The following is a 57671-nucleotide window of genomic DNA, read 5'->3' as shown; positions in this document are numbered from 1 at the left end:
CCCGCTGTTGAAACACGCGGCCCTCAATACCCTGATGTGGCTATTGTTGAAGTTGCCCGACGCGATTACAGGGCAACGATAACGGGGCACGGCGAAGCAAAACCACGCTATGAACTTGATTTAACTGCAGAGGTTAGCGGGCAGGTTGAGAGCTTGGCCGATCGTTTCGAAACGGGGTTGGAGTTTGAAAAGGGCGACGCCTTAGTCAGATTGAATCAGACGGACTACCAGCAGGCTGTTGCCAGTGCAAAGGCATCTGTCGCCGATGCCAGATTGGCGTTGCTAGAAGAACAGCGCCAGGGCCAGCAGGCCCTGAAAGAGTGGAAGCGATCCGGACTCAAAGGCCAACCGGACTCTTCCCTGGTGTTACGCGAACCGCAACTACAAGCAGCAGAAGCTAAATTGGAAAATGCCAAGCGGGAGCTGGAGAAAGCAAAGCGCGATTTGGGGAAGACCACAATCAAAGCCCCTTTCAATGCTTTAATTATTTCCAGGGAGGTTCAGCCGGGCAGCTATATTCAGGCTGGCAGCAAGGTGGCTATGCTCTATAGTACCGACAGAATTGAAATTAGCATTCCGCTGTCCGGCAATCAGTGGGGGAATTTGCCGCCGCTAAATTCGCTCGGTAATGAACAATGGCCGGTCGAACTAACCAGTACCGAGGGGAACAAGCAATGGCAAGGTTACGTTGAACGGGTTGAGCAGCACCTGGATAGTGCAAGCCGGCAGCGTTCATTGATAGTTGTGGTCGAGCAGCCGCTGCAAAAAGCCAACCCTTTGTATGCAGGTACATTCGTAGAAGCGAAAGTACAAGGCCGGGATTTATCCGAATTGTGGCAGTTACCTGCATCGGCGATCTCGCAAACAGGAGAGATTTGGCTCGTCGATGACAACCAAAGTTTGTTCAGTATCAAGGCCAAGAAACAGTTCGAAGACAGTAACTATGTCTATGTGGTTCCGCCTGACGGCACTGAGTATGCCAGAGTGGTTATTCGTCCGTTGAACAGTTACGTACAGGGTATGTATGTTCAGCCGGTTGTGGAGGGGTAAGCAATGACATCTCCTCAGGATATAGCTGCGGCCAAGCAGTCTGGCGGCATTATTGGTTGGTTTGCGATTAACTCGGTTGCGGCGAACCTGTTACTGGTTAGCATGATTGTGCTTGGTATCATGTCGCTGAATTCTATTCGCAAGGAAGCCTTTCCCAGCATGGAGCCTAACGTCATCACCGTTTCGGTGAATTATGACAGCGGCGATGCCAAGCAAGCCGAAGAAGGTATTGCGATCAAAATTGAAGATGCATTGGAAACGGTGCCGGGTATCAAGCGTATCACATCGACATCTGATGCTAATGGAAGCTCGGTGCGAATCGAGAAGCTCAGTGACTACGAGCTTGAGACTTTGCTGACTGATGTCAAAACCAAAGTTGATGCCATTTATAATTTTCCGGCAGATGCTGAAAACCCGGTGATCGACAAAGCAAGAATGCAGGATCATGCGCTCTGGGTGCAGCTATATGGTGATGCCGACAGGGCAACGCTGCAGGCACTGGCCGAAAAGTTAAAAGCTGATCTTCTGGCGCAGTCATCGATTCGGGATTTGGAAATCAAAGGTAAGTCTGAGCCGATCATTTCTGTCGAAGTGGATGAAGGGCAGCTTCAGGCCTATGGTCTGTCTCTGTCGGATATTGCAACGGCGATCAATGCCGAATCATCTACTGCCTTGACGACAAGCCTGCGCAACGGTGAGAAGGTGGTACGGCTTAAAGCGGCAGAACAAGCATACCAGGCAGCTGAATTTGCACGTATTCCGTTAGTCACGACTGCGCAAGGGACCATTATTACCCTTGGTGATGTTGCTAGTGTCACCGAGGCATTCGAAGATGATCCGTTTACTTTGTCTCGTTATCAGCAAACAAACGGAATGGGTATTGAGATCGTCATGGATGAGTATGGCGATGTTACCCAAATTGTCGAGCAGGCTAAACAAGTGGTCGAGAACTGGCATCAGCGTGGTTTGTTGCCTGCGAACGTGGAGTTGGTCACTTGGTACGACAAAAGTACTTTAATAAAAGATCGACTGTCACTGCTGACCAGTAACGCCCTGACAGGTATCGCATTGGTGTTTATTGTTCTGGCCCTGTTTCTTAATCTGCGCGTGGCCTTCTGGGTAGCAGCTGGTCTGCCGTTTGTCTTTTTCGGTACCTTGTTTTTTATGGGCGACAGCTTTACCGGACTGACGATCAATGAAATGACCACATTCGGTTTCATTATGGCGCTGGGGATAGTGGTCGATGACGCAGTCGTGGTGGGAGAGAGTGTATATGCTACCCGGCGCCAGGATGGGGATACCCTTGCCAATACCATAAAAGGCACGCTAAAGGTTGCGGTTCCGACACTGTTCGGGGTGTTGACAACTGTCGCAGCATTTATGTCTTTGTCGAATGTCACAGGTGATTTAGGGCAGATTTATGCCCAGTTCGGTACTGTAGTTACCATTTGCTTGTTGCTGTCGGTAGTTGAATCCAAGCTGATCCTGCCATCGCACCTGGCGCATCTCAATACTCACCGCCAGATCCCAAAAGGCATTAAAGGCTGGTGGGCACGTATCCAGCATGGTGCCGATAGTGGGCTGATGTGGTTCAACCGACGTATTTATTGTCCCGTGATTGAATGGGCATTGAATTTCCGTTATGCCGTCATTTTGGCCTTTATTGCCCTAATGGTGCTGGTAGCGGGAATGCCGATGACAGGAAGTGTTCGTGTAGCATTTTTCCCGGACATACCGGGTGACGTTGTCACGGCCGATCTGTCAATGCAGAATGATGCGAGTTTCGGACAGACGAATCGAAATCTATTGAAGCTTGAGCAGGCAGCTCTTCAGGCAGACCGTAACCTCATTGCCCGAAAAGCAAGTGGCAACCCGACTGCTGACTCATCAGATACTGGCCTACTAGCCAAGAGTGGAATAACAAGTTTGCAGATTATTGCCGAAGACGATAGCTCGGGTAAATTGCAAGTTGAGCTAACATCTGACGGGCTGTATACCTCGACAGAGTTCGAACAGGAATGGGAGCGACTTAGTGGATCGCCGGAAGGGGTTAAGAAGCTGAAGTTTTTGTCCAGCTTTGAAATGGTTGATAACTTCAAGGTGGAGCTTAAAGCTTGGGATGATGCAACTGTGCGCCAGGCCGGGCTGAAGTTTAAAGACCTGCTGGCGCAGACTCCGGGCGTGAGTGGTATCGATGACAACCTGAATCCGGGCCTGCCGCAGATCCGGTTTGAACTCACGGAGCAGGGCAGAACACTGGGGATGGATACGGCTAATTTGTCACAACAGGTATTACAGTCCTTTGGTGGTGAAATTGTTCAGCGTTATCAGCGTAATAAAGATGAAGTGAAAGTCCGGGTTCGCTATCCCGAGCAAAAGCGTCAGAATATGGCTGATATTATGCAGTCTCGTGTGCGTACTCCAGATGGTACAGTGGTACCGCTAAGTACGGTTGCCAATGTTGTCTCTGAATATCAGCAAGACGAAATTACCCGCATTGACAGTCTGCGAGCTATTTATATTACCGCTGTCGTCGATAAGACGATTGTTGCTCCCAACGAGTTGGTGGCTCGATTGCAGCAAGACGTAGTACCTGAATTGCATCGGCAGTATCCGGACTTGAGCGTGCATTTTGCCGGTGAGGCCGAGCAGCAGCAGGAAGCAACTAGTTCGATGGGCAATATGTTCATTGTTGCGTTGCTGGCTATTTATGTTTTGCTGGCCGTGCCGTTGAAGTCCTATATTCAGCCGTTGCTGATCATGACTGCGATTCCCTTTGGTATTGTCGGGGCAATACTGGGTCACTGGTGGAATGATTTGACCATTAGTATCTTGTCGCTTAACGGTATTTTGGCGCTGAGCGGGGTGGTAGTGAATGACAGTTTGCTATTGGTATCCCGTTTCAACGAGCTGAGGGAAGATGACAGTATTCCTGTTAAGCAAGCAATTAAAGAAGCCTGCTCCGGGCGTTTGCGAGCAGTATTGCTGACATCTGTTACTACCTTTGCCGGATTAACCCCACTGCTGGGAGAAACATCGATGCAAGCACAGTTCCTTATCCCTGCGGCTGCGTCATTAGGTTATGGCATTTTGTTTGCCACTCTTATCACGCTGATCCTAATCCCGGCTTTGTTATTGATTCAATGTGAAATCAAGTTGTTACTCGCTAAACTGGTCAATATGACAAAGCAAGAAAACAAGGTTGCTGAAGTATGCTAAACCTGCTGCTGGTAGAAGATGATCTGGATTTGGCAACAGCGGTTGTCGATTATCTGGAACTCGAATCCATTCAGTGTGACCACGCCGTTAACGGCGTGGTTGGCTTGAACCTGATTAAGAAAAACCCTTATCAGGCAATTATTCTGGATTTGAATTTGCCCCGAATGGATGGATTAACGGTGTGCAGGCAAATGCGCGAGCTGGGTAATGACACGCCTGTGTTGATGTTGACGGCACGAGACAGCCTTGATGATAAGCTGGTCGGTTTTGATTCCGGCGCTGATGATTATTTGGTTAAGCCGTTTGCGATGGAAGAGCTAATCGCCAGGGTCAAGGTGTTGTCACGTCGCCGCAGTGGGCAGATTAACAAGCTCACTGTCGAGGATCTCGAGTTAGATTTGAGCCAGAAGCAGGCTTATCGCAACCAGCAGTTACTGAAGTTGTCACCGACTGCAATTAAGATCCTCGAGGTGCTGATGCGTGAGAGTCCCAGCCCTGTCTCGAGGGAGGTGTTGATGCAACGTGTTTGGGGAGACGATCAGCCGGACAGCAATAGTTTGAAAGTGCATGTATTTAATATCAGGAAGCAATTGGAGCTGGCTGGTGGGCCACCACTGATCCATACCATGACTAGCTTTGGGTTTGCCTTGAGGAGAGCGGATGAAAATCAGGCTTAGCCTAAGGCTGTACTTTCTGGCGGCGATGCTACTGCTCGGTGTGTCCTTGGTGATGGTGTTTTCAGGGTTGACCGTCAATTACTTCATTAAAGGTATGGACACGGCCATGATCGGAGCTGCATTTGATGTCGCTGAGGTCGAAGGTGTTCAGAATGGCAAGCCGAAGGTGGTGATAGGCTTTACAGTAGCAAGTAGATGGCAGGATGTCCCAGAGGATATTCGACAACATATACCTGTACCGCCATCTGAACCGTTTATGCTGAAAAAGCATATTGTGGATAGTGCCTCTTTGTTTGCTCCTCCTGAGGCCGGTTATTTTGTAATAATGGCTATCAATAGGCGAGAGGAGCAGCGCTTCGTTTCTCGTTCTTTTTCTGATGAGATCCCTGATACGCTTGTAGATGAAGATTTTCCTCATTTTTTCTGGATATTAATCTTTTGTATAGCAGGGATCGTTACTTTTTCCGTGTTGTTGATATTAATGATGCGCTCGGTGGCCTCGCCGGTAGAGAGATTACGCGACTGGGCAAAATCACTGAGTGCCGATAACCTTAAACAGCCTGCACCGGATTTTCGTTATAACGAATTGAATGCATTGGCAAGTATGATCAGAAATAGCTTAAATTCGGTCCAGAACGGCCTTGAGCGTGAGCAGGTTTTCTTACGACATGCCAGTCATGAGCTAAGAACACCAATTGCCGTTATTCGTACCAATACAGAGCTGTTAAAAAAGCTCGGAATGAGCAATCCGGAAAAATCTCAGGCTATAGTTGAGCGTATCGAACGAGCCAGTTTGACGATGGGGCATTTGACCGACACCTTGTTATGGATGAGTCGGGAAAGCGATTCATCGCTACCGGCTGAGCATGTTGATTTGGGGGCTTTGCTTGAAGAGTTGGTCGACGAGCTACATTACTTACTTCAGGATAAAAATGTTTCAATTGAGGTAGAAACTTCACCATATTCAGTATTGCTTCCCGCTATCGGGTGTCGAATAGTGCTTACGAACTTGATAAGAAATGCATTTCAACATACTCAGCATGGCAGGGTAGTTATAACTCAGGTTGAAAACTCGGTACTTATCATGAATACAAATAGCGATAGTCAGTCAGGTGAAACCAGTGATCTCGGTTTTGGGTTGGGACTGGATCTTACAGAAAAGCTGGTAAAACGCTTTGGCTGGCACTACGAACATCGTACAGAGGCGACAGGTCACGTGGTTAGAGTAAGGTTTTAAATTGCTGTTATCACGCTAGGAACGTTCCTAGCGTGATTTCTGCAACTGATAATTATTTGCATTTGTTATTATTTTTCATTTAAATATGCCTTTATGTTTAAGGTGGGTGTGAAAATGAAACTCGAACAATGTTGGCAGCACTATACAAAGGCGGAAGAGCTGATCCAGCAGGGGCACTGGCCCGAGGCGTATTATTTGTATAACGATGTGTTGTCGCATTTGCCGAATTATATTCATCACGCTGTAAGCTGCCCAAATACCAGACCCTGTCAGTTTGCTTGTATGCTTGATGGTTATCGAAATGCTTGCATTAACCAGTCCGAAATACTGAACCATCTGGGAAGGAAAGAGGAAGCATTCACCCTGCTTTCAGACACCTATAATTTCTTTCAATTCCTAACGTTAGAATCTTGCGCAATCGTGCAATCCTTAGAATCAGTGTTGCATAACCATAGTGAAAACCTGTTTCGTCATATCAGTGCTTTCTGTGCCGCACAGAGAAACTCGGATTGGATGCACGAGCTGGCGAATGTCCAGAAGTCTCACCATCATTTTCATCAGTTGCAGCATACAGCGTCTTTCATGCAATCTGGCAGGCTTAACTAGTAAGGGCTGAGCTCTCGTGTTTATTTGATAAAGCAGAAAATAAATCCCAGATACGCTACTCTAATATAATGATTTAAATCGTATTTCTGATTTTCAGAAAGAATGCCGCCGACTGTTGAGGAACGACAAATGAGAGCACCAAGCTGGGATCTTTCCATTGCGTATGAAAGTTTATCTGATCCTAAAATCTCCCAGGATATGAAAATCGCCAAGGAAAAAGTCGCGGACTTTGCTGTCTTGGATCCCACCGCTCTTGGTGATTTGATGAAGGCAATCGCCCTGAAAGATCAGCTCACTATTATAGTGAGAACTTTGTCCAGCTATGCAAACTGCCTGTCTTCGGTTGACGCTTCAGACGACGGTGCGAAAAAGTTAGCCGGCAGCGTCGACAAGCTTTTTTCAGAGTTTGAGCAAGCGTTCAATCCATTTGTTCAGGCATTGATCCATTTAAGTGACGATGAGTTCAATACGGTTCTTGCCGGTAATGATGATCTGGGAGAACTGGAAGCCTACCGTTTCAAGCTGGAACGGGAGAGGTTGAAACGAAATCGCCTTCTTTCTGTGGGTGAAGAGCAGCTACTCTCGGCAATGAATGTCGATGGTAGAAATTCTTGGGGACGTCTTTATGACAACCTGACCGGGAGCCTTTCCGTTACCTTAAAGCTGAAGGACGGCAGCGAGGAGTCAATGGGACTATCTCAAGCGGCAAGTATCCTGTATGGGCCTGACAGTGAACGCCGTGAGCCAGCATGGAAAGCGATCTCAGAGGTAATGTGTGTTCATGAGCAAAGTTTTGCCGCGATTTTAAACGGCTTGGCGGGTGGCAGACTGACGGAGTACGAAAAGCGAAGTCATACCGAGCAGGTGCACTTTTTGGACTCCAGCCTTCATAGCAGCCGTATTGAGAAGGAAAGCTTGGAGGCGATGATCAAGGTCGCCAGAGACAACCAGGCGGTCGGGCGCAAAGCGGGTTTACAGATGGCTAAGCTGTTCGGTACTGAGAAACTCAAACCCTGGGATGAACTGGCGTCTATGCCTGCTATCGAGGGAGGGGAGAGCGAAAGTTACAGCTTTGATCAGGGGATCTCGATTATCCGCGAGGCGTTTGCTGGTGTCGATCAGGAAATGGCGGACTTTGTCGATATGATGGTTGAAAGGCAGTTGATTGATGCCGCTCCTCAGCCAACGAAACGCCTGGGTGCCTATTGTACCAAGTTCGTGAACACCCGAACTCCTTTGGTGTTTATGACCTGGGGCGGCAGTATGTCCGATGTACTAACGCTTGCCCACGAGCTTGGTCATGCATTCCACAACTGGGTAATGCGGGATATGCCCGTAGTACGCAGTGAGTACCCGATGACACTGGCTGAGACGGCGTCAATTTTTGCCGAGAATATCGTCCGAGATGCGCTGTTGGAGAAAGCGGAGAGTGATCGGGATAAATTGATGATGCTATGGGAAGAAGCTCAGGCAACATTGGCACTGATGATCAATATTCCTGTTCGATTTGAGTTTGAGCAAGCCTTTTACGAGCAGCGTCAGCAGGGTGAGTTCACCCCGGCTCAATTTAGGGAACTGATGGCCAGCACATGGAGAGAGTGGTATGGCGAGGCGATGGACGAGACGAACGATATGTTCTGGGCCAGCAAGCTGCACTTTAGCATTCCGGAGCTTAGCTTCTACAACTACCCTTATTTGTTTGGTTACCTGTTCAGCAAGGGCGTGTATGCCCAACGAGCAGTAAAGGGCGAGCAATTTTACTCTGACTATAAAGCCTTATTGCGTGATACCGGCTCGATGACCGCCGAAGAGGTGGTGCAGAAACATTTGGGTATGAATATCCGTCAACCAGAGTTCTGGCAGCAGAGTGTTGATATGGTTTCGGCACAGATTGATGCGTTTGAACAGCTTATCGAGGCTGATCGCCAGTAGGCACAGTATCTCTCGAGTACAAATTGCCGTAACAAAAAGCGGTTTAGCATGATGCTAAACCGCTTGAGTTCTTATGAGACAGGAATGACTGCCTTTGCTAGAAGTCGCTAATTAGAAGCTATAGCGAGCACCTAACTGGTAGCTCATTTCTTTTAGATCATCAAAAGCACGGTGCTGAAGGTTGGCTTCGATGCTCATGTGATCAGATACCTTGAAGTTGTTACCAAGGCGAAGTTCATACAGGGTATCGTCGTAATTTGCTAAACGCATTGCCGGCTCTACAGTCCACTTATCCATTAGCTGGTAACGAGCACCAATTTCACCTGTCAGGCCAGAGTCATCACCTCTGAAGGTTGTGGTGGCGCCAGAGAAGCCAAAGACATGCACATCCAGCTCGATTTCTGAGCGAGAATAACCAGCCAGGCCATAAACCGTCAGGTCGCTGTTGATTGGGTGGAAGTAACCCAGACCAAGCAAACCGTGAGAGATAGTCAGATCATCTTTAGCTGTCGCGTCACCACGGGTTTCCAGGAAGAAGTTATCAGTAAAGTTCCAGCTACCGCGAAGGTACATACCCGCTGTGTTGTCTGTCAGAGAAGCACTCTGATTCCATACCGACACAGAAGATGGCAGGTCGTGGTTGTACGAGTTTAGCTGCAGGCCGCCTGAAATGTAGTTGAAGTTTTGAGTTAGGTTGTGGCTCACAGCTTCAGTTGATTCCGCCTGTACAGAAAAAGTGGTAGCCAAAATAGCAGCAAGGGGAAGTAGTGCGATCTTTTTCATTATTTAAACCTGATAAAGTTGCTATACATCGACAATAAAACTGGTTTCGCTGTCGACTTCAGAAGATGAGCGGATAGTACGCCCATTAAAAACGTTGTGCAATAAGATTTTGTACGATGTTTTTTATTTTTTGACTGTTTGGTCGATTATTGAGCGAATTGGATAACAGGGATCACATTTATCCTTGATAGTCACATGGTTTCTATTCAATCAGTAACGCGAAGTCTTTATGATAGATGAGTGTACTCATTGAATAGGACAAGGAATGCCATGAAGAATACGTTTGACCATGCTCTGCCGAATGCAGAAGGGTATTTTGGTGAATATGGCGGTAGTTTCATTCCTGAAGAACTACAAAAAATAATGAACCAGATTGCAGCCGCTTATGATGAATGCCGCAAGGATCCGGCTTTTCAGGAAGAGCTGGCTCGTTTGTATAAGCATTTTGTCGGTCGTCCAAGCCCGATATTTCATGCCGAAAACTTATCCGCCAAATATGGCGCGCCTATTTATCTCAAACGTGAAGATCTTAACCATACCGGTGCCCACAAGATTAACCATTGCCTAGGTGAAGCGCTGGTTGCCAAGAAAATGGGTAAGAAGAAGCTGATTGCAGAAACAGGTGCTGGCCAGCATGGTGTGGCCTTGGCGACAGCGGCTTCATTGGTTGGCCTGGAATGCGATATCTACATGGGAGAGGTTGATATTGCCAAAGAGCATCCTAATGTTGTTCGGATGCGGATCCTTGGTGCGAACGTTATTCCGGCTACTCACGGACGTAAAACACTGAAAGAGGCCGTGGATGCAGCCTTTGAGGCTTATCTGAAAGATCCGATTAACCAATTGTATGCAATTGGATCAGTAGTCGGCCCTCATCCATTCCCGATGATGGTCAGAGACTTCCAATCGATTATCGGTAACGAGGCTCGTGTTCAGTTCAAGGAGATGACCGGGAACTTACCCGAAAACCTGGTTGCCTGTGTAGGCGGCGGTTCAAATGCAATGGGTCTGTTTACTGCCTTCCTTGAAGATGCAGATGTGGCTATTCATGGTGTTGAGCCTGCCGGACGCTCGCTAACCGAAGTCGGAGAGCATGCCGCAACGCTTACCCTGGGAGAGCCGGGCGTGATGCATGGCTTTAAGTCATACATGCTGAAAGATACTGAAGGTGAGCCTCAGGAAGTGTACTCGGTGGCCAGTGGCCTGGACTACCCGTCTGTCGGGCCGCAGCATAGTTACCTGAAGGATATTGGCCGAGCCAATTATGGCACGGTGAATGATCAGGAAGCCATCGATGCCTTTTTCGAGTTGTCGCGTCAAGAGGGTATTATTCCTGCAATTGAATCAGCCCATGCCGTGGCGTATGCCCTGAAGCTGGCCAAGCAGGGAGAGAAGGGTTCAATCCTGATTAACTTGTCGGGGCGAGGAGACAAGGATATCGACTTTGTCGTTGAAAACTACGGCAAAGACTATGGCATCGAGTCGCTATTAAATACGGCCAAATAGCTCGACTTTCTATATAGAGAAAAGCCAGATTTTGTGTCTGGCTTTTGTTTGGAGTGAAGAAGTGTTTTTTTGTTAGCTGAAGATAACGCCAAGGCTGAGCAAGATCATTACCATTGCTGTCAAAACACCAAGTAGCGGGCCAATGAACTTCAGCCAGGAAGAGTAGGAGACACGGCCGATAGCCAGTCCGCCCATCACTACACCGGAAGTTGGCGTGACAAGGTTTGGCAGACCAGAGGCTGATTGGAACGCAGTGACGACCAGCTCACGCCCTACACCGGCAAAGTCAGCAAGCGGGGCGAGTACCGGCATCGATAGAACGGCCAGGCCAGAAGAAGAGGGAACAACAAGACAGAGTACCGCTTCAACCCAATAGATGGCATTGATAAAGGCAACTTCGTGTAATCCTCCCAGCAGGCCTTCGGCATAGTTGAGGATGGTATGGGTAATGTTGCCGTTATCCATGACAACGACCAGTCCCCGGGCGATGGCGATAATCAGTGCGACACCTAGCAAGTCACGGGCTCCGTTGACAAAGCTGTCGGTGATTTCAACTTCTGACAGTCGGCCGACAAAACCGACAACGATGCTTGAGCCGATAAATAGCGCCGATAGCTCTGCCATCCACCAGCCTGCGAGGGAGACACCCCACATCATCACTGCAAAGGTTAGTCCGAAAATAACCAGTACAGCTTTGCGTTTTCCTGTCAGCTCAGGGGCTTGCTGCTCTTTGCTATGAAGGAAATGCTTGAGGTTGTCTTCTTTTTGGTGGGCAACAATGGATTGCATCGGATCACGCTTTACTTTGTCGGCGTAGCGCATGACGTAGATAACACATGCTAGCCAACCTAATACAAGGATAACGGCACGCAGCGCGAAGCCTTCCATGAAGTTGATCTCGGCAGCGTTGGAGGCAATCACTGTTGCAAAAGGGTTGATTGTAGAGCCGAGACAGCCAATTCCCGCACCGACCATAATAATGGCCACCCCGACAATGCTGTCATAGCCAGCAGCGATCATCACCGGGATTAACAAGGCATAAAAGGGGATTGTTTCTTCTGCCATACCGTAAACGGTGCCTCCGAGGGCAAACAGACCCATCAGGATTGGGATCATCCACTTTTCACGACCGGCCAGGCGTTTCATGGTGCCGGCAATACCAGCATCAATTGCACCGGTTTCTGTTACTACAGCCAGAAAGCCACCGATAACCAAGACGAACAAGGCAACATCAACGGCGCGTGCCGCGTAGCTTGCCGGATCGTAGAAGCCCTGAATTGGGGCCATGAGTACATCCACAATACCCTGTGGATTAGCGTCGACCGTTTGGTAGGAGCCGACAAGCGGCACCATGCGACCCAGTACTTCATTGTTTTCCATTTGATACTGACCTGCCGGGATCACCCAGGTTAGCAGCGCCATGACAACGGTAAGCAACATCAAGATTGTGTAGGCCGAGGGAAATTTTATTCTAGTCATACAGATGTCCTTTTCAGATGGGGCAAACTGCCCCATGAACGGGTGGTAACCACCTCTAATTGATGCAAAAAGCTATGTTTCGAACGCTATGCCACAAACTCGAGTATTTCTTGTGGTGACAGGTTAGCCAGTCCCATCTTTTTCAGTGTCCTGCCACAGGTAAAGTAATCGGTATCGTTATAGGCATTGTCGATGTGCAGGCAGGAAGTGATTAGCGGAGTATCGACGCCAGCCAACTGGCCAAGCTCATAGCACGGCACCAACAGGTAGGCGGCATCCTCTGTGATGTATCTGTTGCTGGCAGAGTTGGGCGCGCTGTTTAGCTTGCCATGGGTTTCCGAGGTGCGGTTTACCTCGTACACACTCTCACAGTCCATGGCGTAGAGGGAATTCATCGCCTCTAGTTCCGGAAGCAGGCTAATCCCTAATGCCTTTCCGATTGCCAGACGTTCTTGCTCCATCACCGCAGCAGCTTTGGCTGTCGAGATTGAACAGCAATCTTTGTAGTAGTTGAACTGGCCGTCATAATTTTCGAGCAGCCCCATATTGAGCGTCGTAAGAAGCGGGTGGCCACCAAAATTGATGTTTTCCAGTCCGGCTTCGATAACGTTGCCCAGTGGTTTTAGCGGCAGTGGCATAACAGGTTGCAGTGCTTTGATTGCCTCCGCTGTCTTACTGGCAGGCAGTGCTGATACTGGCAGGAATTCTTTCATGCCGAGAATTGCCAGTTCGGCAGGGCCGACAATCCGGGTCGCCCAGGGGATGGAAATCGCGTCGACAAAGATGAGGTTAAGGTCCTCATAGCCTTGTTCGTTCTTGATGCGGTTTAATACCAGTGAGCCGTAGTTACCCGGCATCAGCATAATGATCTGACCGTCACGTAAATGCGGCAGCATGCTGGTGAATAAAGGTTCCTGGGCAAATGAAGGGACAGGCAGGACCAGCAAGTCCGAATAGAGGATGGTCTCTTCAAGATCGCGGCTTACCTTATCAATAGCCTGAAAGCCCGAATAGGTGAGGGGGACATCGTTAAAACTTTCGAGCGCTTTGATACCGCCGCACTTTTCGATATCAGCCAAAGGCTGGTCAAAACCTGTTGCGCCGTACAGGCAGACATCCGCTCCCTGAAGTGTGAAATGATAGGCTGCTGTTAACCCGGCATTGCCAGAGCCGATAACAGATACACGAGGTGCCATAGTTCTTCCTTTCTGAAACGTGTTTGGGTGCTTTCAGACTAAGGAAGAACCTGATTTGGTAGCCAATGACGAAGACGCAAACAACCATGCAAAAAAGTAATACTCTTCATCTGTTTTTGTTTTAAGTGTTTGATAGTTTGACTGTTTTAAAGATTGTGTTTATTCATGACAGTTACTGGTTATCTGTGAGATTGCGCATCTGAGCTTTCATCGAGATCACGCATCGGGCCGATTTTGAGGTAAATATCCAGTTCGTCGGCAAGGAGCAGGAATTGCTCGATGAATTGCTCTGCATGCCGATGTATTGGCTTGAGTGCCGGGTAGAGCATGTCGAACTCAAAGGGAAGACTAAATACCAGCGGGCGCATTACAACCTGGGGATGCTCGCACTCCATATGGGCCGTAAACGGATCGGTAATCGCAATTCCTACCCCTTCGCGAACCAGGACGGCTGCTGTGCTGGCCAACGATACTTCTATTTGTTCTACGGTTGATAGATTGTAGCGGCGTAGCAGGGCATCGATACGCCGTTGGATCGCATCTTTTTCGTGGCGGATCAGCATTTGGTCGGCAATGTCATAAATATCTATTACCGAGCGCTTGGCAAGCGGGCTATCAGCAGGGATCAGGCAGACGCACTCACACTCAATCTTCTGGGCTTTTACGCCTGCTAGGTTCTCGTCGACAAAGGCAAAGCCGATATCGGTTGTCTGACTTTGGATTCGGCGAATCACTTCTTCGGAGCGATAGGTTTTGAACCCGACCTTCATTTTCGGGGCATTTTTGAGAAAGGTCGCCAGAATACGGGGAAGGTAGGCATTGGACAGCAAGGGCATGGCGGCAATATTCAGGCTGCCAAAGTGACTGGATCTGATGGACTCAGCTGCATGGTCGAGCCCGGTCACGGCATCGAAAACTTTGGCAACTTCCAGATGGAATGCCTGTCCTTCGTCGCTTAGGACTAACCGGTTTCCCTTGCGGATAAAGAGGTTGAATCCCAGGCGTTGTTCTAGCCCGGAGAGCAACCGGCTTACGGCGGGTTGGCTGAGGCTGAGTCGCTCAGCGGCGGCGGTAACGGTTTGGCATTCGACAATTGCTTTGAATGCATTGAGTTGGGATAGCTTCATCGGCGTTGCGCTACTCTTATTGGCTTGATTATGGCTGTAAGCTACCAAATATCTTTGGTTAATACTTTTTTGGCGTGCCTCAACCGTGACAGGCAATGTAAAAAGACAAAGCCAGGTTGAGAACCTGGCTTTGTCTTGATGCGATATCTTTTGAGTATGAAGGCGTTAAAGAATACGTCGGGTCTTGTTACAACTGCTTGATAATGTAATCAAGCGCCCCGGTTACTGCCGCGACCTGTGCGTCATTGCATTCCTGATCATTAACGAGAGGGCTGTCCGGGTAGACCTCGGTTGTGGTGCCGTAAGTACAATTCGTCAAGCCGCTGCACAGGCCGAGTTTCTTGGTCGGGTAATTAATCACGCCTTCCTGGGTTATTGCCTCACCAATGATTTTTCCTTCCCCGTCAGGCGGGGCGATATGGGTGACTTTTCTGACTGATTCGATAGTAGCCTTCTGGAACTCATCCTGAGGGTTGTCGGTATCACCGACAAGATAAAAGCCGTCCGGGATCATGCCTTTGACATACTCAATGCCGTCTCGAGCAGCAAGCGCCGGTCTGAATTCCAGCTCATCGGTATCAGTTGTTTCGTGTAGGTCGATGTGGGCAAGAATATCGACATTGAGAGAGGCAACTAGCTGCATCAAGCCTGCCGATTCTTCTGACGGGCTGTTCTCATAGAAAGAGCGGTTAGGATCGACAGCATTGGGATTCCAGCGATTGATGGTTTCATATCCCCATGGACTGACACAAGGAGCGACAATGATATTGAAGGTATCGCTGTAGTTTTCTGCTTCAGTAGCAACAAACTGAATAGCACCATGTACGCCGCTGGTTTCATAGCCATGAACCCCGCCTGTGATCAGGACTGTAGGCTTGTTGCTATCCCAGTTACGGGTCTTTAGTGCAAAGAGAGGGTATTTGTCGCTATCATAAGAAAGTGCGCCATACTTGAGCAAGTCAAAGCGCTTCCCGAGCGGGGTTAGCTTTGTAACGACTTCGTCCTGGTAAGAGCGTTTGATTGTAACTTGTTCAAGCCATGCGGCCTTTTCCTTATCACTCCACTTTTGTCCTGGAGTACCAATTGGGTAGCTGTGAGAACTGCTCATTACTTTGCCTTTGATTATCGTCGTTATCGGGAAATCCTTCTCCGAGAATAAACAGCGTTGCCTGTGTAGGCAACAGTATTTTTAGTGGAAATTAACAGCTCGTTTTAACTTTCATATCAAATGGATGCTGTATCACTGCAGGTAATTGGCGGTGCTTATATGTCAGTCGGGTGAAAAGCGTGTTGAACCGTATTAGAAAGAGAGTGCCGGGTTCGATATTTACCATTTTAAGGCTCGCTCTGACCATGAAATACAATGTGGGGATATTTACAATCTCCTCCTCAGGTACCGTCGGGCTTGCTCTATAACATTGAGTTGCTGAGCACTGCGCCTGACATATTGCATCTTATGAAGTGAAAGGAGCTTGATATGGAAAAACAACACGTTGCTGTTATTGGTGCCGCTGGACAGGTGGGAACACCATTGACGCGAGGCTTACTCTCGCTGGGGCATGATGTCACCATCATTACCCGTAAGATGCAAAAAGATGCCAAGCTGAAGGCTTTTGAAGAGTTGGGCGCATCGGTGTCGTTCTGTGCCGATATGCATGATGCAGACATAATGGCAGATATCCTTCAGGGCGTTGATACCCTTGTTGCCAGCGTTCCCGGCTCGAAATCCATCATTGAGCAATCCGAACCAGTCTGGCTGGAGGCTGCATTGAAAGCGGGCGTGAAGCGGTTTGTGCCGACAGAATTTGGTTGCCATACCCAAGCGCTTGAGATGGGTGATGGTGAGGTGTTTGACAACAAGAAGCGCTTTCACGACCTGTTGATGAGCTCAGGCATTGGCTGGACGCTATTCTACAACGGCGGTATTTTTGACTATTTCTTGCCGAACCTGCGGTTCTTCAGAAAGATCACCACTTTTGGTGAGCTTGAACTGCCAATCTATACCCATGATATTGATGACATTGGTTATCTTGCGGCACTGGCAGTTACTGACGAGCGTACTCTGAACAAGTGCGTTCAGGTTGATTTCAATGCCCTTAGCCAACATGACATGCTGGTTCTACTTAAACAATATTGGCCGGACTATTCCTTTGAATATGAACACTTCTCTTCAGAATATATTACGACGATGAAAGAGAGTGCCGGTGATGAGGTCACCGCCAAGAAAGGCGCAGAAACCGACAAGGAGCGCTGGGGGATCAACTACGCGATTTATGTTATTGGTAAGCTTGCCGCGTTTAACGAGCAGACATTGCGTACCAGCGAGCTCTATCCGGACTATGTCTGTAAACAGCCAGAAGAAGTGCTAAAAGACGCTAAGTTTGTTTTCGAGGAGTGATCCTCTTTCCGTTGATGAGGAGATAACCTCCGGGTTATCTCTTTGTGTTTTTACAAGCTTCCCTCCAATACAGGTCTTATTATGGACTCCTGGCTAACCCTGTTACCCCCGTGCTTATCCATCTTGCTCGCGATTACAACCCGGCAAGTCTATGTTGCCATCTTTTCCGGAGTTATGGCCGGTTCAATTCTACTTTCCCAAACAGTGATTAGCGGAATCGCTGATAGTTTCAATGTGGTAGTCGATACTTTTTCGTCGCCGAGCTCAGTGAARAGCCTGATCTTTATTTTAATCATTGGCGCAATTATCAATGTGATGCAACAGTCGGGAGGGGTTGAGGCGCTTATTCACCAACTCTCTCAGCAACGAAGCATAATTAGATCAAAAGTCAGTGCGCAGCTTGCCACCTTCGGCTTTGGTTTTTTGATGTGCCTGGAAGGCGTGGGTTCGATGATGTTGGTCGGGGTTGTCGGCAGGCCGCTGTTTCAGAAATTTAAACTCTCTAATACAAGGCTGGCATTGGTCGCTAATTGCACGGGGGCGCCTTTGGCCTGGTTGGTTCCTTTTAGTGGGGCAGGGGTATTTCTCACAGGTTTAATTTCGACCGAAGTTGAAAAAGGTACACTCGCTGAGTCGCCTTTCAGTTATGTGCTGAATGCCTTGCCTTATCAGTTCTATACGATTGTGATCCTGGCGATGGTGCCTATTCTGGCACTAGTACAAAAAGGGGAAGGCTTAGCGCTTGATATCCAAACGGATCATAAGAGTTTGGACTCTGTTTCTGCTAGCTCCTCATCAGCAAAAACACTATACCTGTTGGTCCCGGTCATTATTTTACTGACGTCAATTGGCATAATTACTTATGTCACCGGTGATATTAGTTCGGCTGTTTACCTTAGTGGGTTTGTTGCACTTATTGGCTCAGGCGGCTACTTCTGGCTCAATAACGTTGCTGTTAATAAATATATTGAGTGGTGCATACAAGGGATGAAAAATATGCTGCCAGCAGTGATAGTTCTAACTTTGGCATTTTCCCTAAGTAGGGTATCTGGCGAGCTGGGAACGGGAAAATATCTGGCCAGCTTGTTCACGGGAGAAATCCCTTCAGGGTTTATTCCGGCTACTATCTTTGTTCTTTGTATATTGATCTCATTTTCGACGGGCAGTTCGGGAGCCACGGTAAGCATAATGACGCCCATTGTGGTATCGCTGGCGGTAAGTGCCGGTGTAGCTGTTCCCTTGTCTATTGCAGCAATGGTTTCAGGTGCGGTATTTGGTGATCAAAGTTCGCCAATTTCCGACTCAGTGATTGTTGCGTCGTCGGCTGCAGACTGCCTGCCGGAAAAGCACTTCGTGACACAGCTGCCTTACACCTTGGCTGTGGCCTTACTGTCGCTTGCGTTGTATCTGGTGGTTGGGCTTAGCGTGTAATATACACTTTGATGACAAAGGTGTCTGGTATGGTCGTTTGGGTATAGAGTATGCGATAGTGCTCGGAGAGGCTCCTAGAAAAAAGAAGATAATAAGAGTTGTATGAACATTCCTGAAGTAGGCTTCAATCACGCAAAAACGGCAAACCGAGAAATCGAGGTCATTGATCTGGAAGAAATATACCAGCGCACTCATGGCCTTAACCATACACCAACCCTGCCGCACCGTGTTAACTTCTACCTCCTCATTCATATTGAAGAAGGAGAGGGAAGCCATTTGATTGATTTTGTTAACTATCCTTATCAATCCGGGGCTTTTATTTCGGTTCAGAAGAATCAGGTTCATGCATTTGATTTTAGCCACAGGCCCAAAGGAAAAGTGCTACTGTTTACCCAGGCTTTTATCGATCAGGCCCTGGCTAATATGCGACTGCCTGAGTTTACTCCCATCCACCTCGAACATGCTTATCAACCAGTATTTACGCCGGACTCTGACGTGTTGAGCAGCAGCCAAAGTATTCTGGCAGAGATCGTCAAAGAGCTGAGTTATCAGAATGCGGATCCCCTCATTGCAATGTTCCTGTTTTCCTCACTGTCGTTAATACTTCGTCGCGCTATGCCTGAAAGCCACCATGACAGGTTGAGCAAAGATCAGCTGAGTAAGTTTTCCCGCTTTATTGAATTGCTGGAGAAAAACTTTCATTGTACCCGTGATGCAACGTATTACGCCGAGCAAATACATACCACCTACAAGACACTCAATCAGCTATGTAAACTGGCAACAAACCAAACAGCCAAGCAACTCATTGACGCTTACACGATTCTGGAGGCGAAACGACGGTTGGTATTAGATGGTTTGCCAACCCAGCAACTGGCCTATGATCTGGGTTTTGAAGATGCCAGTAACTTTGTAAAGTACTTTAAAAAGCATACTTTGCTAACGCCCTCCCGTTTTCAGAAGCAGTATTCAGCCAAGTGATTTCAAATTGAACCTATTCTTGGGTCCAGTTTAGAAGTTCGATATTGACCATTTTTCAGCGGGTACTGACCATGTGCCCCTTCCTTATTTTCATTACTATTTCCTCATTCCAACAAGAGGTGAACAAAATGAAAAAAGGCCTATCTGCCGTACTGGCTACCGCAGCCATCCTTTGTAGTGCCTGTACCAGTCAGATTTCAGCTGAAGAGGCGGAAATGAAACTTTCGAATAAAGATAAAGCTGTTGCGCTGCTCAATAGTATCGAAACGGGGGATCACCAAGCTATCAGCTATGTGAATCCTGATAATTACATCCAGCATAACCTTGCTGTAGGAGATGGACTAGCCGGGTTTGGTGCCGTACTCCAGGCGCTTCCTAAAGGTAGTGCAAGGGTTGATGTTAAGCGAGCCTTCCAGGATGGTGATTATGTCTTTACACATACTGACTATAACTTCTTCGGCCCTAAAGTCGGTTTTGATGTGTTCAGGTTTGAAGAGGGGCTGATTGTTGAGCATTGGGATAACCTAGCCGTGAAAACGTCGCCAAACCCTAGCGGCAGGACGCAGCTTGACGGCCAGACACAAGTTACGGATCTCGAAAAGACCGAGCAGAATAAAGCGCTGGTGGAAGACTTTGCCAGCACAATTCTCATGAAAGGTGATTATTCCCAGCTCGGACGTTTTATTGATAGTGGTGAGCAAGACTATCTGCAGCATAACTCTGTGATAGCCGATGGCCTGAGTGGCTTGGGGCAGGCACTGGAGCAGATGGCAGCTCATGGCATCAAGATGGTGTATGACAAGAATCATCTGGTGCTAGGAGAGGGCAACTTTGTCTTGAGCATCGGCGAAGGTAGCCTGGGCGGTGAACATGTTTCATACTATGACTTGTTCCGCATCGAGGACGGTAAAATCGTCGAGCACTGGGATACGATTGAGCCTATCCCTGCCAAAGACCAGTGGAAGAACAATAACGGCAAGTTTGGGTTTACTGCGCACTAAAAGTAACAGGAACAGGAGCAGGAACGTAAAGCGGCTACCTTTTTCAAGGTAGCCGCTGTTGAGGTAATGCTAGAGCCGAGTTGAAAATCTAGCTAGTCTTGAACTGGCCTACCAACTGTTTAAGCTCGGTACCGGCATGGTTCAGCTCGCTGACAACTTGTTCTGAGCTGCTGCTCGAATGGATAAGGTCGGTAACAATATCCTGGATAGCAACCATGTTGCGGTTGATTTCATCTGTCACTGAGCTTTGCTCGGTAGCCGCAGTGGCAATCTGGCTGGTCATGTCATTAATCGCTTCAACTGCACCGGTAACGGATGATAGGCTTTCGGTGATAGAGTTTGCAGCTCCTACCGCCTCGGTACATGTTGACTGGCTGTTGCTCATTGATGATACGGCCTGAGAAACCAGGGCATGAAGCTCATCAAGCATCTCTTTGATTTCCTGGGTACTCGACTGGGTACGGCTTGCCAGTCCACGAACTTCGTCGGCAACAACGGCGAAGCCTCGTCCTTGTTCACCTGCACGTGCTGCCTCAATGGCGGCGTTTAGTGCCAGTAGGTTAGTCTGCTCGGCAATTTCACCGATGACTTTCAGAACGTTATCAATCTTTTGTGATTGCTGGTTCAGAGAGTGGATGTGTTGGGCGGCCTGATCGACTTCGTCGACGAGCGCGCTGATGGAAACAACTGAAGTATCAACACGTTGCTGGGCAACATGGGAATCTTCGCTGGCATTGCTGGTGGCATTCGATACTTCGTTGGCATTCATTGCAACTTCGCTTGCCGCCGAGCTCATTTCAGTAACAGCCGTTACGATTTGCTCGGTTTCGTTATTGTGCTCCTGAAGCTGCTGGGTCAGGCGAATAGTCTGGTCATGAATATTGTTGGCAGCGCCGCTAACGTTATCAGTAACATCAGAAACCTGAGTAATGATCCCCTGTAGCTTGGCAACAAAACGGTTAAAGGCATTACCAAGCTCTGCAATCTCGTCATGGCCCTGAACTTCCAGACGGCGAGTCAAATCACCCTCACCATCGGCAATCTCGTTGAGTGTCTTGGCCATATTCTGAACCGGGCGAGTCATGCGGTTGGCAATGTACAGGATACAAATCACACTCAGTGCACCAAGCACCAACGAGCTGATTAATACAAGTTCAAAGCGCTCTGCCATGCTTGCAGAAGCCTGGGTATGGTAGGCATCGACCTGGGTGTCGATATCATCAATATAAAGACCGGTACCGATGAACCACTGGCCGTTATTAACCGCTGTCGAGTAGCTTAATTTCGGCTGTGGCTGGCCGCCGCTGCTTTTCGGGTAGCTATAGGCAACAAAACCACCTCCACTTTGAGCGGCTTTGATTAATCCCTTGATGTAGGCAACACCGTTAACATCAGTGTTGTTTAGTCGGTTTTGGTTGTGATTGGCAGGAGCGGTCGCATGCGCTACGTTGGTGCCTTTCATGTCATAAATGAAAAAGTAACCAGAGCGGTCATTGGCAAAACGAAGGGGAGTAAGCAGGGCGCGGACTTTCTCTAGTGCAACGCTAGGGTTGGTATTGTCGGCAAGAACGCCGTCAACAGCGTGCTGGGCGATGGTTGTCGCATCTTTTAGCTGGCTTTTTCGCTCGAGGATAAGACGTTCTTTGTAAAGGGTAACCTCTTCTTCTACAGCTTTATTCTCAAGTGTCACGATGATCCCAATCGCAACACTCATTATGATGAAAACCGGTAATATGCTTAGCAGCAATAGTTTGCTTTTTAACTGTAATTTATTCATAGCGACTCGGACTCTTCTACATTCATAATTATAATTTTGGGGGGTTATGAACTTCCCAATAAAGTATGTCGGCAGTGACGTTTAATTCTTTACAGGATGTTGTGTTATTTATACAGCTGTCAGTAAAAAAATGGGCTACAGCTCACAAATGAAGCGCCATTTTGCTTTCACAGGCAAAGAAAGGCAGGCAGAGAGCCGAGTTTGTTCGCTTTATGCGAAAAAGTGATTTAATTGTTATAAATATGCAAGGGGTATAACAGTTATTCTATGTCTGATTTGTTATGTTTTCTTGGTATTCTTTTTCGATCTTCTATTTAGCAGTCATGTTGCCAGCTATCTTCTTAGCGATCATATTGTAACGAGTGGCCAGGAGGCCACTATATGCATCAGGAGGGATGTTCGATGCTAGTAATTCGTCCGATTACTGAGGCCGATTTTCCGGCGCTTATGCGTTGTGCGGAAGAGTCAGGCCATGGGTTCACCTCGCTTCCGGTAAACGAAGAACTGATCCGGGGGAAAATTCAACACTCGCTGGAGAGCTTTGCCAAAGAGGTGAGTTCGCCAGGAATTGAAGGTTACTTGATGGTGGCCGAAGATACAGAAACCGGAGAAGTGGTGGGGACTACAGGTATCGAGGCCACGGTCGGACTCGATGTCCCTTTCTATAGTTACCATATAAGCAAAGTGGTGCATTCTTCGCGCAAGTTGGGAGTGCATAATATTGTCGAGCTGCTAACCTTCGGCAATAACTACACAGGTTGCAGTGAGATATGTACCTTGTTTTTACGTCCTCAGTGGCGCGAGGGACTCAACGGTCGTCTGTTATCTAAATGTCGGTTCCTGATGATGGGTGAGCACCCTCAGCGTTTTTCTAAAACCGTGTTTGCCGAAATGCGTGGTGTATCAGACGAAGAGGGGCACTCTCCATTTTGGGAGTGGCTGAGAGATCATTTCTTTTCTATTGAGTTTACCCATGCGGATTATTTGGTCGGGGTAGGGCAAAAAGGGTTTATTGCCGATCTTATGCCTAAACTGCCGATTTATGTCAGTTTACTCAGTGACGAGGCGCAGGAGGTAATAGGTCAGGTTCACGAAAAAACACGTCCGGCACTTCGTTTGTTGGAGAAAGAAGGATTTACCAACCGTGGTTATGCGGCTATTTTTGATGCCGGGCCAACAGTGGAATGCGATATGGTAAATATTCGCTCTGTCTACCAGGCGTTTCATTGCACAGTCGAAATAAGCGAGCATAGCAGTCAGTCTGATTATTTGGTCAGCAATACTGAATTTCAGGATTTCAGGGCTGTTGCCGGTAAGGTCGATGTGAACAAAGCGCTTTCCAAAGCGCGGATTTCCCCCGAAATGGCAGATGCCCTTCAAGTGAATGACGGTGATCAGGTTCGCTTGCTAGCGCAGTAGCCTCAGGGATTAGATGAAAAAAACAAGCCACGCAGTTGCGTGGCTTACTGAAGTCTTACATTGCCCAGAGCAGAATAGCGAGCAACTGAGGGGATAATATCCGCAAACACATGACAAGCGGGTAGACAGTGGCATATGACAGTGCCGATGCGCCACTCGTTGGGTGCAGGCCGTTGGCAAAGGCCAGCGCCGGTGGATCGGTCATTGAACCGGCCAACATGCCGCAGATAGTTAGGTAGTTAAGTTGGCCAAAGATGCGAGCAATGAAGCCGACCGTGATCAACGGGATCGCAGTGATCAAGATTCCGTATCCCATCCAACTTAGCCCGTCGCCATTAACCAAAGTCTCGATAAACCCACCCCCGGATTTCAGTCCGACAACAGCGAGGAAGAGCACGATACCGATCTCTCGCAGCGCAAGGTTGGCACTTGGCGGCATAAACCAGTACATCTTGCCGATACTGCCGATTCGGGCAAGGATTAGGGCGACGATCAATGGTCCACCCGCCAAGCCAAGCTTGATAGCTGCCGGAAAGCCGGGCAGATAGAACGGAATTGATCCCAGCAACACCCCGAGCCCGATACCGACGAAAACAGGGAGCATCTGAACTTGCTGAAGCTTTTGGTGAGCATTACCTACGATACCGCTCACCGCTTCAATGGCTTCCTGTTTGCCGACCAGGTTGAGAATGTCACCAAACTGCAAGGTAGACTGGCTGGTTGGCACTAACTCGACGCCGGCACGGTTGAGACGCGACACAACGACATCGTATTTTTCTTTCAGATCCAAGTCGCGGATCTTTTTGCCGAGTACGATCTCGTTGGTGACAACCAGACGCTGAACACGCAATTCTGTGCCGCGGGTTGAGAGTGAGGCGTCAACCTCTTCCCCAATAACCAGGCGTGCTTTTTCAAGTGCAGTCTTGTCGCCCACTAAGTGCAGTAGATCATTGGTTTCTATATGCGTGTTTTGTTTAGGAACATAGAGGCAGTCTTCGCGCTTGAGACGCGAGCAAACAATATCACCCTCGGTCAGTGCTGGAACATTCATCAGCATCAGCCCGTTTAGGTTGGGGTTCCTGACCGCGACGTTAATGGTGTGAAGGCTCTCTTTCTTATGGCCATTATGAATTTCAAATTCATCGGCCTCTTTGTTGACATTGACGCGAAAGGCGAGGCGGAGTGTCCACATTGTTAGCAAGATGCCGCAGATCCCGAACGGGTAAGCAACGGCGTAGCCCATACCGGTAAGATCGAGCATACCTTCCTGAGCGCCCAGCTCAGAGAGAATTTGCTGACCAGCACCCAGCGATGGCGTATTGGTGACCGCACCGGAAAATACCCCGAGAATAACGGGTAAAGGCACATCGAACAGCTGGTGCAGGGCGATGGTCACGAGACAGCCAAGCAAGACAATCAGTGCTGCAAAGCCATTTAGTTTTAGCCCCGAGCTTCTCAAGGAAGCAAAGAACCCTGGGCCTACCTGTATCCCTATTGTATAAACAAAGAGAATGAGGCCAAACTCTTGTATAAAGTGCAGGGTATTTGAATCGAGAGCGATGCCCCAGGTGCCGGTGAAGTGACCGACGAAAATGCCGCCGAACAGCACTCCGCCTATCCCTAAACCTACGCCATAGATACGCCAATTCCCAATCCAAAGCCCAAGCACCGCTACCAGCGCAAGAATGCTGATAGAGAGCGCAATGTCACTCATGGTGAGTCTCCTGGTTAATAAAAATTCTGTTCACCGCAATTTTTTCCATTATTGCTGGTGTGTGGCAACAATCCGCCGGGACGGTATTGTGACGCCAGGGGTAGGCTTATGAACTCAGTAAAGACTGATTTCGTAATAGATAACGAAAGGAGTGGTTAGGGAGTTTTGTCTACAGCTGGTGGAATCTCATTGTATTCTTTTTTTCATACCACATTGAAAAATCGAATTGCATGTATAAAAACGCTATCAGAGTTGTCGATGTAGTATGCCCATTTGGGATGTCGCCTTAACTTGATAAATAGTAATACCTTAAAATATAAAAGGTTTTAATAGCCAATATGCCAAATTGTGCAGTGCGCCTGATTCTAATTTGGTTAGGATAAGCCTTTGTTAATTAAGGGTTATAATTGTGTGATAAATCAAGGGTGACAACAATTCTCTCAATAATCTGACTTTGATTTTCTGTTTTTATGTCAGTGATTATTAATGAATCCGACTTGAACTAAGTCGAATTATTAAGGTTGTTAATTACAGTTTGATAAATATATTTGTGAAGTAACTCTGACAATTAACTGGTAATAACACTATTATCTAAGCCAGCTTTTAATTGATATAAAGCAGTATCAAGCCATGACTAATACCTGTATTTGATAACACTTATTAGACTGAACATGCTGTGTAAGTGGTGATGATTATCTCTGTCAAAAGCAAATCGTTATTGGTTGTGTTTTGAACACTGATTATGAAAACTTTGATTGTTTAGTTAGGGTATGTTTTAAAGAGTATGTTGTAATTAAATAGTATGGTTCAGTGATGTGAACCATACCAATGTTATACTCGGCGCCTTAGGTTCGAAGTTCGGTGTGCTTTGTTGGTTTTGCGGGGCGCAACTTATGTTCGGCGTTAGAGCTATAAAGGATAAAAAATGCTTCGGAGACTAGTCACGACATTAACCATCTTTACTTTTAGTGTTTTCTGTAAGGCGGCCGTTAATGTTGGTGAAATGCAACCAGGAGAAGTTCGAATAGAGTCTTGGGATGGGGTTCCGGTTGTCGTTCATAAGCGGTCCGAGAAGAGTATCAAAGAGCTCAATAAACTTGCTTCAGTCAATACCAATTTACCACTCTTAGAACATATTCTTCAGCATACGGCGCGAAGAAGTGGAAATGAATATGCCTCAGATCTGTTAAAGGGAACCTTGCCCCTAGAAAGCGAAGCGACACGCTCTATCCGCCCAGATGTACTTGTTGTAATGGGAATTTCTTCCACCTTTGGCTGCGCCGTAGACTATCTCCCCGAAAAAGAGCTGTTTATCGACCCCTGCTCAAAGGCGGAGTATCGCGCTGATGGCCGGATAATTCAGCCAAACGCTCGAGAGTTTTACCACTTATTAGTACCGCCACATTACTATGATAAGGATAACTTGATCCTTGGCTATGCCCCCGGAGACGAACGTAAGATAGTCGACTTTACACCTGATATTGAGTCCTTAAGTATCTCAAACGGTGAAAAGCTATTGGTGGCTCTCGAATGGAAAAAGTTTAAATTGGTTAAAGAACTGCTAAGAGATAAGACGGTTGTTAACTATAGAACTTCAACCGGTGCATCAGCCTTACATGTAGCAGCATCCAAGGCATCGCCAGATATTATTGAAATGATGATAGAGCGTGGTTTTAGAATTAATATTTTTACTGAAGATGGGATAACACCTATCCAAATCGCTCTTTTATTAAACAATGATGAAATAGCGATAACCTTATTAAAGCATGGCGCCAAAACCAGCAGTTTCTGTTCTTTATGGCAATGTACAACTGATTCAGCGGTATTGCTATCAAACATGAAATCAGAAATGAGCCTGACAGAATCAGAAGCATACATAGAATCACTTAAAGCTAAAGCGCTCTAACAGTGCAATCAGGAATACGCGTATAATCCGATGAATTTGATAGAGGATTCGATGTACTTCACTAACTCGAAACGGCAAGCGCTATGCCCGAGTGTGTTATTATGCAGGTCGTGCAGTTTGGATTATAAGGACAAAAGGTGTATCTGAGCATCTTAGACGCTATGTACACAATAGGTAGTACAAGCATTTTAGTTTTAGCCTTAATCACTATCGTGATGGCAGTTTTTAAAAAGTTGAGTCGTAGATTTGCCAAAGGGGTAGCTTCCATCATCCTCATTACAGTTGCAACTGCCTATGTGTTTCCAAACGTTGCTCGCACTGAACTACGGGATAGACTCACTCAGGAAATAATCAGTACAACATCAGAAAGACCTGTAGATAACAGTGCAGTTATCTCAGCACTAAAAGACATCACCTATGCTGAAGGAAGAAAATCACACCCTCTTGAGAGGTTTGGTTTTGAACTTCAAACTGCTAAGGACGTTATATATTTGGAGTTAGCTCGGGACTCGATAGACAGTAAAGCGTATTGGGTCTATTTTCCCAAATACCGGACTGGAGATGCCAATGAGATAGGTAAGATTCAGTTGAAATAGCCTAACACCATTGATCGACATAACAGAGCAGTCAAGATTACACGCTTTACTCAAAGAGGAATTGATGAAGTACCTATATGCATTCTTACCATTACTGTTAGCATCGTGCTCTTCGCAAGATGTCAAACAATGTGTTGATATTCAGTCTTGCGGCGCTCATATACACAATAATATTCAATCCCATTTGGTCATTAGCAACGCAGATATTGGTAAGACAGTTACGCTACGATTTTTGTTAAATGATGATACAGAGATCATTAAAACAGAAATCATCGAAAGCAGTGGGGATGAAAGGTTTGATTATTCAGTCATCAATGCCGTTAACAAGTCTTTCCCAGATGAACAATTGCTTGAGCTATCATCTGCTGATTATGAAAAAGTACGTAAGGTGAAGTTAACAGTATCACCACGCTAACAATAACTACTAAAACATCAAGTTAACGCGCACCATCCGGCGTCATAACACTGCGATGTACTTTAAAACACGACACAACTAAGGATTGGTTGAAATGATGAGAAAAGTGTTATTACCAATGCTAATCGCCTTGGGTATAGCATCCACATCTGTATGTGCTAAAGAAGCGTTGGATACTCCTGAGAATCTATCTGATGAGGATAAGTTGTATGGCCTGTCTTTGTTTTGGAAAGAGGCCAGCTACAACTTTGCTTATTTTGATCAAGTGCCTGAGCTAGATTTTGATAACGCTTACAGAGAATTTATACCAAAGGTATTAGCAACTGAAAATACTTATGAGTATTACCGTGAATTGATGAAATTCAGTGCATTATTGCATGATGGACATACCAATATTTACTTACCGAAAGGACTTTCTGATAGATATGTTGACTGGCCAGCAATAAAGGCCACGGAAGCTAACCACCAAGCTGTAATCACAGAAATTGATAAGAGATTACTAACTGAAATTCCTCTTGGCTCAACGATCATAACAGTCGAAGGCGTTGATTTAGACACATATCTAAAAACTAATATTATGCCTTACCTTTCAAGTTCAACAGAGCAAGCTTTGTGGAGTCATTCAGTAAGGGATATGTTAAAAGGATCGCCTGGCAGTCAAGTTAATTTCGCTATCCAACCCCCCTCGGGAGAGCAAAAAGCAATCACACTTAAGCGAAACTCACGACACATTAAAACTGAGACAGTTGCACTTAACTTGCCAGCTTCTAATGGTCATTTGTTTGAGTTTCGGTGGTTGGATAATCAAGTTGCTTACGTGGCGTTAAATAGTTTCAGCGATAGACAGATTTTGCATGACTTTAAGTTAGCTTACGAAGATATAAAACAATCTGAAGGTCTCATTATTGACCTCAGGTTCAACGGTGGTGGTAATTCTGGTATAGGTGCCGAGATATTATCCTACTTTGCCAATCAAGATTTATCTGGATCGGCTTGGAAAATAAGGAAACATATCGCGGCCTACAAGGCATGGGGTTATAAAGAGTATGCTCAAGACAACGCGTGGGAGTCTGGCTCTATGTCGATGCTGAAAGCCAAGAGTGATAGTCACATAGTACCTACCGTGGTGCTGATTGGCAGACACACAGCGTCTGCTGCAGAGGACTTTTTGATCTACGCAGATAAATTGCAGCACTTCACGACGATCGGCGAGCGAACTTATGGCAGCACAGGGCAACCCATTTTCGTTGATTTGCCCGGAGGGGGCTCTTTCAGGGTGTGTACCAAACGAGATACTTACCCTGACGGAAGAGATTTCGTTGGTTTCGGCATCAGCCCCAATATACTCATTGAACAAATGCCAGAGCACTTAAAATCAGAAGAAGATGTTGTGCTTAATGAAGCCATTCAGAAATTGAATGGCATGTTGAACACACCGAGCTGACGTCATGTTTCAAGGAGGAATATTGAAAGCGATATCTGTGGTGTCCCCCTAGGGAGATATGATTGCAAGTGGTGAAAAAACACTGGAAATACGTTCGTGGAAACCAGACGTTATCCCGATGATGGACGTTGCGTTAGTCCAAAACAAGACCCCTTTGCATCAAGATGGTCAGGAAGATCCTAATGGGTATGTAGTTGCAATCATAGATATTGTTGGTTGCAAACCTTGGTTAATAGAAGGCAGCAGGCGAGCCGGGTGTGATGAGTCTGAGTTTACTTCAGGGTATCTTGCCTGGGAAATCAGTAATATCAGGAAACTCAGCAAACAGGTTAATGTTACTGCCAAACGTAAGTTCTATACCTTGACTAATTCAGAAGCAAAAGCGATAGCAAAATGGTCAGAAACATAACCAAATTGCGAAGTGCCGTACTGGTTCGGAGGGGCTTCGCTTAGAAGCCTCTCAATCTAGCCATTACTTTAATACGTTAAGCTAGGGTCAATACACTGGTAGGATTGTCCAATGCTGTCATTACGCTCTAGCAGCTGACGTGTTAAGTCAGCAACATCAATGCGGTTGATTAACCCGTGCACTTCTGTGTCCTGAGATAGCTGCGCTTGCCCCGATGCCGTACCATCTTTCAAACCGCCTGGGCGCAGAATCGTAAAATCAAGCTTGCTGCTCTTTAACCAGGCTTCGGCCAGAGATTTTTCTCTTACGGCTGCCCCGAACGCCGCCTTGGCACCATCCGACAGGTATTGCCATGATTCGCCGCAGCCTAATGATGTCACAAGCAGAAAGCGTGAAATGCCACGGCTTTCGAGTGCGTCAATCAGGTATCGGTGGCCGATATAATCGACCGGCACATCGGCCCGGAAACTGCCCATAGTCGAGACTACCCAACTATCCGTCGGCAAGCTATCGACAGCTGCCTGTACCTCATGCTGAACGGTTGCATCACAGGATATTGTCAGAATGCCTAGCTCGGCCAGGCGCGCGTTTTTGCCGGGGTTTCTGGCAATGCCGATAACCTTATAGTCGTGGCTGTGGAAATACTCGGCCATAGCAGCACCCAGTCCGTTAGCCGCTCCCCAAATTGCGATAGTTTTCATACTTACCTCACAGTGATAATGAGAATAGTTTGCATCTTTGGGTGGGATATTGCCAGAATAGAGTTCAGAAATCTCATTACAACGACCTCAAAATAACCACGGATGGGATGTTCGGCATCTCGTTTTACGATAGCTTTGTACACGATGTTTATTCAAATAGGTTGCGCATTAGATAATGTCTTGAAAAATAACATGTTCGCGTATATCTCATATCCTTTCTATAGTTGTTCTAACGGGGGTACAGACGCTATAGGAAACAAGAGTAGAACGCCTTTCATCTTCCGCCGCTAGGCGCTCGTAAGATCTGTATTATTCAGGCGGGAGGAGGTGGAAATAATGCCTAAGTTCATAGATACTCATCCAATGGAACCATTCACCGCAGATGAGCTGAAGAAGTTACAAAATGCGGCCCCGGATGAATTCGGGGTAACTCATCATGACATTTTGTTTAGCGAGAAAGACAACAAGATATACTGTGTTTTAGATGCCCCGAATGCAGAAGCGATCCATAAGCATCATGAGAAGGCAGGAATCAAATGCGATTGGGTCTGCGAAGTACAGTCAACACGCGAATGAAGCGGACTTAGATATAGGGAGGCGAAAGCCTCCCTAGCTTTCAAAAAATTACTGATTGACAATCAGATTTCCATATATGACGATGATTGCATGAGAACGAATATCACGCACTACCAAGTACGAATTATCATCATTCCATAGGAATGGTGGGATTGTTGATGCGTTTTATTTGTCGAACCCACCCAGAAGAGGTGGGTTTTCTGTATCTGCCTCTTGGGATTACTCTCATTGGAAGGAGATATCATGAAGAAAATTGCAGTTTTCGGTAAGCCCGGCAGCGGAAAATCCACCATGAGCAAAGCGCTTGCGTCAGCGACTGGGATACAGTTATACCAACTAGATTCAATAGTGTATAAGAAGAATGGTGAACAAGTAGAACGCAAGGCATTCGATGAAGCGCATCAAAACATCTTGTCTTCTGACAGTTGGATAATTGATGGGTTTGGTCCTATGGATTCATTTAATAAGCGTTTGGAAGCGGCTGACACCTTGGTTTACATTGATCTGCCATACCTGACTAGCTACTGGTTTGTCACCAAGCGACTTCTAAAAGGGCTCGTCGTAAAACCTGAAGGTTGGCCTGATGGTAGCTCAGTGTTGAAAGGCACTTTGGAAAGCTACAAAGTATTAAGGCTATGCCCGAAATTCTGGAACGACGACTTCATGCGTAGGCTAAGAGAAAAGTCGAACAGCAAAACGGTATACATAGTTCAGACAGTTTCAGAATTAAACGACTTTGTTCATAAGCATGTAGAATAGGCGCTAAGCACTTCAGGTGTCCCATGACACTCGTCGGTTTTGCGTAGCGCACCTTATTGCAGGCGTTCGTTGAGTTGAGGAATCATCAATGGTAATAATTCGAAACTATAAAGAAAGTGACGCGAGAGCATTATGGGATATATTTTTCCACACTGTACGACATATCAATTCCCGTGATTATTCCCAGGAGCAGGTAGAAGCGTGGGCACCAGAATCATTCGACTTTGATGTTTGGAAAAAACGGATGAAAAGTATTGACCCTTTTGTTGCAGAAATCAATGGAAATGTAGTCGGTTATACGGATCTACAAAGCAACGGACTCATTGACCATTTCTTCTGCCATCATAAATGCCAAAGGCAAGGTGTTGGAAGAGCATTAATGGAGCATGTGTTTGCCTCGGGCAAGCAAGTAGGCATCACGCGATTCTATTCAGAAGTCAGTATAACTGCGAGACCATTTTACGAGCGTTTTGGCTTTTCTGTTGTTCAAGAACAACTCGTTGAAGTAAGAGGCCAAAAGCTCTGTAACTTTGTTATGGAAAAAAATAGCTAACTAAGCAATCAAGGCAACCCGCCACACTCATAGGTGCTGGATGTATAGTTCGGAGTGTTTTGGTGGTTTAGAGGGGCACACCATATTGCTTGTGTTAGGGCTCAGGAGTAAAAGTGGATATAAGTATCAAATCGTTATTTCAGCATTATTTAAAGCAGCTCGAGATAATTGTCACAAAAATCCCACAGGACGATTTTTCGGCGTCGTTAACCGATGACATGTTTTCGTTAGCGATGAATACAAAGATAGCGACAAACTTTGCGTTACGGGGGTATTGTCCTTTATTGGGACTTGACGTTGTTTCATTTGATAGCGTTAGCGTTGATAAGAAGGCTGTCCTGGAACAAATCTCGAAAACACTCAACTATCTTGATGAGTCAAGAGAAGTCAACAATCTGAATAGCCAGATAACCGTTACTGACAAAGCGGGGTTTGCTGAAATAAACTTGTCTCAACCAGCGTTCATCCATCAGTATATACTTCCTAATTTTTACTTTCATATCAGTATGGTATATGCGATAGCAAAATCTAAAGGCGTAGTACTGAGTAAAGCCGATTTTGATGGGCTTCATTCTTATCCGTCAGGTTTCAGCTTCGTACAACAACACTAGCGTCCGGTTGCACACATCGGTTTTGAAATGAAGGGCGGTGTACCTGGTTCGCTCACTGTCGCACAACTGATGTTCGGCGTTAGGCCTCAAGGAGATTTTTAAGTGAAACCGACAGAGATAGGAAAAGCATACAATCAAATAACGCATCTTTGGGAGAGTAATGACTTCGATATCAACAATGGTATTGAACAGCACAAGAGAGCGGTTACTTTTGCAAAGGGGCGTGGACATGCGCTGGATATCGGCTGTGGTTGTACGGGGCGTTTTATCGAGTTGCTGTTAGACGAGGGCTTTAGCCCCTCTGGTATAGATGTATCAGCAGACATGTTGGACATTGCTCGTCAGCGGCACCCGAACATCAATTTTGTTCAGGCAGATATTTGCGAGTATTCACTGGATGAAAAGTACGATTTTATCACGGCATGGGACAGTATCTGGCATATACCTTTGGCTGAGCAACGCAATGTGCTTACCAAAATCGTCGCAAGCCTGAATGTGGGTGGGGTGTTTATCTTTTCTTTTGGTGGTACCACCAAAGAAGGTTCTCACACCGATAGCTTTATGGGGCCTGAAGTGTACTACTCCTCGCTGGGTACGAATAGCTTCTTGCAGCTATTCATTGAGCTTGGCTGTGTTATCCGGCACTTAGAGTTTGATCAACACCCAGAGCTTCATGCTTACCTTATCGTAGAAAAAGCCTGACAAGGAAAAAATGGACATTCGGCAGTATACAAAGCAACACCGAGACAGCTGTATTAAGGTATTTGATAGCAATGTAGGCAAATACTTTTCACCCTCAGAACGGGAAGAGTTCATTGAATACCTCGATTCATTTAATGAGCGCTGCGACTACTATGTGTATATAAGAGATGCCCGAGTAGTGGCATGCGGTGGGGTAGGCATTAACTCAACAATCGCATCACTGACTTGGGGAATGGTTCATAGAGACTTTCATGGCCAAGGCATAGGAACCGTTCTAACCGATTATAGGCTGTCTCAATTGCACTCTAATCCGGCTATCGAAGTAATTAAAATTGAAACTTCTCAACATACCGAGGGCTTTTATCGGAAACGAGGGTTTATCACCACCCATGTGATTAAAGATGGCTTTGGCCAAGGTATTGACTGCGTGTCGATGGAACTCAAGGTAGTGCCATCGCCAGTTAGCTAATTAGACAATCAAGGTGATACTGTTGACTCCGGGTCTGCCGCCAGTTTCTGGCAACGGGCTATCAAGAGCTTCTGTAACCATAGGTGGGCCAGATCATTCTCCCTGTTTTCATGCCAGAAAAGCGTATAGGAGAGTGGGGGGAGTGAATAGGGCAGAGGGATCACCGTCAAATCCAACTGGGTGGCAATATGGCTGGCATATAGACTGGGCGCGGTCAGGATCAAATCGGTGTGGCTGCACAATTCCGCCGCGCTATTAAAGTCGGGCACGAACAGGGCAACATCCCGCTCCAGCTGGCTTTCTGCTAGTTTGACATCTAACAACCAGCGTTCATTTTTATAGTATTTAGTCACTATATGTCGCTGGGCGATGTAGGCCTCTAAATCCCATTTTTCTGACAGCACCGGGTGACGCGAGTTGACGATGCAGCACAGTTTGTCCTGATACAGCTCGGCAGAGAGTATTCCTTTGGGCGGGGTGAGTGTACGCTCTGCATCTTCCGGGTTTAGATCCTTGCCTGTAATGGCAAAATCCAGCTCGCCTCTTTGAAGTTGCCCGAACGTATCAGAGCCCCAGTTACAGGTATCAATAGTGAGATGGGGAGCGGTTGAGAATACTTCACCAATAAAATGGGGAAACAGCAGGGTATAGATACTTTCGACTACCGCCATCTGAAAGCTTCGTGTACTTTGCGATGGCTCAAACGTCGTGGGTGCTGTCATCTTTTCGATGTCAAACAATAGTTTTGCCAGCATAGGTTTCAGCTCTTTGGCCCGGGGTGTTGGCTCCATACCGTAACCGGCACGTTGCAGTAACGGATCGTCAAATAGCTCTCTGAGCCTGGCCAGGCTTTTGCTGATCGCCGACTGGCTCAGATTCAGATGCTCGGACGCCTTGCTGACATTGTTATGCTCCAGCAGAACATGCAGGCAAACCAGCAGATTTAGATCGAGTCTCGCTAATTTCTCAAAAGACATCTCATTAATTCCTTATCTATTCTTGCTGGGAATACATGGGGTGAATTTAAACCATTTTTGTTCATACATCTATTTTTCTACACTTCTAATGACGACAAACATCGTCCACGTATCACGAATAAAATTACCTCAGTACACGCTGAGCACAGAGCTACCCTGAAGGAGGAATTATGTTTGAACTGGCATTAACGATTGGTATCGGTTTGCTCGGCGGGATCGCGGTTGGCACCCAGGCTCCGATTGCAGGCGCCATGTCACAACGTGTCGGTGGCGCAGCAAGTAGCTTTATCGTCCATCTGGGCGGATTAATCGCCTCGCTGATCCTCCTGCTTTCCCGACGGGGAGAAGATATCGCCCAATGGCGTGAACTGCCCTGGTATATGTTGGGCTGCGGTGCCTTCGGCTTGGTACTGTACCTGTCTATTAGCCACACAATACCGAAACTTGGCGCCGTTTCAGCCATCACCTTAATCATTGTCGGCCAGCTTCTTGCGGGTGTCGTTATTGATTATCTGGGTGCTTTCGGCACGATTGCACGAGGGCTAGAGATGTATCGGATGCTTGGTATCGCACTTTTATTTGCCGGTGCCTATCTCGTCATTCGATAATTGCCGCCATTCCTGTCTATCAACACGCCCTAGTCATTTATGAAAATTTTAGTTACCGGCTCTGCCGGTCGGATTGGACGTCATATCTATATCCATTTAATGCGTCATCACCAGGTGGTAGGACTGGATATGGTTCCCTGCTCAACCGCCGACTTTGTCGGCGACCTTCGGGATCGCGATTTCGTTCGCTCGGCACTGCAAGGAGTTGATGTCATTGTGCATACGGCATCTTTGCATGCGCCCCATGTTGGCTTGCGCTCTGATCAAGAGTTTGCCGAGATCAACATAGAGGCGACAGAGCAATTAGTCACAATGGGGATCGAGCTTGGCATCAGCCACTTTATTTATACTAGTACGACCGCACTATACGGCTATGCGTCGACGCCAAATGGCCGAACCGGTTGGATCACCGAAACAGTGACACCGCAGCCAAGAACCGTCTACCATCGTACCAAAATCCAGGCTGAGAACCTGCTACAGCGTATCTCAAGGGAGACCTCACTGCCTGTTACCGTGTTACAGATGTCGCGGTGCTTTCCCGAACCCGCCGATATGATGGCCGTCTACCGCCTGACCCGTGGTATCGATGCCAGAGATGTCGCCTCGGCCCATGGATGTGCCATTAATACACGTCCTGAGGGTTTTAACCGCTATATCCTGTCGGCAAAAACACCGTTCCGCCGCCAGGACTGTTCATTGTTATACCAGCAGGCTGATGCCGTGATCAGCAAGTACGAGCCTGAACTCGCCGCGGCGTTTCAGCGTCGGGGATGGACATTGCCCAAAATGCTAGATCGGGTATACGACTCATCGCAGGCACAACAGGTGCTCGGATGGCAGCCTCGCTATGGTTACAACAGCGTGCTGGCACAGCTGGACAATGAAGTTGCCGAGGTGCTTCCAGTCTCTATTGTTGATAATAAATTCAGGTTATCATTTTAATAATTGTTGATAATTTCAGATTATGTTAGTGGCGCCATATAATGACCCCATCAAAACAAGTGACGATTTAATCAACCGAGTTTGGGGTACGTTATGAAAATGAATCATGTGGGTATTATGGTCGGCGATATGGATAAAGCTGTTGAGTTTTATACCAATGCGCTTGGCCTTAAAGTCGTTATGGGCAATACCAAAGTTGAAGAAGAGCGTGAAACAGCAATCGGCAGAATGTGTGTGGCCGTTTTTGGCGAAGGCTTTAAAGGGTTTAACATTGCACATCTTGTCACCACTGACGGTATTGGCGTTGAGTTGTTTGAAATGAAGGAGCGCCAGGAGCGTCATAACGTTGATTTTTCCCGCATCGGCATTTTCCATTTTTGCCTTCAGACTGATGACTTCCAGGGTGTTATCGAGCGTACTGAAAAGTTTGGCGGAAAAGTACGCATGGATATTATGCGCTATCACCCAGAAGATGATAGCAAACCAGCCCAAATGGTTTATCTGGAAGACCCGTTTGGCAACCTCTTTGAGCTGTATTCTCACACGTATGAAGAGACATACTCATCTGACTATGAGTAATAGATAAAAATGTAGAGAAGGGCTGGCCAAGTGTCAGCCCTTTTTGGGGTTTAATACATTTAGGTGAGCTAGAAATTAGTGACAGTACTAATTATCGAGGCGCTTTTTGTTTTCATTGATGATTATGTTATAACATAACAAAACAGCAGTTAGTCAACAGCATGAAAAATCATCCAGTTCTCTATATTCGGCACAGTATCAATTTATTCGGACAAGCTCCTCGCTTAGTCAGGAACGTCCTCTGCCTGCTCTCAAGTTACCATCATTTATTACGATGACCTGTTAAGAAACAATGCCTTTGGGCGCTAGCTGTATTTGTTGCACCGAGCGTTGAGGCCCATCCCCATTCCTGGATTGATATGAAGACCTATATCGAAGGCAAGGATGGGATGATCACTGGTTTTAAAATGGAATGGTCGTTTGATGCGATGACTTCGGCCTACATGCTTGATAGTGAAGATATTTCCCCGGTGTTCTCCTGAGTGTCTTGCCTGCCCCTAGTAAATTCATAATGCCTTAAAATATGCTTGTCGATATTAATTGATATGTTATAACGTATCAATTGGTGGGGCGATACCATACCAGGTAGGTAGATGGACAAGATCAGCACAATTATTGAGCATGCAGAGCAGAGTTGTAAGGCGCGTGGAAGACTACTGACGTCAAAGCGAAAACTTGTGCTACGCGCGCTGGTTCACGCCAGTAAGGCGCTTTCTGCTTATGAACTGGTGGATTACTGTAAAACACATTTTGATCAGAGTATTCAGGCGATGTCGGTCTATCGGAGCTTGGATTTTCTTGAAGGTGAGCGTTTAGCCCATAAGCTTAAGGTCTCAAACAAATACATCGCTTGTTCTCATATTCTCTGTGATCATGAACATGGCATTCCCCAATTTTTAATTTGCTCTAAGTGCAACAAAATCAGCGAGCAAACCATTGATTCTGCAATGATCACAGGCCTTCAATCCAACGCTCGCCAAGAAGGCTTCACCGTTATAAACCCTCAACTCGAGATTAACTGCGTTTGCGATGACTGTGCCGAGTAATGCTTGAATGTGTTGCTGCTGCGACAAGGTCCCTATGCACGCACTTTACATACTTAGTTTGTCTACCTATTGGGCTCATCGTCAGCCTCAGGTTGTTGAAAAAACAGCGCATAACCCAGCAATTCGTTATGCCATTCGCGATCGCGGTTTTATCCGAGAAGGTTATTACGCTGATTTAGTACTGGTGGATGCTCAATCCCCGACCATGGTCACCCATGAAAACAGTCTGTATCACTGTGGATGGTCGCCTTTTGCTGGTCATGAGTTTTCAGCACAGATCAAAAACACTTGGGTAAATGGTGATTTGGTGTATGCCAATCAAAGGGTAAGGGGAAACCCAAATTCAGCAATGCGACTGTCTTTCGAACGATAACGATACTTTCTGAACAGTAAAGTCACCTTATAAAGAGAAATCAATATGTTAAGAAGAAACCCAAACGGCCACATGCCTGAGGTGTCGGAAACGGCATTTATCGATCCTACTGCGATCATCTGCGGCAAAGTGATCATTGAGGATAATGTATTTATTGGCCCTTATGCGGTCATTCGTGCAGATGAGGTGAATGAGCAAGGGGATATGGAAGCTATCGTGATTAAGCGCGATACCAATATTCAAGATGGCGTTGTTATCCATTCTAAAGCGGGAGCAGCGGTGAATATTGGGGAGCGTTCATCGATTGCTCATCGATCCATCATTCACGGTCCTTGTGAGGTCAGCGATGATGTATTTATTGGCTTTAACTCGGTTGTATTTAACGCTGTTATTGGCAATGGTTGCGTTATTAGGCATAACTGTGTGGTGGATGGGCTAGACTTGCCTGAGAATTTTCATGTGCCGCCGATGACAAATATCGGTGCAGGTTTTGATTTGAATAGTATTTCGACAGTGCCGCCAGAGTACTCGGCGTTCTCCGAGTCTGTAGTCTCTGCAAACCATACGCTTGTTCAAGGCTATAGGAGAATTGCCAATGAGCTCTGACAGTAAACAAATTTTAGGTGTGCCAACCAACATCATTACTGGCTTTCTTGGGGTGGGTAAAACCACCGCGATTCTTAATTTAATGAAGGATAAACCAGATAACGAACGCTGGGCAGTGTTGGTCAATGAGTTTGGGGAAATAGGCGTTGATAGTAGCTTACTCCAAGGCCAGCAGAGTGAAGAACAACAGGTGTTTATTCGTGAAGTGCCGGGAGGTTGCATGTGCTGTGCAGCTGGTTTGCCGATGCAAATTGCTCTTAATCAGCTGTTGTCGGAAGCTAAACCCGATCGATTGTTGATTGAGCCGACTGGCCTAGGCCATCCCAAAGAGGTTCTGCAAGTGCTGTCCTCTGAGCATTATAAAAAAGTGCTCTCTCTGCAAAAGAACGTGACCTTGGTGGATGCACGCCAACTAGCCGATGAGCGCTATACCAACCATGATACTTTTAATCAACAAATAGCGATTGCTGATACTGTGGTTGGGAATAAGTCAGATCTCTATCGAAATGGTGACAAAGAGAAGCTCAACGCTTATGTTGCTGAGTTTGGTCGTCCGAATACCCAGGTGATCTTCGCCCAACATGGTGATATTCCTTTTGCTGAGTTTGAGGGTGAGACAAGCATTCACGAGCACCCTCCACACCACCATCATCATGGTCATAATAAGCCTCTCGCTTCAGAAGAACCTATGCCAGAGAGTGGTGTGCTAAGAGCGATGAATAAAGGAGAAGGCTTTCATAGTATCGGCTGGCGCTTCTCACCAGATAAGATTTTCAGTCGTCAGAAGCTTATCTTACTGTTGGTTGAGTTGAACGTAGAGCGTATGAAAGCCGTGTTTATTACGGAAAGTGGCATTTTTGGTTATAACCAGACGCCAGATGGGTTGACCGAAGTGGAACTGGATGATTGCGATGAAAGCCGTATTGAGCTGATCTCCGATACAATTTTAGAGACGTTTGAAGCACAGCTTCTAAGTTGTGTTGAGGATGGTAGTCATCGTGTATCTGAATACGCAGAGTAAGAGTTTCATTTATTGATACCTCCTTTGCGATGACTCGTAGAGGCTAAAAAGAAAAGGCTCACACGGTTTTAATCAAGCGTGTGAGCCTTTCTTGTATTGCATCAAAAAGAGCGAATTAATCGCGCCTGATTTGTTCAGAATGACAATGAAGCCGGCATATCACGCGGTAATTTTTACTATCACTACAAGACGAATTAAGTACCTTATTTGCATTGTTTCGAACCTGACTGTAAGAGCAACTTAAAGAATTAGGGTTTAGCGTCGAGGTTAATTGTTATGCCTTGGTGGAATATTTTACTAATTGCGTATACGCTAAAAGGTAACTGATAGCAATATATGTTAAACAAGTGATAAACAACTTTTTAACTATCAGCAATATGAGTGGACGAATTATTTAATATGTGAATCTTTAAGGATAGAGGATGAATCATATGCCCATTTCATTTCGGCGCAACCTGATATTCTGCTTGTTTATCGTGCCAGTAGTACTGCTTGCTTTCTCCACTAACGTCTCAGCAGCACAGGATGGCTACACACTAAAGGTTGGCCGTCTCACATCATCACCGCGTAAGGATTTAGCTGAATTTAGCGTATTTACTGATTATTTAGCTAAGCGGTTACAACATGCCGGAGTTAGCGGTGGCAAGGTTGTATTTGCCCGCGACATTAATGAAATGGCCCTGTTGATCAACAACAAGCAGGTGGATGTCATTTCTGACTCACTCTATCCCCAATTACAGTTACGAAAAATCAGCAATCTAGATTTCCTGTCTAACGAGCACCGTGACGGTGTCTCAAGTTATCACTCGATTTTGGTCACCCGCAAGGATAGCGGTATCAATCAGTTGAGTGATTTAAAAGGCAAGATGATCGCCTTCGAAGATGAGACTTCAACACCTTCGTACTTTGTTCCCCGGGTAATACTTACTCAAACAGGCATGATGTTGGTTAAAGGGACGCCAAGCCCTGAGCAGGTGGGTTATACCTTTGCTCGGGAAGAGATCAACATAACTAAGTGGGTACACTCAGGCAAAGTTGCCGTTGGTGCCTTAAGTAGTAAAGACTGGACGAACCCCAAGCGGGTTCCGCCTGCGCTGAAGGCGGATCTGCGGATCATGTACCGCAGCGCTGAGTTTCCCCGCTCCATACTGGCCGTTCGTACCGATCTGGATCCTCAACTGATGCGTGCGTTGCGTAACACTCTGCTGGAAACAACGATGACTGTGGAGGATAAGGCTGAAATCTACCCTTATCGCAGTGTCACAGGCTTTTCACCCGTAATGAACGACAAATTCGATTGGTTTGAAACACATATTACCGACATAGATACTTCATTGCATCGCAAGGACTAATATACATGCGTCTTCATTGGCGAGTATCTTTGATCACCGCAGTGATATTAATTGCTCTCGTGATCACCTTACAGCAATCCACACTGTGGATGGTGGATCGATATGTTGGTCAATCGATGGAGCAACAGTTCAAACGAATTGGCTCGCAGCTATATAACGCTCATACCATCCAGACGTTGCAGATGCTGGACTTTACTCGTGGCAGCCTGCGACAGCCGGTCTACACGTTGGATATCGACTTGATTGCTGAGCTCGTTCACGCGCTAAAAAGTCAGGAAGATGTATTGGAGGTCATGATATTTGATGCTGAGCTGTCTGTTTTGCATGATGGTGAATTTGAAAGTCTTGGCCAGCCACTGACGTCGGCACTCGTTCGCCTAATGGCATACCCTCGTCTGAGCCAAGAGTATTCACAAGCCGAGTTAGCGAGCATAGTGCGTAAGCGGTTAAGCCAGTCGCAATCGTCAGAAAGTTATATGCTTCTTAGGGTCGGTAATTTACAGCTCTTTCAGGTACCTATAGTGCTGAATAGCGAGGTGCTCGGTTGGCTGCTCCTGCTGGCCGATTTTGAGGCGGTTGAGCAGCTTGTTCAAGTAACCCATCAAGATACTACGACGGCGTTAGTTAAAGGGAAACAAGCTGGCTCGCTCCTTGCCACGAAGCTATCGGTAATCTGGATAATAATTAGCCTATTGGTTTTGGTTTATATACTGATTCGAGTGACGGCGCCATTGCGCCTGCTAGCAGCAGAAATGCCAAAAGTAGCCAGAAGAAAGGCACGCAGTAAGCTCAATATCCAACGCAATGATGAAATAGGCGAGCTGGCGACCGCATTTACTAACATGGTCAACGAGCTAAAAAAAACCACTGTCTCGCGGGATGAGTATCGCCGGCTATCTAACCAGGACTATTTAACCGGGCTGGCCAATCGGCGATACTTTGAATTAAGAGTTGACGGCTACCTCAAGAGCAAGCTGTCAGAAGATGAGCTTGCGGCAGTGGTAAGCATTGATCTGGATGACTTTAAGCAGATCAATGATACCAAAGGACACGTTATAGGCGATGAGATGCTTAAGAGTGTCGCTAGGCGGTTGAAAAGCAGTTTTCGAGGAAGCGGTAGCGATATTGTCGCCCGGATCGGTGGTGATGAGTTCATGGTTTTTGTGACTGGCTTTTCAGATCAGGAGCAGGTGAAACGTGTGGCAGAGCACTTGTTGCAAATCGTGACGGAGCATCCTTACCAATTAGCTGATACCGAGGTGCGAGGTTATTGCAGTGTTGGCGTGGCTATTGCGCCCGAGCACGGAAGCACCTATGAGTCTTTGTCGAAGTGTGCCGATGAAGCCATGTATGTCGCCAAACACTCTAGTAAGAACCAATACCAGCTTTATAATAAGCAGTTAAATGCTAAGCGCTCTAGGCAAAATCAAATACAGCTAGCCCTGCATGAAGCGCTCAAAAATGGCGAGCTGTACCTGCACTATCAGCCTCAGGTGGAGCTGCGTAGTGGAAAAGTGATCGGCTGCGAAGCTCTTGCACGTTGGCAGAGCTCAGCTCTTGGGACAATCTCGCCTACAGAGTTTATTCCGATTGCCGAAAGCTCCGGTATGATCATTCAGATTGGTCGATGGGCACTCGAAGAGAGTTTGCGCCAGCTAAGCATTTGGCGTTCCCAAGGATTGACTGAATTGTGTATCGCAGTCAACCTCTCCAGTAGACAGTTTACCGACGATGGGCTGATCCCGTTAATCGATATGCTGCTGGCCAAATACTCGCTGCCGGGTAAGTGTGTAGAGCTTGAAATCACCGAGAGCATGTTAATCAATGACACCGAGAAAGCCTTATTCACGATGACTCAGCTTACAACTCGTGGAATCCGACTTGCCATTGATGACTTTGGCACGGGCTATTCGAACCTGAGTTATTTGAGTCAGCTGTCTGTTCATCGCCTTAAAATCGATCGCTCGTTGTTGCCGAAGAACAGAAACGAACAGCAGAGTATTACGATCATCAAAGCAATTATTCATATGGGACATGCTTTGGGTCTAAACGTCCTTACGGAAGGGGTAGAAACTCATGAGCAAGCACAATTTTTATGTGAGCTTGGCTGTGATAATGGCCAGGGGTTTTACTTTGCTCGTCCGCTACCGGGTGATAAGTTTCTTAGTTTCTGTTGTCAATCGTCGACTGTTTAGTAGGCTAATGTAATGGCTTATTGAACGTCATATCAGGATATTTAACTGAGTAATTAACTCCAGCTAATAACAATACAAAAGGGCTGGCAACATAAACCAGCCCCGATTACTGTAACTATTCCGTTAAAGGCTTTCATTTCTAATGAAAACGTCTTTGAGGCACTTTACCTCGATGACATTATTGCCTAAACATTAAAGCTAGCAATGGCTTTATCTAGACCTCTTGCTTGATCGGCAACTGCACTGGCTGCTTGCGAATTCTCATGCACTGCATTGGAATTATCGGTTGTGATATCACGAATAGAACTGATGTTCTGGCTAATATCGGCAGCAACAATACTTTGCTGTTCAACGGCTGCAGCAATTTGGGTGCTGTTTTCTAGTATCCGTTGCATATCACTCATGATTTGAGCAATCATAACTTCGGCACTATTAGCCTGCTCAACACTCTGCTCACCGTGAGTACGACAGTTGCCAATTTGCTCAACAACGACTCTTGTTTGCTCCTGAACCGAAGTAATAATAGATGAAATTTCTTCGGTGGATTGTTGAGTACGACCTGCAAGTGTTCGAACTTCATCGGCAACGACAGCAAACCCTCGACCTTGTTCACCCGCCCGAGCGGCTTCAATTGCTGCATTCAATGCCAGCAGATTAGTTTGCTCCGCAATTCCACGAATCACGTCCAACACAGTGCCAATGTTGTCAGACAGGCCTGATAAGTTAATAATTTCTTCACTGGTTTTAGCTAGCTCATTAGACAATGAACTAATACGCTCTTTTGTTGAGTTGATTTCAGCCAAGCCGGCTGCTGCACCTTGATGGCTTCGCTCTGCGTTAACAGCTGCGCCTTCAGTGGTAGATGCAACTTCCTTGACTGTTTCCCCCATCTCAGTGATTGCCGTTGCTACTGAGTCTGTCTCGGACTGCTGTTGAGCCAAAGCTGCCTCTGTTGCCTGGCTGCTGTGCTGCAACTGCTCGGAGGCGGCTCCCAGTTCTGTGATTGTTGATTGAACGCTGCCGATAAGCTGTCGCATACTGGCCATAAGATCATTAAAGTTAGCCGCCATCTCAGCCATTTCATCTTTGCTGCTGTCATCAGCAAGCAGGGTTAGATCATGACTGCGTGAAATCTCTGACATTAGGCGATTTAAAGTGGTGATGCTGCGCTGAACCCCTTTATTGATGAGTAAAGACAACACTGCCAAGATACCAATTACACCAACAACCGAGAAGGAAATAATGGTTAACACTCGGCTTTTAGCTTCTACAAGCTCTCCCTCGATCTGGGCTTCCATCTTGGAGAATATCTCCTCCACATGGTGTGATGCTGTACGAACCTTGCCTCGCAAGCCTTCATTGTAAGCAAAACCAATTAGTTCCTTCTGCTCATACATCTGCTCAAGCGTATGATTAAACTGAGTTAGCTCAGACTTGAAATCTAATTCTTGAATATTATTAAGCTTTTGATATATCGCTTGATAATCATGCAAATAATCCATGCTATTCGAAAAGGCAAAAAGCTCGGCTTTGAGAACTAGTGTATAAATAGTACTTGCATTTGTACTGTCATGATGTGCATGCTCCATCAGACTCTCAGATTGTTCAAACAAATCGTTATACAACCCTTCAGAATGTTTCAACCCAAGGGTTTGATAATCATGTATTATCTCAAGAAAACTCGCTTTATAGGTTTGCATCTCAAGCATTATTTGGTTCAATTCAGGCACTTTGACCGACAATTCATCCAGTTCATTACTCAAAATTTGCGTTTTACGCTCAAAATCAGAGTAGGTATTCATGAACTTGGTTTTATATTTAAGGTCCAAACGTGCTAAAAAGTCTTTCTCATTTCGGCGTAATGTAAGTAACGAAACCTCTAATGATTTAACATCTGTAAATGTTTGATCTAACTTTAAAATACGTTGATTAGCAAAGTTCGCTACCGCTAATACCAATAACAAAGCAAGCACTGATAAGCCAGTAAGGCAAAATAATTTATATTTAATTTTCATTATGAATATACTCTAGACTACACAAAAAGGATGGCAGCGAATTTCTTTCTATTGACGTAAAAGGGAAAACTGAAAGTATGACCCATGTAAACGCATTTTTATTATAGGAATGACAATTTATTACAATAAATGACAAATTAATCAATTATTCAGCCAATGGCAAGTGGCTATGAATGAAAAATGAGGAATAATCGACATTGCTGAACTAAAACACAATGGTTAGACCAGTAAATGTGCTTCTCATCAGTCTTGGCTTATTTATTAAAATATGCCGTTGTCGCTGTTCTAATTGTTGTTAGACCAGGTCTCTATAAGTAATAAAACGTAGTGCTGTAGAGTTTTTCCTAGATAACGGAATGGAATATTTATCAAAGATAATTAATAAAAAGTCAATAAATATAAAGACTTACAGTATTGGTGTTAAAAGGCTAGGCATAGCTAGCAACAAGATTGATATGATGGCTTATTCCTACCAATCTTACATCTAGTATTATTATCACGTCATTACTTTTTATGGTGCCTAGCTTTGCATACATTTGAATATTATCTTGTATGGTAAAGAAGGGCTCTTAAGAAACTAGACCTGCATAAAAAATCAATCAGATCAGTTAACCTTTTTTCCAAAGGTAAATAGACAAATTTATTATATTCTAATTAACAAGAACATCATTAACTATGCACGTTGCAGTATACAAACATAAATTGTCGACCATGCCCTGTAGTAGCAATCCATCATCAATACTTCTACACTTTCATATCAATGTCAGTGTAACTAATCCAACAGAGGACGGATAGATATGAACAAGGAATGATTCTTTTAAGGCGCTACATATCTTAACGAAGATTTCAAAGAAGTGAGTTTTAAGATAACCAAAGGAGGTAAGCGCTTTACTTGCGCAATTTCTTACATTGCTCTGAAAGACCAAGAAAAACTCGAATCTTAGATGAATCCCATTGATAACTTTGGACTTAAGGGAAAGATAATATTAAAGCTTGCCATTCAGCCTATTTCGCAAGGAGCGAAGCGCGAGTTAGATGGTATTTATTTTATTAACAGTGAACAACTCAAGGTGTATCTGCACTAGTATTAATGCTTCCTTTAAAGTCATCGTTAAACAGGCAGTTCATTTTGTTAGTAATTAACCGCCGAATTTGTAAGTGCAATTATGAGTAACTATAAAAAGAAAAGGCTCACACGGTTTTAATCAAGCGTGTGAGCCTTTCTTGTATTACGGCAAAAAGAGCGAATTTACCGCGTCTAATTAGCCGTGCCAATTAACCACATTTAGAGTCGCCACAGTTCAGACAGGTCTGGCAGCCGTCTTTGACGATGACTGCCTTGGTGTGGCATTTGTAGCAAAGGGTGGCACTTGGCGGGAAGTTACCTTTGTCTTCTTCTTTCTCTTCCGGTGCAGCTGCTAGTTCAGCTTTTTTTGCGTCAAGAAAAGCTTGCTGGTGTTCGTCGACCTCGGGTTTTCCCAGCATGCCAATCTCGGTCAGGTGCTGCTCGATGACATTGCCGATCTCTGCTATCAGAGACGGGACATACTTGCCTTTGTTCCAGTATCCACCGCGCGGGTCGAATACCGAGCGTAGCTCTTCAACCAGGAAGGTACAGTCGCCGCCTTTACGGAATACCGCCGACATGATACGCGTCAGCGCAACAATCCACTGATAGTGCTCTAGGCTCTTCGAGTTGATAAACACTTCAAACGGACGGCGCACTTCGTATTCAGTGCCTTCATTCAGTACAACATCATTGATGGTAATGAACAGGGAGTGCTCAGAGATATGCTCCGGAGTCTTTAGTTTGTAGGTTGTGCCCAACAGCTTTTCTGGCCGCGGCATATCTTCATGCATGTGCACAACTTCAATTTCTGGTTTCGCCGGTACCTCAGGCTGGGTGTCTTGCTCCTGGCTCTTTACTTTGAAACCAACAATTTTGCTGTCAATTTTTTTGACCATGATTCTCTAACCTTAAAATTTACCGTAGTAACCTTCTTTCAGCGCATCATAAAGGTTCGCTGCAGTGTGGGTTTCACCGTCATATTCAATTTCTTCGTTGCCCTTGGCTTCGAAGGTAGTGCCGTCTTCAAGGTTGAACACATAGGTGGTGTTCTCAAGATCCTGCTCTTTAACCAGTACGCCCTGGAACACTTCTGGATTGAAGCGGAACGTCGTACAGCCTTTCAGACCTTTGTCATAGGCATCCATGTAGATGTCTTTGAAATCCTCGAACGGGAAGTCTGTCGGTACGTTGGCGGTTTTAGAGATAGACGAGTCAATCCAGCGTTGTGCCGCGGCCTGAACCTCGACATGCTGGCTTGGGGTAATATCATCGGCGGTGATGAAGTACTCCGGTAGTTTTGCTTCATCGTCGGTGCTGTATGGCATGGCTTTGTCATTGATCAGCTCGCGGTAGGCAAGCAGCTCAAAGCTGTACACATCAACACTTTCTTTCGTTTTCTTGCCTGTCACAATCACGTTTCGTGTGTAGTGGTGGGCAAAGCTTGGTTCGATACCGTTACTGGCGTTATTTGCCAGAGAAAGGGAGATAGTACCGGTTGGGGCGATGGAGCTGTGGTGGGTAAAACGCGCACCGTGCTTGGCTAGCTCCTCGACAAGGGCTGGTTCGACTTCAGCGACTTGCTGCATGTAGCGGCTGTATTTGGCATGCAGCACTTTACCTTTGAGCTTGTCGCCGACCTTGATACCGTCCTTTGCCATCTCAGGGCGCAGACGCATCATCTTGGCAGTGATTTCAAACTCTTCATTCATTACTGGTGCCACGCCTTTTTCTTTGGCAAGGCTAAGGGCTTCTTTCCAGCCGGTGATCGCCATTTCCTGGGCAATTTGCTCGGTAAAGGCTACAGAGGCCGCGCTGCCGTATTTGTGCTTCAGCATGGTCGTTGTCGAACCAAGGCCCAAAAAGCCCATACCGTGGCGGCGTTTATGCTCGATCTCATGGCGTTGCTTTTCAAGTGGCAGCTTGTTGATTTCGACCACGTTGTCTAGCATACGGGTGAAAATAGTCACAACACGACGGTAGGCATCCCAGTCGAAGTGGGCGTTGTCGGTAAACGGCTCACGAACAAATTTAGTCAGGTTTACCGATCCCAGCAGACATGCACCGTATGGCGGCAGCGGCTGCTCACCACATGGGTTGGTTGCGCGGATCTCTTCGCAGAACCAGTTGTTGTTCATTTGGTTGACCTTGTCGATCAGGATGAAACCCGGCTCGGCGTAGTCATAGGTTGACGTCATGATAACGTTCCACAGGTTGCGGGCAGGCATGGTGCGAAATACCTTACATGCAACTCGACCTTCGCTATCTTCGACAAGATCTTCTTTTGTCGGCCAGTCAGTCCAGACGATAGACTCATCATTTTGCAGATCCAGTCCGTCCTGTTTGGCTTCTTTGGCCGTAACAGGGAACATCAGCTGCCACTCGCGATCGTTCTTAACGGCTTCAATAAATTGTTCGGTGATCAGCAGAGACAAGTTGAACTGGCGCAGGCGGCCATCTTCGCGCTTGGCGCGGATAAAGTCGATGATATCCGGGTGGCGGATGTCCATAGTGCCCATCTGTGCACCGCGGCGACCACCGGCCGACGATACGGTGAAACACATTTTGTCGTAGATATCCATGAACGACAGCGGGCCGGAGGTATAAGCGCCAGCACCTGAGACAAACGCACCGCGCGGACGCAGGGTAGAGAAGTCGTAGCCGATCCCACAACCGGCTTTTAGCGTAAGCCCGGCCTCGTGCACCTTGCCAAGAATATCATCCATCGAATCCTGAATAGTGCCGGAAACGGTGCAGTTGATCGTCGACGTAGCAGGCTTGTGTTCAAATGCGCCGGCATTGGAGGTAATCCGGCCTGCTGGGATAGCGCCGTTACGAAGTGCCCATAGGAATTCGTTGTACCAGTGTTCTTTGACTTTATCTTTTTCTAAATCAGCTAACGCGCGAGCAACACGTTTGAAGGTATCGTCAAGCGTGACATCAATAGCTTTTCCATGCTTTGACTTAAGACGATACTTGCTGTCCCAGATCTCCATTGAGGTAGATTGGTATTCAATATCGATTGCTTGAGATACTTCAGAAGCTGTTGGGGTTTTCGCCATTATGAATGCACCTTAATGTTTGTCATTTATTCCAGCACGATTGATATAACTCAGAATCATAAAAAACTGCTTTATATCCACATGACGCTCTTTGAGCCTGAACGTCATATGTTGTGGCAAGGTGACAGATCAAACCACTATATATGATGATCTTCAAGTCTTGACAGCCATATTATCTACCCATGTGATCCGACTGTTAAGTACAAAGATCAACAAGTGTAAAAATTGTTTTGCATTGGTATTGAAATCACTTTTGCAAGCTGGGGTGGGGGATATGAAAACAGTTAGCGTAAATCTTGATCATTCAGCGCTTAAGGGGGTTAAGAGTATTAGAAAACGCTTGTGCTCAACGTCAGGATATGGATAATGCGCTTCGTCTTCAGAGAGTGGCCAGTCCTCACTTTCTATCTTGTTTCCTAGAAACAAAATATGGCGCGTTGGCAGAGTGGCTATGCAGCGGATTGCAAATCCGTGGACCTCGGTTCGACTCCGGGACGCGCCTCCATCTTCTCTCGTTAAACTCACCAATCAATATTCATTCCCCGTTATCTTAGTTTCGTATTATTTCCCATCGATTCATTCATCATCTAATCAATCCGTTATTTATTACGCTTGAATGTCTGCTGGTGTAGGTATAGATGTCGGTAGGCTATGTAATTTTAATTTTCAGTCTGAGATACAAAAACAGCCCCGAATGAGGCTGCTTATTGGTCGCCAGGTGTTACCCCGGGATGCTTATTTGCTGTCTAGCTTTGCAAGATAGCTAATTGTATTGGCCATGTCTTCCAGGCTTTCATGTGCGCTGCTCTCAACCAGATACTTGCCCTGAACAAGGAAGGCCGGAACAGAGGCAATTTCGGCGTTCGTGACGACTTGCTCTGCTTCAGTTAGTTTTTGATACACTTGTTTGTGCTGTTCTTCGGTCAGTTCAAAAGGGCTTGTCAGGTTGTGTGTGGCGAAAATTTTGATCAGCAGTGTTTTTCGCTCATCTTCAGTGACAGTGTCACCGGTGTCCTGTACGTAGGCGAACAATGATTCCATTAGCGCAGCATCAGGCGCACCATCGCTCTGAATAGCGACCGTGTAGTAGATATAAGCTGCGACCTGAGCACTTTTATTGAACGTGACGTGAACTTTGTCGATATCGACGCCTGCTAGCTTTTTGATCTCAGGCAGCATTGTCTCCATGCTACGACAGTGCCCGCAAGCTAACGAGAAGACTTCGATAACAGGAGCGGCATTCTCTACAGTTTCTGCAACGACTTTGTACTTGACGCCTTCTTTCGGTGTTGCAGCATCATTACAGCCAGCCAGAGTAAGAAGGGCGACAAACAGAGGAATTATGGATTTAAGCATTGTTTAAGATACTAACTAGTTAAAAGTAATCATTAATTATGGCTGAATCCTGGGGAAAATACGTGGTAATACATCAAAACTTACATAGTTTTACCTATTAGGGCTAGATGCTGGGCTGTATCCAATCGTTCACTTAAGTAATTGTATAAATTTTAAATTTCTGTAGGATTAGCGGCTTTTTTCTGTGTGGAGGTACGGCATGTACATAGCCACGCTTCCTGGATTCTCATGAACTCAGTGAGCAGCAACGAGGTTGAGGAGTATTAGAACTGAGCTTACTTGTTCAGCATTCGGTGCTCAAGCGGTCATTTCTGTGGTGGTTGAAATAAGCTTCAATTTCTAAAAAAGCAGAAAAACGCGGTCAAAATAGTATGCTGAATAGTTAGAAACCCATCAGGCTTAGGTAACATTTCGCCGAGGTCAAAAATGCGAAGTCAAGCAATATATGCATGTTAATAAAATGGATGTATGACATGTCCCGTTTGGAACAAGTGGGCGAAGTGTTACCCTAGTACTCCATATCCTGATGGGTTCACATAGTTACGTTAAATCTTGCAATGATTTATGTGCCTATACATTGACTGAGCCAAGCGCAGAGGCACATAGTAAGCTCCTAAATTAGGAGTATAAGGTCACAAGTGAGCACTCAGGTCAAATTAACGCTTAAATTGTTCAAAAAACATTCGCAATTGCACCCTGAGCAATTATATAGATATTTAATGCAAAAGTACTTTCATGTCTCTTCAGTCCACTTCTAGTCTAAATGTTATTCTCAGATAAAATGGTTGTTTTTTTATTGGTAGCTTTGAATATAAAATTGTTTTGTATATGAAAATTAACAAGAAATAGCAAAATATCTATTGCAATTTTAAAGGGGATAACAGGAAAAGCATTAGCAGCCACCACATATTCCAACAATAAGTAAGATACCGAAGCTGAACACAAGCAATTTAATAAGTAGTAACAAAACACTCTGGTCGATTTTCCTTGATAGGAGAAAACATAGGTTTTGTTCATCGCAAAATTTGCTAATAGCGATACACTACGGGAAACAAAGAGCGCCATAAAGACACTATCAAACATATAAAATATAGCTGTAAATAATGTAATGTCTATGGCAAAGGATGCTATTCCAGAAAAACCGTAAGTCAGCAATGATTTATAAATTATTATCGAATCGACTAGAGGATTAAAGCTCGAGCCAATATTGTCATTCAAGTAAACCGTTTCTATGGGCACTTCTGTTATCACTAAACCATGTTTGTGAATTGTCAGTAGCATATTCAATTCGTATTCATAGCGTTGACCTGAAATTTCTAACATCAAAGGTAGATGAACATAAGGAATCGCCCTCAAACCACTCTGAGTATCGTTAATTTTCATTCCTACTAAAAACCGAAACAAGACTTTGGTTAAACCGTTACCAAGTTTGCTTCGTAGTGGAACATTTTTATCAAACTTTCTAGCTCCAAGTACAAATTGATCCGGAGTCTGCTGTAAAGCTTTCGCCATCGACAATATATCTTCTGGTGTATGCTGACCATCTGCATCGGCAGTGACTACTCCAACAATATCTGGAAACTGAGCATTAATGTAATCAAATCCAGTTTTTAAAGCTGCTCCCTTACCTTTGTTATTAGTATGCGTAAGTAAATGGCAACCGACTTTTTGAACATCAGCATAAACGTTGTCATAACTATCATCGTCGCCATCCCTGACAACAACGAACTTTTCAAAACCCATTGCATGTAACGAGCTCATTAAGCCCACTAAATTAACATCTGCTTTAAAGCTAGGAATAAGAATCACCACATCTGTAATCATTGTAATTTCGCCTTCATTTTTAAGATTTTATCTGCCGAAGTTATAATATCCCGTCTACCGCATAAAGAGCAATCCAATAACGATAAAGATACTTCATCATCAGTGTTTTTAACTACTGAATACAGCCCTAAGAATTTCGCATCTTCGTTAAAAGGTGCGATGTAATAATCGTCGATATGTATAGTTTCATCAGTACTTTCAAAAAATGACAGTACCGTACTGCACTCATCAAGTAGAAATTTATTGTAGCTATAGATATGCCATTTCCTATATTCTTCATTTGGAACAGAGTACATAACAAAGCGTTTGAGGCCCACTGGCGCACTTATATAATTCAGAGATAAGTTAATCATGTAAAAATTTAAACTACCTTCAGGCCCCAGAAAACACATCTGACCCGAATTTTTGTGCTTTGATATCAATTGCGAAATAGGTGAAATAGCATCCTCAAACTCAAAACGTAAATCAACAGTCTTTCTGTATTTGACTGTATCAAATAACGCAGGATTTAACGAAACGACAGCGAGAACGGTCAATAGTGCCAAACTAAAACGCGAGGTGAAATTTTTGGATTTACTAGCATAGTGAATCAGAAATCCTGACAAAACGTACATAACGCCTAACAGTAGCGGCGCCAAATATCTTCGAAAAGAAGATAACCCCACGGATTCCCCATGGCTTAGTATAGCCACATACATTAGCATATGACCGACTAAATAAACACACGTAAACAGCAATAAAACCATAGACGCATAAAAAATGCGACTTTTATTAATGTTATCGTTTTGACGATAATAAAATATAAAAATACAGGTCGATAATATAAGGACTACTGCGAGAAAGCTTAACTGAATAGCTCCACTAGTGAGTGGTTTGTTATAGAGTGCATTGACATAAGTTGTGAAGACCTCATCAGCATATGCTGGAAATATTCCTCCATCCCCTGTAACTGCTTTAGCTAATAACTCGGAATGTGCATTATTCATTGTCACCCGGCTTGCATCATATAACTGTATTACTACGTCCCAGGAATAAAATGCAATAACAACCGGGCCTAATAAACTGAAAAAAACCTTCATAAATACAATGTTTTTTCCACCCGAAAAACCAAGGCGCTTACCTGTTACAAATATGTCAACCAGCCCTATAACTACCGCAATAATAGCAAGAACAACTCCAACCTTCTTAATTAAGACCAGCGCCGTTAGTGCTAGGGCAAGTGTAAAGAGTTCAAAGGAAGGTTTACAATCTCTCAATGAAATAATTAGGAAAACGATATATCCGAATAATAATCCCATTAAAAAATCGACAGACAACATAGTATAAAATGTATATGTGAAAGTTTGTGTATTCCCCCAAAGTAGAATTAAAGGAAACACCAAGCTGAAAATAGTAGCCAGCAGTATCAGCTTGTAGTCCCCCCAGCGGACCTCTTTAAACAAAGGAATGAGAAGAGCAAACCCCCATAAACTCATACTATATGTCACCACTGATTCGGAGTAAGACCCAACAACGCGTAATAACCAGTATTGAAATAGGTAGGTTGCCGGTGGATAATCCTGAAAAGCTGTATTTGCATCTGAGCCTATAGGTAACGTATTCAGGATAAAGGTGTTTTTTGCTGCCAGCCCCCAGTGGCTAAATGTATCATGGGCTAGGAAATAATAATTGTTAACCAAAAGAAAAATAAGAAAGCAACAAAGAACGTAAATTAATAAACCAGGAGAAAAAAAGTTATACTTAAAAAGTGTAACATCCCTCTTAATCCGAAAGCAAGCAGTAACAAATAACGCCAACATTACAGCGGTGATTATGTAAAATCCTGGTCGTAATAAATCAAAAATACCAAACAGGTACAAACTAAAAACAATCGAAAAAATGACGAGAGGCAACACGTCCTCAAATCGCCGCTTGGTGATAGCAACGACAGCAGCCGAAGGCAAAACCAAAGACAATAAAACAATAATAAAATTAAAATAGGTCACAAAATATCCATTAGCATCAGCTGAATACGCAAAAGTTGAAACCCAATATGATAACAAATCATCGAGAGAGTTCGAAGAGAAATCCGAGGAGAACAGTGCTAAATTTGTGTAATCCATAGATATCCTTTCACCATACAGGATGTCTATAGACAGAGAAATTCAACAAAGATTACAGTGGGTAAAACTCTACCAAGAATGCGGTGATGCAGGTTTAGCTTGCCGTCGTTGTGGAATCTCAAGGTCAATACATCGCAAGTGGATAACTCGATATGAGAGTGATGGTTTATCGGGTTTAAAAAGTAATAGCCGAAGGTCTCATTCTTCTCCTAATAGCAAAATCATTTCTGATATCGAAAAGCTGATTTTGGATATAAGGAAAATAGAAACCTTGGACCAAGAAGGTTGCAGTAAGAATTAGCACGCCTTCATAACCTCATTTCAGCACTGCAACCATCCATAAGGTGCTAACCTCCAATGCCGTACCCCCATTATTACATACCGTAGGAAGCAAGACTTTCAGCGCTATGAACAACCAATTCCTGGCGATATAGTGCAAATGGATACTTGTTAAATTGCTCCTGGAGTTTACCAATACACGGAAATAGATGATTGTACTCGCTACCGTGTTATGCGGTGCTATTCACGCCGTACAGCAGCTAACACGTTAGGTTTTATTGATGTGTAATTGAGGAAATGCTTTTTCCAATTCAGTGAATTCAAACCGATAGAGACCGAGAGTTCTTTGCTGTATCTGTTCAAGAGATGCTCAAAGTATACGGAATAAAGTTCCACTCAAATAAACCAGCCTCGTCGCACATCAATGGCAAAGTTGAGCGCTCTCAGAAGACTGACAAATGTGAGTTTTATCCAACAGTAGAGATTGAACGAACAAGCTTGGATGATCATCTTGCTGAATGGTAACACTATTACAGTTGGCGTCATCCATACAGTGTATTAAAAGGAAAAACACCGATGAAGCATTACTCTGAATTGGCTCGAAACACTCCTTTCTCTGATTATGCTCAAAAGTGTTATTAGCCTGAGGAAGAGAGAATCCAAGAACAGAACTATAAGCTTGATCTTGAGCTCCAAAAATTGAAACGATCTCTATGAATCACACACTAAATTTGAGATGATCATTTCGCCAAAATCCAAAAGCACAGTATGCTTATACCGCATCGATTCTCAGGTAACCATCTTCCCAATATCCTGTATTTATCCTTGTACGGATAAGAGGAGTGAAGTGGGTCGTGATCCAAACTTGTAGAACTAACGTTTATTATAATCACGTACAATAAATGTACTGTTTACCCTGTTATGCATTCCTTCAGACTTAGAAGACAATGGTTTTACGAGTAAGTCTTTTTGATAGTGCTATCAATGTTAGTTTTTCCGCTATATAGTTGAATAAATGACTTCCCTGAAATGTAGCTCTTTACTTTTAGTGTTTAGGAGTTAACTTGACGTTATCAGTACAGAGAGATTGATTGTTAAGGGCTTTAAGACCCTCAATAGAGTTTGAATTTTTTCATTGCGATACCTGATATTCAATAGTGCAGGCGATGATCCGCTTAAAACTTGTTTCCAAACCATATCAAATAGGATTGTAGTTATTTGTCTGGGATGGATTTTTTAGTGTTCTCAATATGGTGTTAAATCCAATCTTTAGTATTATGGCAGTATCACGAAGAGCTATGTTATTCATAGTCATATCTACAGTTTTTTTCACTCTTGGATGATAAGCACCGCAAGTATAAAAAAGTTGGAATTACTATCGGTAGCCAAGACAACGATAGTCCTGTGTGATATTTGTATCAGCTCCATGCTTACGGAGTGATTTAGTTAAGGCCAATTACGACATTGAGTTTAAGTGTTGACATAATAACAACAAATGATTTGACTTTTTCCAAACAACCAAACAACCAAACAACCAAACAACCAAACAACCAAACAACCAAACAACCAAACAACCAAACAACCAAACAACCAAACA

At 45.4% G+C, this 57671-nt stretch carries 46 protein-coding genes, 1 tRNA gene and 4 pseudogenes (1 of these 51 running past the window's edge); 35 read left to right on the top strand and 16 right to left on the bottom strand.

Annotated features, from left to right (window positions below; translation table 11 throughout):
• From L4D19_RS10165 to L4D19_RS10140, 6 genes are all read left to right on the top strand, one after another.
• On the top strand, positions 1-1050 hold the 3' portion of the coding sequence (locus tag L4D19_RS10165) for an efflux RND transporter periplasmic adaptor subunit (RefSeq protein WP_428452367.1). The gene continues 102 nt to the left of window position 1, outside the view; only the last 1050 of its 1152 coding nucleotides appear in the window; its start codon lies beyond the left edge, outside the window; its stop codon occupies positions 1048-1050.
• 3 nt (positions 1051-1053) lie between these two features.
• On the top strand, positions 1054-4269 hold the full coding sequence (locus L4D19_RS10160) for an efflux RND transporter permease subunit (protein WP_428452366.1): 3216 nt from the start codon (positions 1054-1056) through the stop codon (positions 4267-4269).
• Positions 4263-4946, top strand: a complete 684-nt coding sequence (locus tag L4D19_RS10155; RefSeq protein WP_428452365.1) for a response regulator transcription factor — start codon at positions 4263-4265, stop codon at positions 4944-4946. The genes L4D19_RS10160 and L4D19_RS10155 overlap by 7 nt, the downstream gene beginning before the upstream one ends.
• On the top strand, positions 4930-6183 hold the full coding sequence (locus L4D19_RS10150) for a sensor histidine kinase (protein WP_428452364.1): 1254 nt from the start codon (positions 4930-4932) through the stop codon (positions 6181-6183). Before L4D19_RS10155 ends, L4D19_RS10150 begins: the two co-directional genes overlap by 17 nt.
• 114 nt (positions 6184-6297) lie before the next feature.
• Entirely contained in the window at positions 6298-6789 is a 492-nt protein-coding gene (locus L4D19_RS10145) for a hypothetical protein (RefSeq protein WP_428452363.1), read from the top strand.
• 129 nt (positions 6790-6918) lie between these two features.
• A complete protein-coding gene (locus tag L4D19_RS10140; RefSeq protein WP_428452362.1) occupies positions 6919-8721 on the top strand; it encodes a M3 family oligoendopeptidase in 1803 nt (600 codons plus the stop codon).
• A 111-nt stretch (positions 8722-8832) separates the two neighbouring features.
• Here the strand turns inward: L4D19_RS10140 and L4D19_RS10135 are convergent, their stop codons facing one another.
• Entirely contained in the window at positions 8833-9504 is a 672-nt protein-coding gene (locus L4D19_RS10135) for an outer membrane beta-barrel protein (RefSeq protein ID WP_428452361.1), read from the bottom strand.
• Between the two features lie 270 nt (positions 9505-9774).
• On the opposite strand from L4D19_RS10135, the gene trpB reads away from it, so the two are divergent.
• Complete coding sequence (trpB, locus tag L4D19_RS10130) at positions 9775-11010, top strand: tryptophan synthase subunit beta (protein WP_428452360.1); 1236 nt, start codon at positions 9775-9777, stop codon at positions 11008-11010.
• A 72-nt stretch (positions 11011-11082) separates the two neighbouring features.
• Here trpB and L4D19_RS10125 read toward each other — a convergent pair whose 3' ends face one another.
• From L4D19_RS10125 to L4D19_RS10110, 4 genes are all read right to left on the bottom strand, one after another.
• A complete protein-coding gene (locus L4D19_RS10125; RefSeq protein ID WP_075763473.1) occupies positions 11083-12489 on the bottom strand; it encodes a YfcC family protein in 1407 nt (468 codons plus the stop codon).
• A gap of 86 nt (positions 12490-12575) precedes the next feature.
• The gene (locus L4D19_RS10120) at positions 12576-13685 is read right to left on the bottom strand and encodes an NAD/NADP octopine/nopaline dehydrogenase family protein (protein ID WP_428452359.1); all 1110 of its coding nucleotides are present in this window, start codon (positions 13683-13685) and stop codon (positions 12576-12578) included.
• A 179-nt stretch (positions 13686-13864) separates the two neighbouring features.
• Positions 13865-14812, bottom strand: coding sequence for a LysR family transcriptional regulator (locus tag L4D19_RS10115; protein WP_428452358.1), 948 nt, complete (start codon positions 14810-14812; stop codon positions 13865-13867).
• Between the two features lie 187 nt (positions 14813-14999).
• Positions 15000-15920, bottom strand: coding sequence for a M14 family metallopeptidase (locus L4D19_RS10110; protein WP_428452357.1), 921 nt, complete (start codon positions 15918-15920; stop codon positions 15000-15002).
• Between the two features lie 369 nt (positions 15921-16289).
• On the opposite strand from L4D19_RS10110, the gene L4D19_RS10105 reads away from it, so the two are divergent.
• The 4 genes from L4D19_RS10105 to L4D19_RS10090 all read left to right on the top strand — a co-directional run bounded on the left by L4D19_RS10105 (position 16290) and on the right by L4D19_RS10090 (position 20620).
• Complete coding sequence (locus L4D19_RS10105) at positions 16290-17210, top strand: NmrA family NAD(P)-binding protein (protein WP_428452356.1); 921 nt, start codon at positions 16290-16292, stop codon at positions 17208-17210.
• Positions 17211-17291: 81 nt separating this feature from the next.
• Positions 17292-18641, top strand: a complete 1350-nt coding sequence (locus L4D19_RS10100; RefSeq protein WP_428452355.1) for a Na+/H+ antiporter NhaC family protein — start codon at positions 17292-17294, stop codon at positions 18639-18641.
• A 102-nt stretch (positions 18642-18743) separates the two neighbouring features.
• Positions 18744-19619, top strand: coding sequence for an AraC family transcriptional regulator (locus L4D19_RS10095; protein ID WP_428452354.1), 876 nt, complete (start codon positions 18744-18746; stop codon positions 19617-19619).
• A 128-nt stretch (positions 19620-19747) separates the two neighbouring features.
• A complete protein-coding gene (locus L4D19_RS10090; protein WP_428452353.1) occupies positions 19748-20620 on the top strand; it encodes a nuclear transport factor 2 family protein in 873 nt (290 codons plus the stop codon).
• A gap of 88 nt (positions 20621-20708) precedes the next feature.
• On the opposite strand, the gene L4D19_RS10085 is transcribed toward L4D19_RS10090, so the two are convergent.
• Positions 20709-22397 (bottom strand): methyl-accepting chemotaxis protein, encoded by a 1689-nt coding sequence (locus tag L4D19_RS10085; RefSeq protein WP_428452352.1) that lies wholly within the window; start codon positions 22395-22397, stop codon positions 20709-20711.
• Positions 22398-22799: 402 nt separating this feature from the next.
• On the opposite strand from L4D19_RS10085, the gene astA reads away from it, so the two are divergent.
• On the top strand, positions 22800-23816 hold the full coding sequence (gene astA, locus L4D19_RS10080; RefSeq protein ID WP_428452351.1) for an arginine N-succinyltransferase: 1017 nt from the start codon (positions 22800-22802) through the stop codon (positions 23814-23816).
• Between the two features lie 55 nt (positions 23817-23871).
• Here the strand turns inward: astA and L4D19_RS10075 are convergent, their stop codons facing one another.
• Positions 23872-25530 carry a putative transporter gene (locus L4D19_RS10075; protein ID WP_428452350.1) on the bottom strand — a complete coding sequence of 553 codons (1659 nt, stop codon included), beginning with the start codon at positions 25528-25530 and terminating at the stop codon, positions 23872-23874.
• A gap of 925 nt (positions 25531-26455) precedes the next feature.
• On the opposite strand from L4D19_RS10075, the gene L4D19_RS10070 reads away from it, so the two are divergent.
• The 5 genes from L4D19_RS10070 to L4D19_RS10050 all read left to right on the top strand — a co-directional run bounded on the left by L4D19_RS10070 (position 26456) and on the right by L4D19_RS10050 (position 30300).
• The gene (locus L4D19_RS10070) at positions 26456-27436 is read left to right on the top strand and encodes an ankyrin repeat domain-containing protein (protein ID WP_428452349.1); all 981 of its coding nucleotides are present in this window, start codon (positions 26456-26458) and stop codon (positions 27434-27436) included.
• A gap of 137 nt (positions 27437-27573) precedes the next feature.
• Complete coding sequence (locus tag L4D19_RS10065) at positions 27574-28032, top strand: hypothetical protein (RefSeq protein ID WP_428452348.1); 459 nt, start codon at positions 27574-27576, stop codon at positions 28030-28032.
• Between the two features lie 64 nt (positions 28033-28096).
• Positions 28097-28447 (top strand): cell envelope integrity TolA family protein, encoded by a 351-nt coding sequence (locus tag L4D19_RS10060; protein WP_160651289.1) that lies wholly within the window; start codon positions 28097-28099, stop codon positions 28445-28447.
• Between the two features lie 94 nt (positions 28448-28541).
• The gene (locus tag L4D19_RS10055) at positions 28542-29891 is read left to right on the top strand and encodes a S41 family peptidase (protein ID WP_428452347.1); all 1350 of its coding nucleotides are present in this window, start codon (positions 28542-28544) and stop codon (positions 29889-29891) included.
• A 58-nt stretch (positions 29892-29949) separates the two neighbouring features.
• Positions 29950-30300, top strand: coding sequence for an ASCH domain-containing protein (locus tag L4D19_RS10050; RefSeq protein WP_428452346.1), 351 nt, complete (start codon positions 29950-29952; stop codon positions 30298-30300).
• A gap of 68 nt (positions 30301-30368) precedes the next feature.
• On the opposite strand, the gene L4D19_RS10045 is transcribed toward L4D19_RS10050, so the two are convergent.
• Positions 30369-31001 carry an SDR family NAD(P)-dependent oxidoreductase gene (locus L4D19_RS10045; RefSeq protein ID WP_428452345.1) on the bottom strand — a complete coding sequence of 211 codons (633 nt, stop codon included), beginning with the start codon at positions 30999-31001 and terminating at the stop codon, positions 30369-30371.
• 336 nt (positions 31002-31337) lie between these two features.
• Here L4D19_RS10045 and L4D19_RS10040 point away from each other — a divergent pair, with 336 nt between their 5' ends.
• The 6 genes from L4D19_RS10040 to L4D19_RS10015 all read left to right on the top strand — a co-directional run bounded on the left by L4D19_RS10040 (position 31338) and on the right by L4D19_RS10015 (position 34671).
• Positions 31338-31577, top strand: coding sequence for a nickel-binding protein (locus L4D19_RS10040; protein WP_075762109.1), 240 nt, complete (start codon positions 31338-31340; stop codon positions 31575-31577).
• A gap of 243 nt (positions 31578-31820) precedes the next feature.
• A complete protein-coding gene (locus tag L4D19_RS10035; protein WP_428452344.1) occupies positions 31821-32336 on the top strand; it encodes a P-loop NTPase family protein in 516 nt (171 codons plus the stop codon).
• 88 nt (positions 32337-32424) lie between these two features.
• Positions 32425-32889 (top strand): GNAT family N-acetyltransferase, encoded by a 465-nt coding sequence (locus L4D19_RS10030; RefSeq protein ID WP_428452343.1) that lies wholly within the window; start codon positions 32425-32427, stop codon positions 32887-32889.
• Positions 32890-33002: 113 nt separating this feature from the next.
• Positions 33003-33500: a DUF1993 family protein gene (locus L4D19_RS10025; RefSeq protein ID WP_428452342.1), complete on the top strand. Its 498-nt coding sequence runs from the start codon at positions 33003-33005 to the stop codon at positions 33498-33500.
• Positions 33501-33602: 102 nt separating this feature from the next.
• Positions 33603-34202 carry a class I SAM-dependent methyltransferase gene (locus L4D19_RS10020; RefSeq protein WP_428452341.1) on the top strand — a complete coding sequence of 200 codons (600 nt, stop codon included), beginning with the start codon at positions 33603-33605 and terminating at the stop codon, positions 34200-34202.
• A gap of 10 nt (positions 34203-34212) precedes the next feature.
• Positions 34213-34671 (top strand): GNAT family N-acetyltransferase, encoded by a 459-nt coding sequence (locus L4D19_RS10015; RefSeq protein WP_428452340.1) that lies wholly within the window; start codon positions 34213-34215, stop codon positions 34669-34671.
• An 8-nt stretch (positions 34672-34679) separates the two neighbouring features.
• Here the strand turns inward: L4D19_RS10015 and L4D19_RS10010 are convergent, their stop codons facing one another.
• Positions 34680-35648: a LysR family transcriptional regulator gene (locus L4D19_RS10010; protein ID WP_428452339.1), complete on the bottom strand. Its 969-nt coding sequence runs from the start codon at positions 35646-35648 to the stop codon at positions 34680-34682.
• A gap of 170 nt (positions 35649-35818) precedes the next feature.
• On the opposite strand from L4D19_RS10010, the gene L4D19_RS10005 reads away from it, so the two are divergent.
• From L4D19_RS10005 to L4D19_RS09960, 10 genes and pseudogenes are all read left to right on the top strand, one after another.
• Positions 35819-36256 carry a DMT family transporter gene (locus L4D19_RS10005; RefSeq protein ID WP_075762103.1) on the top strand — a complete coding sequence of 146 codons (438 nt, stop codon included), beginning with the start codon at positions 35819-35821 and terminating at the stop codon, positions 36254-36256.
• A 39-nt stretch (positions 36257-36295) separates the two neighbouring features.
• Positions 36296-37198 carry an NAD-dependent epimerase/dehydratase family protein gene (locus L4D19_RS10000; RefSeq protein ID WP_428452338.1) on the top strand — a complete coding sequence of 301 codons (903 nt, stop codon included), beginning with the start codon at positions 36296-36298 and terminating at the stop codon, positions 37196-37198.
• A gap of 93 nt (positions 37199-37291) precedes the next feature.
• A complete protein-coding gene (locus L4D19_RS09995; RefSeq protein WP_428452337.1) occupies positions 37292-37777 on the top strand; it encodes a VOC family protein in 486 nt (161 codons plus the stop codon).
• A gap of 305 nt (positions 37778-38082) precedes the next feature.
• Positions 38083-38247, top strand: a pseudogene (locus tag L4D19_RS09990) (DUF1007 family protein); the annotation flags it as partial.
• Positions 38248-38370: 123 nt separating this feature from the next.
• On the top strand, positions 38371-38823 hold the full coding sequence (locus L4D19_RS09985) for a Fur family transcriptional regulator (protein WP_428452336.1): 453 nt from the start codon (positions 38371-38373) through the stop codon (positions 38821-38823).
• 88 nt (positions 38824-38911) lie between these two features.
• Positions 38912-39196 (top strand): annotated as a pseudogene (locus L4D19_RS09980) (amidohydrolase family protein); the annotation flags it as partial.
• A gap of 45 nt (positions 39197-39241) precedes the next feature.
• Positions 39242-39802, top strand: coding sequence for an LbetaH domain-containing protein (locus tag L4D19_RS09975; protein ID WP_428452335.1), 561 nt, complete (start codon positions 39242-39244; stop codon positions 39800-39802).
• Entirely contained in the window at positions 39792-40823 is a 1032-nt protein-coding gene (locus L4D19_RS09970; protein ID WP_428452334.1) for a CobW family GTP-binding protein, read from the top strand. The genes L4D19_RS09975 and L4D19_RS09970 overlap by 11 nt, the downstream gene beginning before the upstream one ends.
• 431 nt (positions 40824-41254) lie before the next feature.
• Positions 41255-42175, top strand: coding sequence for a phosphate/phosphite/phosphonate ABC transporter substrate-binding protein (locus tag L4D19_RS09965; protein WP_428452333.1), 921 nt, complete (start codon positions 41255-41257; stop codon positions 42173-42175).
• A gap of 5 nt (positions 42176-42180) precedes the next feature.
• Positions 42181-44370, top strand: coding sequence for a putative bifunctional diguanylate cyclase/phosphodiesterase (locus tag L4D19_RS09960; protein ID WP_428452332.1), 2190 nt, complete (start codon positions 42181-42183; stop codon positions 44368-44370).
• Positions 44371-44555: 185 nt separating this feature from the next.
• On the opposite strand, the gene L4D19_RS09955 is transcribed toward L4D19_RS09960, so the two are convergent.
• The 3 genes from L4D19_RS09955 to L4D19_RS09945 all read right to left on the bottom strand — a co-directional run bounded on the left by L4D19_RS09955 (position 44556) and on the right by L4D19_RS09945 (position 50513).
• A complete protein-coding gene (locus L4D19_RS09955) occupies positions 44556-46385 on the bottom strand; it encodes a methyl-accepting chemotaxis protein (protein WP_428452331.1) in 1830 nt (609 codons plus the stop codon).
• Between the two features lie 1275 nt (positions 46386-47660).
• Positions 47661-48350, bottom strand: coding sequence for a TSCPD domain-containing protein (locus L4D19_RS09950; protein WP_428452330.1), 690 nt, complete (start codon positions 48348-48350; stop codon positions 47661-47663).
• A 12-nt stretch (positions 48351-48362) separates the two neighbouring features.
• Positions 48363-50513 carry an adenosylcobalamin-dependent ribonucleoside-diphosphate reductase gene (locus L4D19_RS09945; protein ID WP_428452329.1) on the bottom strand — a complete coding sequence of 717 codons (2151 nt, stop codon included), beginning with the start codon at positions 50511-50513 and terminating at the stop codon, positions 48363-48365.
• A gap of 431 nt (positions 50514-50944) precedes the next feature.
• Between L4D19_RS09945 and L4D19_RS09940 the strand changes: the two genes are divergently transcribed.
• Positions 50945-51018, top strand: a tRNA-Cys gene (locus L4D19_RS09940).
• 230 nt (positions 51019-51248) lie between these two features.
• On the opposite strand, the gene L4D19_RS09935 is transcribed toward L4D19_RS09940, so the two are convergent.
• The 3 genes from L4D19_RS09935 to L4D19_RS09925 all read right to left on the bottom strand — a co-directional run bounded on the left by L4D19_RS09935 (position 51249) and on the right by L4D19_RS09925 (position 55795).
• Positions 51249-51869, bottom strand: a complete 621-nt coding sequence (locus L4D19_RS09935) for a thioredoxin domain-containing protein (RefSeq protein ID WP_428452328.1) — start codon at positions 51867-51869, stop codon at positions 51249-51251.
• 759 nt (positions 51870-52628) lie between these two features.
• Positions 52629-53693: a glycosyltransferase gene (locus L4D19_RS09930; protein WP_428452327.1), complete on the bottom strand. Its 1065-nt coding sequence runs from the start codon at positions 53691-53693 to the stop codon at positions 52629-52631.
• Positions 53690-55795, bottom strand: coding sequence for a hypothetical protein (locus L4D19_RS09925; RefSeq protein WP_428452326.1), 2106 nt, complete (start codon positions 55793-55795; stop codon positions 53690-53692). Before L4D19_RS09925 ends, L4D19_RS09930 begins: the two co-directional genes overlap by 4 nt.
• A gap of 28 nt (positions 55796-55823) precedes the next feature.
• On the opposite strand from L4D19_RS09925, the pseudogene L4D19_RS09920 reads away from it, so the two are divergent.
• A pseudogene (locus L4D19_RS09920) lies at positions 55824-56791 on the top strand (DDE-type integrase/transposase/recombinase).
• 481 nt (positions 56792-57272) lie between these two features.
• Here the strand turns inward: L4D19_RS09920 and L4D19_RS09915 are convergent.
• Positions 57273-57422: pseudogene (locus L4D19_RS09915) on the bottom strand (IS1-like element transposase); the annotation flags it as partial.
• Between the last annotated feature and the right edge of the window lie 249 nt (positions 57423-57671).

Origin of the sequence: Photobacterium kasasachensis, from assembly GCF_050336885.1 — a bacterium.
Classification (GTDB): Bacteria; Pseudomonadota; Gammaproteobacteria; order Enterobacterales; family Vibrionaceae; genus Photobacterium; species Photobacterium kasasachensis.
This window is presented reverse-complemented; position numbering and strand designations above follow the sequence as displayed.

What these genes read in the sequence shown, in the direction of transcription:
- L4D19_RS10160 (WP_428452366.1), top strand. Translation starts at nt 1,054, where the DNA reads ATGACATCTCCTCAGGATATAGCTGCGGCCAAGCAGTCTGGCGGCATT.
- L4D19_RS10155 (WP_428452365.1), top strand. Translation starts at nt 4,263, where the DNA reads ATGCTAAACCTGCTGCTGGTAGAAGATGATCTGGATTTGGCAACAGCG.
- L4D19_RS10150 (WP_428452364.1), top strand. Translation starts at nt 4,930, where the DNA reads ATGAAAATCAGGCTTAGCCTAAGGCTGTACTTTCTGGCGGCGATGCTA.
- L4D19_RS10145 (WP_428452363.1), top strand. Translation starts at nt 6,298, where the DNA reads ATGAAACTCGAACAATGTTGGCAGCACTATACAAAGGCGGAAGAGCTG.
- L4D19_RS10140 (WP_428452362.1), top strand. Translation starts at nt 6,919, where the DNA reads ATGAGAGCACCAAGCTGGGATCTTTCCATTGCGTATGAAAGTTTATCT.
- L4D19_RS10135 (WP_428452361.1), bottom strand. Translation starts at nt 9,504, where the DNA reads ATGAAAAAGATCGCACTACTTCCCCTTGCTGCTATTTTGGCTACCACT.
- trpB (WP_428452360.1), top strand. Translation starts at nt 9,775, where the DNA reads ATGAAGAATACGTTTGACCATGCTCTGCCGAATGCAGAAGGGTATTTT.
- L4D19_RS10125 (WP_075763473.1), bottom strand. Translation starts at nt 12,489, where the DNA reads ATGACTAGAATAAAATTTCCCTCGGCCTACACAATCTTGATGTTGCTT.
- L4D19_RS10120 (WP_428452359.1), bottom strand. Translation starts at nt 13,685, where the DNA reads ATGGCACCTCGTGTATCTGTTATCGGCTCTGGCAATGCCGGGTTAACA.
- L4D19_RS10115 (WP_428452358.1), bottom strand. Translation starts at nt 14,812, where the DNA reads ATGAAGCTATCCCAACTCAATGCATTCAAAGCAATTGTCGAATGCCAA.
- L4D19_RS10110 (WP_428452357.1), bottom strand. Translation starts at nt 15,920, where the DNA reads ATGAGCAGTTCTCACAGCTACCCAATTGGTACTCCAGGACAAAAGTGG.
- L4D19_RS10105 (WP_428452356.1), top strand. Translation starts at nt 16,290, where the DNA reads ATGGAAAAACAACACGTTGCTGTTATTGGTGCCGCTGGACAGGTGGGA.
- L4D19_RS10095 (WP_428452354.1), top strand. Translation starts at nt 18,744, where the DNA reads ATGAACATTCCTGAAGTAGGCTTCAATCACGCAAAAACGGCAAACCGA.
- L4D19_RS10090 (WP_428452353.1), top strand. Translation starts at nt 19,748, where the DNA reads ATGAAAAAAGGCCTATCTGCCGTACTGGCTACCGCAGCCATCCTTTGT.
- L4D19_RS10085 (WP_428452352.1), bottom strand. Translation starts at nt 22,397, where the DNA reads ATGAATAAATTACAGTTAAAAAGCAAACTATTGCTGCTAAGCATATTA.
- astA (WP_428452351.1), top strand. Translation starts at nt 22,800, where the DNA reads ATGCTAGTAATTCGTCCGATTACTGAGGCCGATTTTCCGGCGCTTATG.
- L4D19_RS10075 (WP_428452350.1), bottom strand. Translation starts at nt 25,530, where the DNA reads ATGAGTGACATTGCGCTCTCTATCAGCATTCTTGCGCTGGTAGCGGTG.
- L4D19_RS10070 (WP_428452349.1), top strand. Translation starts at nt 26,456, where the DNA reads ATGCTTCGGAGACTAGTCACGACATTAACCATCTTTACTTTTAGTGTT.
- L4D19_RS10060 (WP_160651289.1), top strand. Translation starts at nt 28,097, where the DNA reads ATGAAGTACCTATATGCATTCTTACCATTACTGTTAGCATCGTGCTCT.
- L4D19_RS10055 (WP_428452347.1), top strand. Translation starts at nt 28,542, where the DNA reads ATGATGAGAAAAGTGTTATTACCAATGCTAATCGCCTTGGGTATAGCA.
- L4D19_RS10050 (WP_428452346.1), top strand. Translation starts at nt 29,950, where the DNA reads ATGATTGCAAGTGGTGAAAAAACACTGGAAATACGTTCGTGGAAACCA.
- L4D19_RS10045 (WP_428452345.1), bottom strand. Translation starts at nt 31,001, where the DNA reads ATGAAAACTATCGCAATTTGGGGAGCGGCTAACGGACTGGGTGCTGCT.
- L4D19_RS10040 (WP_075762109.1), top strand. Translation starts at nt 31,338, where the DNA reads ATGCCTAAGTTCATAGATACTCATCCAATGGAACCATTCACCGCAGAT.
- L4D19_RS10035 (WP_428452344.1), top strand. Translation starts at nt 31,821, where the DNA reads ATGAAGAAAATTGCAGTTTTCGGTAAGCCCGGCAGCGGAAAATCCACC.
- L4D19_RS10030 (WP_428452343.1), top strand. Translation starts at nt 32,425, where the DNA reads ATGGTAATAATTCGAAACTATAAAGAAAGTGACGCGAGAGCATTATGG.
- L4D19_RS10015 (WP_428452340.1), top strand. Translation starts at nt 34,213, where the DNA reads ATGGACATTCGGCAGTATACAAAGCAACACCGAGACAGCTGTATTAAG.
- L4D19_RS10010 (WP_428452339.1), bottom strand. Translation starts at nt 35,648, where the DNA reads ATGTCTTTTGAGAAATTAGCGAGACTCGATCTAAATCTGCTGGTTTGC.
- L4D19_RS10005 (WP_075762103.1), top strand. Translation starts at nt 35,819, where the DNA reads ATGTTTGAACTGGCATTAACGATTGGTATCGGTTTGCTCGGCGGGATC.
- L4D19_RS10000 (WP_428452338.1), top strand. Translation starts at nt 36,296, where the DNA reads ATGAAAATTTTAGTTACCGGCTCTGCCGGTCGGATTGGACGTCATATC.
- L4D19_RS09995 (WP_428452337.1), top strand. Translation starts at nt 37,292, where the DNA reads ATGAAAATGAATCATGTGGGTATTATGGTCGGCGATATGGATAAAGCT.
- L4D19_RS09985 (WP_428452336.1), top strand. Translation starts at nt 38,371, where the DNA reads ATGGACAAGATCAGCACAATTATTGAGCATGCAGAGCAGAGTTGTAAG.
- L4D19_RS09975 (WP_428452335.1), top strand. Translation starts at nt 39,242, where the DNA reads ATGTTAAGAAGAAACCCAAACGGCCACATGCCTGAGGTGTCGGAAACG.
- L4D19_RS09970 (WP_428452334.1), top strand. Translation starts at nt 39,792, where the DNA reads ATGAGCTCTGACAGTAAACAAATTTTAGGTGTGCCAACCAACATCATT.
- L4D19_RS09965 (WP_428452333.1), top strand. Translation starts at nt 41,255, where the DNA reads ATGCCCATTTCATTTCGGCGCAACCTGATATTCTGCTTGTTTATCGTG.
- L4D19_RS09960 (WP_428452332.1), top strand. Translation starts at nt 42,181, where the DNA reads ATGCGTCTTCATTGGCGAGTATCTTTGATCACCGCAGTGATATTAATT.
- L4D19_RS09955 (WP_428452331.1), bottom strand. Translation starts at nt 46,385, where the DNA reads ATGAAAATTAAATATAAATTATTTTGCCTTACTGGCTTATCAGTGCTT.
- L4D19_RS09950 (WP_428452330.1), bottom strand. Translation starts at nt 48,350, where the DNA reads ATGGTCAAAAAAATTGACAGCAAAATTGTTGGTTTCAAAGTAAAGAGC.
- L4D19_RS09945 (WP_428452329.1), bottom strand. Translation starts at nt 50,513, where the DNA reads ATGGCGAAAACCCCAACAGCTTCTGAAGTATCTCAAGCAATCGATATT.
- L4D19_RS09935 (WP_428452328.1), bottom strand. Translation starts at nt 51,869, where the DNA reads ATGCTTAAATCCATAATTCCTCTGTTTGTCGCCCTTCTTACTCTGGCT.
- L4D19_RS09930 (WP_428452327.1), bottom strand. Translation starts at nt 53,693, where the DNA reads ATGATTACAGATGTGGTGATTCTTATTCCTAGCTTTAAAGCAGATGTT.
- L4D19_RS09925 (WP_428452326.1), bottom strand. Translation starts at nt 55,795, where the DNA reads ATGGATTACACAAATTTAGCACTGTTCTCCTCGGATTTCTCTTCGAAC.